This is a genomic window from Saccharopolyspora sp. NFXS83, assembly GCF_026241095.1.
Classification (GTDB): Bacteria; Actinomycetota; Actinomycetes; order Mycobacteriales; family Pseudonocardiaceae; genus Saccharopolyspora_C.
On record NZ_JAPFGB010000017.1, the window covers coordinates 1 to 57,671 of the forward strand.

Below are 57,671 nucleotides of genomic sequence, written 5' to 3' on the forward strand. Positions count from 1 at the left end.
TCCGCCACGAGGGAAAAAGCCGTCCTCGCGAGAGACCGGCTGAGAACCCGCGGGTGGTCGGCTTTTCGACGTGGGCTATGCGCTTCGCGCATCCAGGCACGGCTTCGCCGCAAGGCAGGCGTGGCTTCGCCGCCCACTGCACGGCTTCGCTGGGAGGACTCGGCTTCGTCGGTGGCGGCGGATTCATCGCTCGCCCGGGAGGACTCCTTGCACCAGGGGTTCCCCCGTTCGGATGAGAATCGGCAGAATGGTGGCCGTGGCCGAGACGGAAGAGCAATTGCGGCAGTGGTTGGTGAGCACCGCGGAGCGGCAAGGGGCCGCCGTGGTGCACGTGGCGGCGGACGACGCCGGCGCCGCCTACGCGTTCTCCGTCGGGGCGTGGAGACGCTTCGGCAAGCCCGAGGTCGTGGTGATCGGCCTGCCCCGCGACGTGGCGCAGGCCGTGGTGGACACCTACGTCGCCCGCGCGTCCGCGGGGGAGCGCTTCGCCCCGGGGCAGCTCTACGCCGGATTCCTGGAAGGCTGTCCGGTCACCTTCGAACGGGTGGCCACACGGCACTACCCGGAGTTCCTGGGCAGCGCGTTCGCCGTCTACCAGGGGGCGAACTTCCCGGCCCTGCAGCTGATCGTGTCCGCGCCGGACGGCACGTTCCCGTGGCAGCAGGACGCGCCCGGCGGCTTCGCCGAGTACCAGCCGGTGCTCACCGACAGCGGAGCTCCCGAGCGCTGGACGCCCGGCGTCGACGGCCCCTGAGCGCCCGGAGGGGGCGGTGCGGCGCGGACCGCGCGGACGGGTGATCATCGGGTGTGTCGTACGGGGGAGCGGCGTGGTCGGCGCGTAAGGTGTCGAACGGGTGTTCCCGCCTCGTCGAGGCGGGGGAGGCCCGCCGCGCGGACGACTCCGAACGCGGATGATCGATCCTGATGATCCCGAGCCCGATGATCGAAGTGCCGAGGAGGAAGTCGTGCGTGTGCTGGGAGTCGACCCGGGGCTGACCCGCTGCGGGATCGGCGTGGTCGACGGCGGGCGGAACCGGCACATCTCCTGCGTGGCGGTCGGTGTCGTGCGCACCCCGCCCGGCGACGAACTCCCGATGCGGCTCAAAGCCGTCGCCGACGCCGTCGAGCAGTGGATGGACGCCCACCAGCCCGAGGTGGTGGCCATCGAACGCGTCTTCAGCCAGCACAACGTGCGTTCCGTGATGGGAACCGCGCAGGCGTCAGGCGTGGTGGCGCTCGCCGCCGCCCGCCGCGGGCTGCCGGTCGCGTTCCACACGCCCAGCGAGGTCAAGGCCGCCATCAGCGGTTCGGGCCGGGCCGACAAGCGGCAGGTGACGCTCATGGTCACCAAGGTCCTCGGGCTCAGCGAGGCGCCGCGGCCGGCCGACGCCGCCGACGCGCTCGCGCTGGCCGTCTGCCACCTGTGGCGGGCGCCGATGACCTCCCGGCTGGCCGCGGCGGAGGCCAAGGCCGCCGAACTCGCCAAGGCGCACCGTCAACGGCTGCGGGACGCGCGGCGTTCCTCGGCAGGCAGAGGAGACCCCACACGATGATCGCTTCGGTACGCGGCCCGGTGCTCTCGATAGGGCTGGATCACGCCGTGGTCGACGTCGGAGGCCTCGGCTACGCCGTCCACGCCACCCCGGCCACGCTCGCCGGACTGCGTCGCGGCGAGGAAGCGCTGCTCGCGACGACGCTGATCGTCCGGGAGGACTCGCTCACCCTCTACGGCTTCGCCGACGCCGAGGCGCGCGACCTGTTCGTCCTGCTGCAGACCGCCTCCGGCGTCGGGCCCAGGCTGGCGCTGGCGACGCTGGCGGTGCTCTCGCCGGACCAGCTCTGCCACGCGCTCGCCGAGGGGAACCTGACGACGCTCACCCAGGTGCCGGGCATCGGGAAGAAGAGCGCGGAGCGGCTGATCCTGGAACTGCGCGACAAGGTCGGCACGCTCGCCGGGGCCGGCACCGGCGGCCAGGTCGGCGCGCCCGACCGCGGGCGGGTCCGCTCCGAGGTCGCCGAAGCGCTGGTGGGCCTCGGCTTCTCCGCGAAGCAGGCCGATCAGAGCGTGGAAACGGTGCTGGCCGCCGACGGCGCCCCCGCCGACACCTCGGCGGTGCTGCGCAAGGCGCTCGCCACGCTGGGGCCGCGATGAGCGACGCGCCCTTCGACGACGAACCCCTCCCCGGCGCCGTGCCGGGCGAGGGGCCGCTGGATCCGCAGCAGGAACCGGCCGAGCAGGACGTGGAGAGCACGCTGCGCCCGCGCAGGCTCGCCGAGTTCGTCGGCCAGCCCCGGGTGCGCGAGCAGCTGCAACTGGTGCTGCACGGCGCGCTCAACCGCCGGGAACAGCCCGACCACGTCCTGTTCTCCGGCCCGCCCGGCCTGGGCAAGACCAGCCTCGCGATGATCATGGCGGCGGAGCTCGGCGCGGCGATCCGGGTGACCTCGGGCCCGGCGCTGGAGCGGCCCGGCGACCTCGCGGCGATGCTGTCCAACCTCGCCGAGGGCGACGTGCTGTTCATCGACGAGATCCACCGCATCGCCCGGCCCGCCGAGGAGATGCTGTACCTGGCGATGGAGGACTACCGCGTCGACGTCGTCGTCGGCAAAGGTCCCGGCGCCACCAGCATCCCGCTGGAGATCGCCCCGTTCACGCTGGTCGGAGCCACCACCCGCTCTGGGACGCTCACCGGCCCGCTGCGGGACCGGTTCGGCTTCACCGCGCACATGGAGTTCTACACGCCGGACGAGCTGGAGCTGGTGGTGCGCCGTTCCGCCGGGATCCTCGGAGTGGACCTGCGCCCGGACGGCGCCACCGAGATCGCCCGCCGCTCGCGCGGCACCCCCCGGATCGTCAACCGCCTGCTGCGCCGAGTCCGCGACTACGCGGAGGTGCGCGCCGACGGAGCGGTGACCCTGGAGGTGGCGCGGGCCGCGCTGGAGGTCTACGACGTGGACGAGTTCGGCCTGGACCGGCTCGACCGCGCCGTGCTCTCCGCCCTGGTCCGGTCCTTCCACGGCGGTCCGGTGGGCGTCACCACCCTCGCCGTGGCCGTCGGGGAGGAATCGACCACGGTCGAGGAGGTCTGCGAGCCGTACCTGGTGCGCGCGGGAATGCTCGCCCGCACCTCCCGCGGACGCGTCGCGACCGTCGCCGCCTGGCACCACGTCGGCCTCACCCCGCCCCCGCACGCCCCCGGCGAATCCCAAGCGGCCTTGTTCGAGTAGTCCCGTCGGGGCTTGTGAGGCCGGGCACTCCGCTAGCGATAGGCTGCGCCGCGTTGACGGCCCCGGTGGCCTCGCCGGAGATCGGTTCGGCCCCTCGCGGTCGGCGGGCGGCGCAGGGCCCATCGACATGGCTGGCACACTGGAAGCGCTATATCCGAACAATTCGGGCGCCCCCGGCTGGTGGCCAGGGCCGTCCCCACGGCATCCGCCGAACGGAGCATTATGTCTTTGGAATCCTTGTTCCTGCCCCTGCTGATCGTGCTGCTCGCCGTGCCGATGTTCCTGCAGGCGCGCAAGCAGAAGCGGGCCATGCAGGAGCAGCAGAAGCTGCAGAACTCGCTCGAAGCGGGTGACCGGGTGATGACGACCTCCGGCCTGTTCGGCACCGTCGTGTCGAGCACGGACGACAGCATCGACCTGGAGATCGCACCGGGCGTCGTCACCACCTGGGTGCGCGCCGCGGTCCGCGAGAAGGTCGTCACCGACGCCGAGGACACCGCGATCGCCGAGGACGCCGAGACCGAGCAGGACGCGGCTCCGGCGGCAGCGGAGACCGAGGTCAAGGACGAGAAGGACACCACCGAGGTGCCCACCTCCCAGTCCACCGCCGAGGTCGCCGAGCCGATCGAGAAGCAGAAGACCAGCTGAACCGGAACGGCCGGTGATCGCACCGGCCGCCCGCCGCGCTCCCGGTGACCGACAGGTGCCGGGTACCGGCCGGAGCCGTCGAGTCGCCGCCGTGGTGGCGGCGACTCCGGCTCCCGCCTGTTCCGGCGCCGATTCGCCGAATTCACGCGGGCGATGTCGAGTCGCCGGAAAATCGAGATCCCATCGATGCGGACTTTCGGCGTCGCGCACGAATTCGCGCCGTCCCGCTCTTCGAGACGTGGCGGGTTTACGAACCCGACGCGCCCGGCCCGGCCCGCTCGCGTTCTTCGTCCGCTCTGCCCGTTGCGGGCGGTATTCGCAGATCGCAGCCTTGCGCGCCCGCCCCTCGCGACCCCGGCCAGGCCTCACCTGGCAGACTGGAAGCGGGCTTTCCTAGATCGTCCGGCGTGCTCGTGCTGTTCGGGCGCGTACTGTGATCAACGGTCGTTCCGGCCTTCCGGCGTGACCGATCATCCGGGGCATCAGATCGCGGGCGCTTCGCCCTGCGCGTCCGGTGTCCCGACCGATTCGTAGACCGTGGACAGGAGACCGACGCACCGTGGCACCTCCGGCCGGGCAGATCCGCCCAGGGCGTTACCTCGCGATCTTCGCGCTGGTCGTCGTGGCGCTGTATGGACTGGTGTTCCTCACCGGCGATCAGAAGCCCACTCCCAAGCTGGGCATCGACCTGCAGGGCGGCACCCGGGTGACGCTCACCGCGCGCACCCCGAACGGGGAGCCACCGCCGCAGGAATCGTTGAACCAGGCGCGGCAGATCATCGAGACCCGCGTCAACGGCATGGGCATCAGCGGTTCCGAGGTCAACCTCGACGGCTCCAACCTGGTGATCACCGTGCCCGGCGAGGGCGGCGACCAGGCCAAGCAGCTCGGTCAGACCGCGGAACTGGAGTTCCGCAAGGTCGTGCCGAACATGGTGGCGCCCGTGCAGGCGCCGCCTCCGCCGGGACAGCCGTCCGGGACGACGCCGCAGGGCGCTCACGCGCAGCAGCCGCCGTCGCAGGCGGACCCGGAGGCGCAGCGGGCGGCGATCGAAGAGGCGAAGAAGACCCGCCAGAGCACCGACCCGAACGTGCAGATCCAGGCCTTGCAGGCTTTGGACTGCAACGCGGAGGACCCGCTGCGCGGCAACGCCGACCCGAAGCTGCCGCTGGTCGCCTGTGACCAGGAGAAGACGCAGAAGTACGTGCTGGAGCCGGTGTTCATGCCTGGCACCGACATCGCCAACGCCGCGGCCATGCCGCCGAACGAGCAGAGCCCCGGCTGGACGGTGAACCTGGAGTTCACCGGTGAGGGCGGCAAGCGCTGGGCGGACTTCACCGCGGCGAACGTCGGACAGCAGGCTGCGTTCGTGCTTGACGGCGAGGTCGTGTCCGCGCCCAGGATCAACGAACCGCTCCTCGGCGGCAGCGCCAACATCAACGGCGATTTCAACCAGCAGTCCGCCACCGACTTGGCGGACGTGCTCAAGTACGGCTCGCTGCCGCTGGCGTTCGACCAGTCCGAGGCCGAGACGGTCTCCGCGACGGCGGGCGTCGCTTCGATGGAAGCGGGCCTCATCGCGGGCGGCATCGGCCTGATCCTGGTCGCGGTGTACTGCCTGGCCTACTACCGGCTGCTCGGCGTGCTCACCGTGCTCTCGCTGGTGCTCTCCGGCGGCGTGGTCTACGGCGTGCTGGTGCTGCTCGGCAGGTGGATCGGCTTCACCCTCGACCTCGCGGGCATCGCCGGTTTCATCGTCGCCATCGGCATCACCGCCGACTCGTTCATCGTGTTCTTCGAACGCCTCAAGGACGAGATACGGGAGGGCCGAACCTTCCGGTCCGCGGTGCCCAGGGCGTGGATCCGGGCGCGGCGCACCATCCTGTCCGCCGACGCGGTGAGCTTCCTGGCCGCCGCCGTGCTCTACGTGCTCGCGGTGGGCCAGGTGAAGGGCTTCGCGTTCACCCTCGGCATGTCCACGGTGCTCGACCTCGTCGTGGTGTTCCTGGTGACGCACCCGCTGGTGGCACTGGCATCGAAGAACAAGTTCTTGTCTAAGCCCTCGGTGTCCGGGCTCGGCTCGGTGCAGCGCCTCGCCGCTGATCAGCGGTCCGCGCGCCGCCGGGGTGCTTCCACGGCGAAGGAGGCCTGACGGTGGCCACGCAGAGCACCGCCGGTGACGGCGGCACCCGGCGCACGAGCGTCTTCGAACGCCTCTACATCGGCAACGGCGCGTTCGACATCGTCGGCAAGCGCCTCCGCTGGTACGTCTCGCTGGGCCTGCTGGTCCTGGTGTGCCTCGCCGCGATGGGCATCAAGGGCTTCAACCTGGGCATCGACTTCGAAGGCGGCACGAAGCTCCAGGTGCCCGCGGTCGGAGCGCAGGGGCCGATCAGCACGGATCAGGTCCAGGACGCGTTCCAGGACGCGCTCGGGCACCGCGCCGAGACGGCGCAGCTCGTGGGCACCGCGGGCAACCAGACCATCCAGATCCGGACCGAGTCGCTGACTCCGGCGCAGGTCTCCGAGGTCAAGGAGACCCTGTTCGACCAGCTCAAGCCGCTGGGCGCCGCCGGGCAGCCCAGCCCGGCCGCGGTCAGCGACAGCGCGGTCAGCGGTACCTGGGGCGGCGAGATCACCCAGCAGGCCCTGCTGGCGCTGGGCGTGTTCCTCGTGCTGGTGACGGTGTTCCTCGCCTTCTACTTCGAAAAGTGGATGGCGGTCGCCGCGCTCATCGCGCTCCTGCACGACGTGATCGTCACGGCCGGGCTGTACGCGCTGATCGGGTTCGAGGTCACGCCGAGCACGGTGATCGGCCTGCTCACGATCCTCGGGTTCTCGCTCTACGACACGGTCGTGGTGTTCGACAAGGTCAAGGAGAACACCCGCGGCCTGCTCGGCCTGACCAGGCGCAGCTATCCGGAGGCCGCGAACCTCGCGGTGAACCAGACGCTGATGCGCTCCATCAACACCTCGGTGATCGCGCTGCTGCCGGTGGTCGGTCTGCTCGTGGTGGGTGCGTGGCTGCTCGGCGTGGGCGTGCTGCGGGACCTCGCCCTGGTGCAGCTGATCGGCATGATCGCCGGTGTCGTGTCGTCGATCTTCCTGGCCACGCCGCTGCTGGTGGACTTCAAGATGCGCGACCGCAAGTACCAGCAGCAGGCGGCGAAGGTGCGCCAGCGCCGGGCGAAGGCCGCGGCGAAGGAGGCGGGCGAGCCCGTCCCCGACGAGCCGCAGCAGGACGCTCCGGAGCGGGAACTGGCCGGCGCGTCCTCGGTGACGAGCGTTCCGGTCGGCAAGAAGTCCGACGAGCCGGGGCCGCAATCCCGCCGCCGCCCTGCGGGCAAGTCGAGCCGTCCTACCGGGAAGAAGCGTCGCTGATGGCCGATTCCGACGTGGTGCGGGTGATTCATCCCACCTTGAGCAAGGCGGCGCGGTTGATCCGGGAGGTCCCGGACTTCCCGGAACCGGGCGTGCTGTTCCGCGACATCAGCCCGCTGCTGGCCGATGGCGAGGCGCTCTCGACGGTCGTCACCGCGCTCGGTGACGGCCACGAGTTCGACGTCGTCGCCGGGGTGGAAGCACGCGGTTTCCTCGTCGGCGCGGCCGTCGCGCAGGCCTACGGCACTGGTGTGGTGGGCCTGCGCAAACCGGGCAAACTGCCGGAGGTCGCCGACCGCATCGACTACGCGCTGGAGTACGGAACGGCGAGCCTCGAACTCGCTGCCGACACCATCAGTGCTGGTCAGCGCGTTCTGGTCGTCGACGACGTGTTGGCCACCGGCGGCACCCTCAACGCCGCGTGCGAACTGCTCGGGAGAGCGGGCGCGAAGGTCTCGGCCGCGGCGGTGGTGCTGGAGCTGACGGCGCTGGGCGGCCGGGATCGGGTGCTCGGTGCGGACGTGCACGCGCTGCTGGCGGTGTGACGATCTTCAGCGAAGCTGATCGGTCCCGGTGAAGTGTTGGCGTCGCCTCAAAGCTGAGAGTGACCGTTCAACGTTTCGGGGGACGGCCGGGGAGGGGCGGTAGCCCGAACGGCGTTATTCTCGATGCCCGGGTCGTGACCACCTCAGGACCCGGGTGCAACGTCCCCTCCAGGCCCGGGAGCGAGCGGTGAGCCAAGACGTCGAGTCTCCTGTCTCAGCAACCGAGCAGGTGCGTCCCGCCTCGGCTACCAGGCGGGTACGTGCCCGCTTGGCCAGACGGATCACGGCGCAGCGCGCCGCGGAGGTCAAGCAAGTGCTGGAGCCGCTGGCAGCGGTGCACCGCGAACTGCATCCGCACGCCGATCTGGCACTGCTGCAGCACGCCTACGACGTCGCCGAGGACAAGCACAGCCATCAGCGCCGCAAATCGGGTGACCCCTACATCACCCATCCGTTGGCGGTCGCCACCATCCTGGGTGAGCTGGGGATGGACACCACGACGCTGGTGGCGGCGCTGCTGCACGACACGGTCGAGGACACCGACTACTCGGTGGAGCGGCTCAGCGCGGACTTCGGCGACGAGATCTCGCACCTGGTCGACGGCGTCACCAAGCTCGACAAGGTGAAGCTGGGCGCGGCGGCCGAGGCCGAGACCATCCGCAAGATGATCATCGCGATGGCGCGCGACCCGCGCGTCCTGGTGATCAAGCTGGCCGACCGGCTGCACAACATGCGCACGATGCGCTTCCTGCCGCCGGAGAAGCAGGCCCGCAAGGCCCGCGAAACCCTCGAAGTGCTGGCCCCGCTGGCGCACCGGCTGGGCATGGCCACCATCAAGTGGGAGCTGGAGGACCTGGCGTTCGCCATCCTGCAGCCCAAGAAGTACGACGAGATCGTGCGCCTGGTCGCCAACCGAGCCCCTTCCAGGGACACCTACCTGCGCACCGTCACCGACGAGCTCGCCGCCCAGCTCGGCACCGCGCGGCTCGCCGCGAAGGTCGAAGGACGACCCAAGCACTACTACTCGATCCACCAGAAGATGATCGTCCGAGGCCGCGACTTCGACGACATCCACGACCTGGTGGGCGTGCGGATCCTCGTCGACGAGGTGCGCGACTGCTACGCCGCGATGGGCGTGGTGCACGCGCTGTGGCAGCCGATGCCGGGCCGGTTCAAGGACTACATCGCCCAGCCCCGCTTCGGCGTGTACCAGTCGCTGCACACCACGGTGATCGGCCCCGAGGGCAAGCCCCTGGAAGTGCAGATCCGCACCAGCGAGATGCACCGCACCGCCGAGTACGGCATCGCCGCGCACTGGCGCTACAAGGAGACCAAGGGCCGCAACGGCAGCGGCGGCCAATCGGCCGTCGAGGTCGACGACATGGCCTGGATGCGCCAGCTGCTGGACTGGCAGCGGGAAGCCGCCGACCCGGGCGAATTCCTGGAGTCGCTGCGCTACGACCTGGCCACCCGCGAGATCTTCGTGTTCACCCCTAAGGGCGACGTGATCACGCTGCCGTCCGGGTCGACGCCGGTGGACTTCGCCTACGCGGTGCACACCGAGGTCGGGCACCGCTGCATCGGCTCCCGCGTCAACGGCCGCCTGGTGGCCCTGGAGCGGAAGCTGGAGAACGGCGAGGTCGTCGAGATCTTCACCTCCAAGGCGGAGGGCTCCGGGCCGAGCCGGGACTGGCTGTCGTTCGTCGCCTCCCCGCGGGCCAAGGCGAAGATCAAGCAGTGGTTCGCGAAGGAACGCCGCGAAGAGGCCATCGACAGCGGCAAGGAAGCCATCACCAAGGAGATCCGCAGGCTCGGCCTCCCGGTGCAGCGCCTGGTCACCGCGGACTCCATCGCGGCCGTCGCCCGCGAACTGCACTACGTCGACGTCACCGCGCTGTACGCGGCGGTGGGGGAGCGGCAGGTCTCCGCGCACCACCTGGTGCAGCGGCTCGTCGCGCTCATCGGCGGCGTGGAGCAGGCCGAGGACGAGATCGCGGAGCGCTCCACCCCGTCCACCGTGCAGCAGCGGCGCCGCAGCACCGGTGACTCCGGCGTGGTCGTCAAGGACGCCGGCGACGTGTGGTCGAAGCTCGCCCGCTGCTGCACCCCGGTGCCGGGCGACGAGATCCTCGGGTTCGTCACCCGCGGCGGCGGCGTCAGCGTGCACCGCACCGACTGCACCAACGCCGACGACCTGCGCAAATCTCCGGAGCGGCTGGTCGAGGTGTACTGGGCGCCGTCGGCGTCCTCGGTGTTCCTGGTCGCCATCCAGGTGGAGGCGCTGGACCGGCACCGGCTGCTCTCGGACGTCACGAAGGTGCTCGCGGACGAGCGGGTGAACATCCTGTCGGCCTCGGTGACCACGTCGAAGGACCGGGTGGCGGTGAGCCGGTTCTCCTTCGAGATGGGCGATCCGAAGCACCTCGGCCACGTGCTCAAGGCGGTGCGCAACATCGAAGGCGTCTACGACGTGTACCGGGTGACTTCTGCTGCTTGAGCGGTCCCGGTCGTTTCGCTCTGGGGTCGGGTGGCGGAATCTCAGCGTTCCTCTCGCCGCGGGATCTTTCTCCCTCGTGGCTCCGCCACGGGAAAAAGCTGTCCGCGCGAGCGACCGGCTGGGAACCCGCGCGTGGTCGGGTTATCGACGTGGGCTGTGCGCTGACGCGCATCCAGGCACGGCTTCGCCGCGAGGCACGGCCTGCGGCCACGAGGATTCGGCTTCGCCCGCGTGGGGTCTGGGTGCGGAGCGGTCGGGCGGGCTGGAGCGCCGGGTGCTGCTCAGGCTGTGATGTCGATGCGGTCGTACCCGCGGATCGCGAAGGCCGGGCCGTGTGGGGGAGGCGTGGGCAGCGAGTGGTTCGGGAGCCGTGCGGCCAGCGCGGCGAGCACGATGCCGATCTCCAGCCGGGCCAGCGGGGCGCCGAGGCAGTAGTGCGCGCCGACGCCGAGCGCCAAGTGCGGATTGGGGGCGCGGGTCAGGTCGAGGTCGTCCGGCGAGGTGAACGCCGCCGGGTCGCGGTTGGCCGCGCCGAGCAGTACCACGACCTTCTCGCCTGCCTCGATGCGGTGCCCGCCCAGTTCCAGTCCCCGCACGGCAGTCCGCTCGAACAGCTGGTTCGGGGTGTCGTGGCGCAGCAGCTCGTCGACCGCGGTGAGCAGCGCCGGGTCGTCGTCGCGCAGCCGCCGCAGGTATCGCCACTGCTCGGGGTGCTCGTGCAGCGCCACCACGGCGTTGCCGATGCCGTTGACGCTCGCCTCGTGCCCGGCCATCAGCAGCAGCACGTAGTTCGCGATGAGCTCGTCCCCGCTCAGCTCCCGCGCACCGCCGGGATCGGCGGCCAGGGCGCTCAGCAGGTCGTCGCCGGGGCGGCGGCGCCGGTGGTCGGAGAGCTCGGCGACGTAGCCGCGGAACTCGCCCGCGGCCTGTTCGGCGTCCCTGCGGGCGGACTCGTCGAGCTCGGGTTCGTACATCCGCACGATCCGGTTCGACCAGGACCGCAGCAGCGGACCGTCCCGGAGCGGGAAGCCGAGCAGCGTCGCGATCACGTCCACCGGCAGCGGGCGGGCGAGCCCCGCCATCAGGTCGGCATCGCCGTGCGCCTCGATCCGGTCGCACAGCTCGGTGAGGCGGACGTCGACCAGGCGGGTGATCACTTCGCGCATCGACTCGACGTGCCTGCGGTGGAACAGCGGGGCCACTGCGGCGCGGAGCCGGTCGTGGTGCTGCTCGTTCTCCAGCATGCTCAGCCGGTGCAGCGCGTTGAACGACTCGAAGTCGGCGGCGGGCTCCCGGTCGGTCCACACCCGCCGCAGATCGCGGTGGCGCAGCGCGGCCGAGCACAGCTCGTGGGACAGGGCGACGTGCGCGCCCCAATCCGGGTTCCAGCGCAGGGCCGCGCGGGAGCGGAGCGCGTGGAAGACGGGGTACGGGTCGGCGACGAAGCCGGGATCGGCGGGGTCGAGACCGCCGGGCACCTCGGGGAGAACCACCCTGCGCACCTCCCGCGCTGGTCATGAGCGGTGCTGGTGCGCCCGCGCCGACCGGGCGCGGGCGCACCTCGCGGATCACGCGTCGGCGGTGACCTTCTCGAAGGTGACCTGCTTGTTCGGGTGACCGCCACCGGCCTGGCTGTCGAACGCGCCGTCGTGACCGGCGCGCGCGACGTCGTCGATGACCTTCAGCCCGTCCTCGGAGATCGTGCCGAACACGGTGTAGTCCGGCGAGAGCTGGGCGTCGCCGAAGACCATGAAGAACTGGCTGCCGTTGGTGTTCGGCCCCGAGTTCGCCATCGCCAGGTAGCCCCGGCCGTACTTGAGCTCCGGGAACGTCTCGTCGTCGAAGGCGTAGCCGGGACCGCCGCTGCCGGAGCCCGAGGGGTCGCCGCACTGCAGCATCTGCAGGCCCTCGGTGCTGATCCGGTGGCAGGAGGTGCCGTCGAAGTAGCCCTGCTCGATCAGGTTCGTGAAGCTGTTCACCGTGCACGGCGCCAGCGACCGGTCCAGCGTCAACGGAATGTCACCGACCGAGCTGGCGATCTTCGCCTGCACCGTCCCGGTCGACGGGACCTCGCCGTCGGCGGGCGGCTGCACCGGCTTGGCCGGCTGGCCGTCCGGCTTGTACGTGCAGGACACCGGGTCCGGCAGCGCGGCCGGGCGGGCCGGCGGCGGTGCGAGCTCGGTGGGGATGTCCACCTGCTGGGCGGGCGGCGGCTGTTCCTGCGGGGCGGCGGTCGACTCGTCGCCGCTGTTGGTGAAGTAGACGACGCCCGCGACGGCCAGGATGACCACGGCCACCGTGGCGCCGATGGTGATCATCCGGCGACGCTTGGCCTGCTCGGCTCGACGCTCCAACTGGCGTTCGAGCTTGCGTTTGGCGGCCTGGCGACGTTGTTCGTTGCTCGGCACCTGCTCCCTCCCCGGGGGCTCCGACACGATCAGGACGCTTCGAGTTTATGGGCCGCCCTGTGCACCGGATCGACCAGACCATGCGGGACGATGTTCTAGGCTGAACAGGCCAAGGCCCCTGCCTGCCCGCGTGCTCGGCGCGCGGGCGGCGGTGGAGATCGTGTTCGACGACGAAAGGCGCGTTGCGTGCTGGTGCTCGGGTTCCCGGCCGGACCTCTGCAGGCGAACTGCTATCTGCTCGCCGCGGGCGAGGGCGCGGACTGCGTGATCATCGACCCGGGCCAGGAGGCCGCGGCGGCGCTCGACGAGCAGGTGCGCGACAACGGCCTGAACCCGGTGGCGGTGCTGCTCACGCACGGGCACTTCGACCACGTCTTCTCCGCGGGAGACGTGTGCCGCGCCTACGACGTGCCCGCGTGGATCCACCCGGCCGACCGGTACATGCTCACCGACCCGGCCGCGTCGATGGGACCGCAGGGCGCGGAGCTGTTCGCGGCGCTGCCGCCGCTGACCGCACCCGCCGAGATCCGCGAAGTCGCCGACGGCGAAGCGCTGGAGCTCGCCGGGCTGAGCCTGAGCGTCACGCACAGCCCCGGCCATACCGGCGGGTCGGTGCTGTTCGGCGTCGGCACGGACGAGGGCGGCCGGCTGCTGCTGGCCGGGGACACCTTGTTCGCCGGAGCCATCGGACGCACCGACCTGCCCGGCGGCGACCACCCGACGATGCTGCGCACGCTGCGCACCCGGGTGCTGCCGTTGGAGGACGACACGGTCGTCCTGCCGGGCCACGGACCCACGACCACGATCGGCCGCGAGCGCGCGAGCAACCCGTTCCTGCAGGACCTGGTTCCCGCGAGCGACGAAGCCGGCCGGTGACACCCCCAGCTTGAGGACAGCGAAGCACCCCTGATGAGCACCTTCACCGCCCCCAAGGGCATTCCCGAGTACTACCCGCCGGAGTCCGCCGGGTTCCTTGCCGTGCGCGAGACGCTCGCGGACGCCGCGCGTCGCGCCGGTTACGGCTACATCGAACTGCCGCTGTTCGAGGACACCTCGCTGTTCGCGCGCGGCGTTGGCGAGTCCACCGACGTGGTCAGCAAGGAGATGTACACCTTCGCCGACCGCGGCGGCCGTTCCGTGACGCTGCGGCCCGAGGGCACCGCCGGTGTGATCCGGTCGGCCATCGAGCACGGCCTCGACCGCGGCCAGCTGCCGGTGAAGCTGCACTACAGCGGCGCGTTCTTCCGCTACGAGCGCCCGCAGGCCGGGCGCTACCGGCAGCTGCAGCAGGTCGGCGTGGAGGCGATCGGGGTGGACGACCCGGCGCTGGACGCCGAGGTCATCGCCATCGCCGACGAGGGCTACAAGCGGCTCGGCCTCACCGGATACCGCATCGAGCTGACCTCCCTGGGCGATGACACCTGCCGACCCGAGTACCGGGCGAAGCTGCAGGAGTTCCTCAACGGCCTGCCGCTGGACGAGGCGACCCGGCAGCGCGCCGAGCTCAACCCGCTGCGGGTGCTCGACGACAAGCGCCCCGAGGTGCGGGAACTGGTCGCCGAGGCGCCGCTGATGGTCGACCACCTCTCGGTCGCGGCCAAGGAGCACTACGAGCAGGTCAAGCAGCACCTGACCGACTTGGGCGTCGCGTTCGTCGAGAACCCGCGGCTGGTGCGCGGCCTCGACTACTACACGAAGACGACGTTCGAGTTCGTCCACGACGGGCTCGGCGCGCAGTCCGGCATCGGCGGCGGCGGTCGCTACGACGGGTTGATGGCGCAGCTCGGCGGCGCAGAGCTGTCCGGTGTCGGGTTCGGGCTGGGCGTGGACCGCACGCTGCTGGCCTGCCAGGCGGAGGGCATCGCGGTCGGCGACCAGGCGCGCTGCGACGTGTACTGCGTGCCGCTGGGCGAGTCGGCGAAGCGGCGACTGGTGGCGACGGCGGGCGGGCTGCGGGCCGCCGGGGTGCGCGCCGACGTGGCCTACGGCGGCAAGGGCCTCAAGGGCGCCATGAAGGCCGCGGACCGCTCCGGCGCCCGGTTCGCGCTGGTGCTGGGCGAGCGCGACGTCGAAGCGGGCAGCGCGCAGCTCAAGGACCTCGAAAGCGGGGAGCAGCGCTCGGTGCCGTTGGACGCGCTCGTCGACCAGGTGAGCGCGGCCGTCGCGGAGACCACCCGATGACCGAACCCGCGGGCAAGCCCGTCGAGACGGTCGACCTGGACCTGCTGGACCAGGCCACGGTGCGCAAGCGCGCCCGCAACGTGGTGATCGCCGCGCTGATCGTGGCCGCCGCGTTCGGCGGCATCGTCGGCCTCGTCGCGGGCCCGCTCGGGTTCGCGGTGGGCGCGGCGGCCGTGGGGATGCCGCTGCTGCTGCTGGCCTACGGCGAATCCCGCAAGACCTCGTGGCTGACCGGCAGCGAGGTCTCGGTGCGGGCGCTGGGCACCCGCATGGTCGACCTGCGCACCGCGGACCGGCTCGACGTGGTCATCACCGACGTGCGCGGGATGCGGACCGTGGGGCTGCTGGTCGCGGGCCCGCCGAAGGGCAAGGCGGTGACCATCTCGCTGGCGATGTACGCGGGCACCGGCGGTCGCGAGCTCGGCGTCCTCGCGCTGCGGCGCATCGCGGACGCGCTGGCCTCGGTCGGCAGCACGCACGCGCTGGTGCTCTCCGAGCTCGTGGTCGCCCAGCTGCGCGCCGAGGCGCGCGGTGACGGCGCCGCGGCCCGCCCGCTCTACCGGCTGGCGTCCGCGGCCCCGCAGGGGCGGATGGCGCAGAAGCTGCACCCGCAGGCGGTGGCGGGCTTCGTCACGACCCTCGAGTGAGGGAGCCTCGCGGAGTGCTCTTCGGGCTGCGCCTCGTCGGCCGCGCGGTCGCTGAGCAGTGATCACCTGAGCAGGATGACCACCGGCGGCTTCCTCGCCGCGGGTCCTGCCGCACGCTCATGCGCGGCGGAATCGCCGTCCTCGCGAGGAAGCCGCCGAGGTTCCGCGACAGGCCCGCTGCGCGAGCCGCCTCCCGCTCACGCCGTCGGCGGCCGGGGCGGTCGGGGGCGCCGGGCGGCGACGCGGGTCGTGGCGCTCTCGGCCGCCGCAGAGCCGACCCGCTCGGCGGCGGTGCTGCGGGCGGTGCCGCCGGTTTCGCGGGCCGCGACGAGCGCGGCGATCAGCGTGGTGATCGGCACCGCGGCCACCAGGCCGATGCTGCCGACCAAGGTGCGCACCACCTCCTGCGCGACCGCCTGGGTGCTGATGATCTCGCCGAAGCTGCGCCCGGACAGCGAGTAGGCCAGCAGCAGCGGCAGCGAAGCGCCCGCGTACGCGAGCACCAGCGTGTTCACCGCGGACGCCACGTGGTCCCGGCCGATCCGCAGCCCGGCGCTGTAGAGCTTGCGCCAGCCGAGCGTCGGGTTGGCCCGCCGCAACTCCCACACCGCGCTGGTCTGGGTGACGGTCACGTCGTCGAGCACGCCGAGCGCGCCGATCACGATCCCGGCCAGCAGCAGCCCGCGCGCGTCGATCGGGGTGCCCAGTGCGGCGATGAGGCTGGAGGTGTCGTCGTCGAGCCCGGTGAGCCGGGTCGTGGCGGAGAACAGCGCGCTGAGCCCGCCGATCAGCGCCAGGCTCAGCAACGTGCCGAGCACGGCCGTGGACGTGCGCGCCGAGAACCCGTGCGTCAGGTACAGCACCACGAACATGATCAGCCCGGAACCGACCACCGAGACGAGCAGCGGATTTTCCCCAGCGAGGATCGCGGGCAGCACGAAGCCGATCAGCACCACGAAGCTCAACACCAGCGCTCCCAGCGCGGCGAGCCCCTGCCACCGCCCGAGCAGCAGCACGGCGACGGCGAACACCAGGCCGAGCACGATCAGCGGGTTGCCCCGCTGGAAGTCCACGACCTGGTAGGAGGACTCCTCCTCCGGGTTGGCGCCCGCGTAGGAGAGCACCACCTGGTCGCCGACGGCGAAGCGAGGAGTTCCGGGTTCGGTCGGCATCACCTGGGCGATGGTGCGTCCGGGGTTCGGGCCGTCGGCCATCCGGACCTGCAGGGTGACGCAGCCACTGGAGTCGCCGCAGCCGCCCGCTTCGGCGGCGATGACCTCGCCGTTCACCGGGTACTGGCCGAGGCCGAGGTCCGCGCCGGTGCGCTGCTGGTGGCCGAAGGGGTAGAGCAGGGCGGTGCCGATGATCGCGGCCAGCGCGAACGGCACCAGGGCGATCGCCAGCAGGCGCTTGACGGTGCGGGAAGCAGGGGGACCGTCGTGTCCGTGTCCGTGTCCGTGTCCGTGTCCGTGCCCGATGGCCGTGGAGCCGGAGCCGGGCTTGGCGCTCGGTTCGGGAGCGGCGGCCTCCTCGTCGGCGGCCCGGTGCGCGGCCCCGCCGCGGCGCTCGCCGGCTTCGGGGGCGGCAGGGCGTCGTCGCGAGCGCGGCCCGTTCGCAGCGGGTCCGCCCGGCTGCGAGCCGGATTGAGGGCCGGACTGGGGCCCGGTGCGCGGACCGCCGCCCGGTCCGGACGCGGAACCCGCCGGGGGTCCGCCGGAGTCCGGTCCGGGCCGTCGTGGCGGTTGCGGTCGGCCAGGCCGGGGTCGGCGATGCTCTCCGCCGCCGGGAGGCCCTGCTGGAGGCACGTCGGTCACCGGCCAATCGTATGGGGTGCTCGCGTTCGCGCACCGCCGCTCCGTCACCGCGCGATCACCGCAGCGCACCGCACCGGCACGGCGCCCCCATCGGGCGAGGTGAACACCCTGGACAGTTCATCGAAAATGTGTTCGACTCGAAGTATGCGATGGGAGAGCCAGCGGGTTTCGGACGAGCGGGAGCAGCCGCTTCCACTGGTGGTCGACACCGGCGCGTCCGCGCGCGGCACCGGCAGGGCGGGGCTGGCCGAGCCGGGTCCGGGGCCGGTGGCGGCGGGCACCGAGGACGCGCTGGCCATCGAGGTTCGGGCCAGATCGATCATCAACCGGGTGCCCGGCGGCTCCGGCGTGCCGTTCCGGTGGACGATCAACCCCTACCGCGGCTGCTCCCACGCGTGCCGGTACTGCTTCGCGCGCAGCACGCACACGTATCTGGACTTCGACTCCGGGCACGACTTCGACAGCAAGATCGTGGTCAAGGTGAACGCCGGAGCGCTGGTCCGGCGGGAACTGGCGCATCCGCGCTGGACGGGCGAGGCGGTCGCCATGGGTACCAACACCGACCCGTACCAGCGCGCGGAGGGCAAGTACCGGCTGATGAGGGAGATCATCGCCGCGCTGCGGGACCGGGCGAACCCCTTCTCGGTGCTGACCAAGGGCACGTTGATCCTGCGCGACCTGGACCTGCTGCGGCAGGCGGCCGAGGTCGCCCCGGTGTCCGTGGCGGTGTCCCTCGGTTCGCTGCAGGAGCAGGTGTGGCGGGCGGTGGAGCCGGGTGCGCCGTCGCCGCTGCGGAGGCTGGACGTGGTGCGCCGGCTGGCGGACGCGGGCGTGGGGTGCTCGGTGATGATGGCGCCGATCCTGCCGGGGCTCAGCGACACGCCGGAGCAGTTGGACGAGACCGTCGCGGCGCTGGTGGGCGCGGGTGCCACGAGCATCACTCCGCTGGTGCTGCACCTGCGACCGGGTGCGCGGGAGTGGTATCACGCCTGGCTGAGCCGGGAGCGGCCGGAGCTGCTGCCGTTGTACGAGCGGCTCTACCGCAACGGCGCCTACGCGCCGAAGTCGTACCAGGACGGTGTGGTGGAGCGGGTGCGCGCCGCGCAACGACGGCACGGGATGTGCGCGCGGCGGGGGGAGGCGAGCTTCCGGATCGCTGGGGGCGAGCGGGCGCCGGACGGCTCCGGTCAGCTCACGCTGCTGTGACGGCGGGAGGTCCAGTCCAGCGGGTGGCGGAATCGGCAGGGCGAGCGATTCGAGCTCGGCCGGGACTCGCGGAATCCGGAGTGGTGAAGGCGTTTTCGAACGCGCGGAATCAGTATTGAAAACCGTTGTCGAAATACCGACCAAAGTAGTATTGGGTCGCTGATTTCTTTCGCGTGAACTATTCGTGTCGGCGATCGAATCCGCAGGTCGCGAGGTTCGTTCCCGGGCGGTGACGGCTACTCTGAGTGTTGGATCGACTTCCTCTAATGGAGCAGTGGCGCGGGTCGAGGCGTCAGGCGACCGGGGCGGCGACGCGCGCCGCCCGTCCTCGGTCGATCAGTGCCCGTCGAGCAGCGCGCGGCGCGACGGCTGCCAGCGGACGCCGAACACGCCCATGCCGAAGTCGAGCGTGACCGCGTGCGTGCGCGCGTGCCGGTCCAGCGACAACGGCTTCGGCTGCGCGGTCTCGTTCGCCGCCGAATCGCCGACGAAGCTCTCCACGTGCTCCGGCGGGCAGGACGGGTCGAACTCGAGCTCCACCACGTACTGGCGCACCGGTAGCCGGAACAGTCGGCAGAAGGTGTGCTCCGGCTCGTTCGCGCCGGTGGGCATGTCGGAGATCTCGTACTCCAGCAGCATCGTCTCGCCGCGCTCCAGCGGGCGGTCGAACAGCAGCTCCGCGACGATCACGTCCCGCGCGTGGTCGGTGAGGACCTGGCCGATCCGGCACGACCGCAGCGGCCGGATCGTCGGCGACACCGGGCTGGTCGAGGCGCCGTCGAACATCACGACCCAGCGGTCGGCTCCGTTGGCCTCCGCGCGCACCAGCTTGCTCGCGCGCACCATCCGCTGATCGCCGTAGGCGTCGATGTGCACCACGTCGTGCTGCGAGAGCCGGGTCAGCTTGCTGTCGTGGCTGGTGTCGATCCGGGTGAGCAGTTCCACCGCCGACTCGTTCTCCGACCACAGCTCGCTCAGCGGCGGCGCGTCGTGCGCGGCCTGCCTGGTCCGGCCGCGCGGACGTGGCGGTCCGAGCAGCGCCGACAGTGCGCAGTCGGGCACGCCGAGCACGTTCTCCAGCTGCTGCAGGGCCAGCAGCGAGTCGGGGCGTTCCGGGCGCCGGCGGCCGGACTGCCAGTAGCTCAGCGCCGTGATGCTCACCGGTGTTCCGCGGGATTGCAGGCGGTGCTGGATCCGTTCCAGGCTCAACCGGCTGGAGCGGATCGCCGCCCGCAGCGCCACCTCGAACGGTCCGGTTCGCAGAAGTTCGGCGAGCTCGGGTGAGACCTGCGGCGCCGGGTCGCTTCGGACGGCAGTGCGCGACATGGAACGGATGTCGGTCTTCGGACCGGTCATGGTTACTCCTCGTGTCCGCCGAACTCGGGGCCTTACGCTAATGAGTGAGACTCGGTGGCGCAACGATCAAGTTTCGGTTCCCGCCACCTACTAAAGTGTGAGGCGAATTCGCGGACTTTCTGCAGGAGGCCGTTATTTGCTCCAGCGGCCCTCTTGACATCACGAAGCGGGCCACTGCGAAACGACCGCGTCCAGTGCGCTCTCCAACGGTCCCGAGGGGCACCGGACTCGGGCGGTGAATCGGCGGGCCGCCGAACCCCGACCGCCGTCACCGCGAACAACACGCCGCGCGGAAACCTGCTGGACGGCCTCCCCGCCCCGTTGGATAACCTTGACCTCCCATTGCGTCCGCGCAGGACGGGCACCTCTAGTCGTGTGCACCCTGGCGGACGCCTCGCTCAGTCGTCGCCAGCCGACTCGAACTCGAAGAGGAGCTCAGTACCCGTGATGCGCACGCACGAGGCCGGATCGCTTCGCGCCGGTCATGCCGGGCAGTCCGTCACCTTGGCAGGCTGGGTGGCGCGCCGTCGCGATCACGGTGGAGTGATCTTCATTGATCTCCGTGACGCTTCCGGTGTCGCCCAGGTGGTCTTCCGCGAAGGCGAGATGGCCGAGCGCGCCCACCGGCTGCGGGCGGAGTTCTGCGTCCGCATCACCGGTGACGTCGTGCGCCGCCCCGAGGGCAACGAGAACGCCGAGATCGGGACCGGCGAGATCGAGGTCTACGCCACCGAGCTCGAAGTCCTCTCCGAGGCCGCGCCGCTGCCGTTCCCGCTGGACGAGCACCTCGAGGTCGGCGAGGAGATCCGGCTCAAGCACCGCTACCTGGACCTGCGCCGCGCCGGACCGGCCAAGATCATGCGGCTGCGCAGCGACGTCAACCGGGTCGCCCGCGAGGTGCTGCACGAGCGGGACTTCGTCGAGATCGAGACGCCGACGATGACCCGCTCCACTCCGGAAGGCGCCCGCGACTTCCTGGTCCCGGCGCGGTTGCAGCCGGGCAGCTGGTACGCGCTGCCGCAGTCGCCGCAGCTGTTCAAGCAGCTGCTCATGGTCGGCGGCATGGAGCGCTACTTCCAGATCGCGCGCTGCTACCGGGACGAGGACTTCCGGGCCGACCGGCAGCCGGAGTTCACCCAGCTCGACGTCGAGATGAGCTTCGTCGAGCAGGACGACGTGATCGAGCTCGGCGAGCAGATCATCGCCGGGCTGTGGAAGCTGATCGGGCACGAGATCACCACCCCGATCCCGCGGATCACCTACGCCGACGCGATGGCCCGCTACGGCAGCGACAAGCCCGACCTGCGCTTCGGGCTGGAGCTCACCGAGCTCACCGAGTACTTCGCCGACACCCCGTTCCGGGTGTTCCGCGCGCCCTACGTCGGCGCGGTCGTCATGCCCGGCGGCGCGAGCCAGCCGCGGCGCCAGCTCGACGCCTGGCAGGACTGGGCGAAGCAGCGCGGCGCCAAGGGCTTGGCCTACGTGCTGGTGGGCGAGGACGGCACGCTGTCCGGCCCGGTGGCGAAGAACCTCTCCGAGCCCGAGCGCGAAGGCCTCGCCAAGGCCGTCGGCGCGGCACCGGGCGACTGCGTGTTCTTCGCCGCGGGCGAGCGCGCCCCCTCGCGAGCGCTGCTGGGTGCGGCCCGGCTGGAGATCGGCGAGCGCTGCGGCCTCATCGACCACGACGCCTGGTCGTTCGTGTGGGTGGTGGACGCGCCGATGTTCGAGTCCATCGCCGACACCGACGACGTCGCCGTCGGCACCGGTCGCTGGACCGCGGTGCACCACCCGTTCACCGCGCCTAACGCGGACTGGGCCGAGGACTTCGACCAGGACCCGGAGAACGCGCTGGCCTGGGCCTACGACATCGTCTGCAACGGCAACGAGATCGGCGGCGGCTCCATCCGCGTGCACCGCGGCGACGTGCAGGAGCGGGTGTTCTCGGTGCTGGGCATCTCCGAGGAGCAGGCGCGGGAGAAGTTCGGCTTCCTGCTCGACGCGTTCAAATTCGGCGCGCCCCCGCACGGCGGCATCGCCTTCGGCTGGGACCGGATCTGCATGCTGCTGGCCGGGGCGGACTCGCTGCGCGAGGTCATCGCCTTCCCGAAGAGCGGCGGCGGTTTCGACCCGCTGACCAGTGCGCCCGCGCCGATCACGGACGCGCAGCGCAAGGAAGCCGGCGTGGACGCGAAGCCCGAGGTGAAGCCGAAGGACTCGGTGCCCACCGAGAAGCTGACCGAAGAGCAGAGCTGAGAAGTCCGTTCAGAATGGTCTGCGTCGTGGGTCGCTCAGCCGGACCGCAGCGGGTCCGCCGCTGACGGGACGGCGAACGAGGACCAGTCCGGAAGGACTTCCGAGGCCGAGGCGGGGTTCGTCGTGCTGCACCTGCGGATAGTCAGCCCACCGGAGCGGACCGAGCAGGTGCTGGCGGTGCTGCGCGAGCAGCGCGGCACCGCCCACCTGTGCCTGCTCCCGCAGGCGGCGCTCGACCCTCCCGGCGACGTCATCGAAGCCGACGTGGCCCGGGAGGCCGCCGACGACGTCCTCGACGCCATCGCCGCCGACGAGCTCGCCCAGGTGGGCGCGGTGCAGCTCACCGACGGCGGGACGGTGCTGTCCGAGCGTGCGGAGCAGGCGGAGCGGGCGGCGCCCGGCGACCCGTCGGACGCCGTGGTCTGGGACGACCTCATCGCCCGAACAGGTGAAGAGGCCCGGCTCAGCGGCACGTTCGTGGCGTTCCTGGCGCTGGCCTGCCTGCTGGCCGCGGTCGGGGTCATCACCGACTCCGAAGTCACCGTGGTGGGCGCGATGGTGGTCGGTCCCGAGTTCGGCCCGCTGGCCGCGGTCGTGGTCGGCATCGCCCGGCGCCGCTGGGAACTCGTTCGGCAAGCGCTGCTGGCGCTGGGCGTCGGGTTCCCGGTAGCGATGGTGATCACCGTGGGCGCGACCTTGGTGGGTGAGGCGCTGGGGTTGATCAGCCCCGGTTCGCTCGCGGACAACGACCAGGTGGCGTTCGTCTACCAGGTCGGCTGGGCCTCGCTCGTCGTGTCGTTGCTGGCCGGGGCGGCGGGAATGCTGTCGCTGACCTCCGCGAAGTCGGCGGTGCTGGTCGGCGTGTTCATCTCGGTGACCACGGTGCCCGCCGCCGGGTACGCCGCGGTGGCCGCGACGCTGGGCGCCTGGGACCGGTTCCTGGCGTCGACGGCGCAGCTCGCGGTGAACCTCACCGGGATCGTGGTCGCGGCGTCGCTGGTGCTGCTGGTGCGCTCGTCGCGCAGGCGCGCCGGGGATTCGGCGGTGCCGATCGCTTGAGCGCCGGGCCGTTCGCCCGCGGCCGTTCGAGCTTTCTTCTCACGGATGCAACGCGAGCGTCCCCCGGCTCCGTCAGGGTCAACGTGGGAGAGCCGGGCCGGTGCGCGGCGACGTCGGGTGGGCGTCCTCGCGCACTCGTCGGGGTGGCTGTGATTCAGCCGGATGAGCGCGAACGGTGCGCGCGCTACTACGAACGGTGGCGCACTTGACCGGTCTTGCCCATTCGGGTTCAGGTTGTGGGGGTAGTGTCTGGAGACGATGAGCGTGGAGATCACTTCCGGCCCTCCGGAGGTCCGAGTGCCCGGCAGCACCACGGTGACCGACACCGTCGGCACCGCAGAAGCCGTGCTCAGCAAGCGCATGGGAGCTCCGGTCCGCCTAGCCGATGCCGAGGACCTGGGCGGCAGCGAGCGCTCGGTGGTGCTGCGCGTGCGGGTCGCCGAGACGCCGTACGAACTGCCGCGCACCCTGGTGCTCAAGCACTACGGCGACTGCCCGGAAGAGGCTCGCTCGGATCCGTTCGCGCACGAGGCGGCGAGCTGCCAGCTGGCGACGGCGCTGCCCCCGGAGATCCGCGTCGGCCCCGAACTCATCGCGCACGACGCCGACCGGCGGCTGCTGGTGCTGGAGGACCTGGGCCGCGGCTCGACGCTCGCGGACGTGCTGTTCGGCGAGGACCCGCGGGCCGCTGAGCGCGCCCTGCTGGCCTGGGCTCGGGCGCTGGGCAGGCTGCACACGACGCTGGCAGGCCGCGAAGCCGACTTCGACGCGCTGATGCGCCGGGTGGGCGCGCGGTCCTGGACGGACCCGGTGGCCGACGACATCGTGCGGTCGCTGACCGATCTGCCCGGACTCATCGAGCAGTCGCTGGGCGTGAGCACGCCGCCGGAGGTGGTGTCGCGGCTGCAGACGGCCGCCGAGCTGCTGAGCCAGGGCCGCTACCGCTCCTTCAGCCCGTCGGACATCTGCCCGGACAACAGCCTCGTGACCGGGACCGGGGTGCGGTTCCTGGACTTCGAGTGGGGTTGCGTGCGCGACGTCGCGCTGGACGCTGCCTACCTGCAGTACCCGTTCCCGTCGTCGTGGTGCTCGTACTCGCTGCCGGAGAACCTCGCGGACGGGATGCTGGCGACCTGGCGCTCCGAGATCGCCGAGGTGTGGCCGGAGCTCGACGACGACGCGGTGCTGATGCCGCGGCTGTTCAACGCCCAGGTGCTGTGGGTGTGGGTGTCGACGTGGTGGTTCCTGCCCCGCACGGGGGAGTCGGACCGGCCGATCGACTTGCACATGCCGTCGCCGCGCCGCAGCACGGCGCTGGTGGACCGCTGGCGCAAGCTGCGCGACGACGCGGTGGACTGCGGTGAGCCGCAGCTGGCCGGATACGCCTCGGCGATGGTCGACGCGCTGGTGGAGCGGTTCGGCGCGGGCGCGCTGCAGCTGCTGCGCTACCCGGCGTTCCGCGACGAGGAGAAGTGAGCGGTTCGACCTCGTGCTCGCCGGCGATCGGCGCGGTCGATCGGATCTTCGAGGTCGAGCGGGCCGCTGCTGACACGTGGCCCGCGACGACGGTGCTGGAGTCGGAGGGCTGGCTGCTGCGGCACTGCGACCGGCTGCGCCGCGGCCGTTCCAACTCGGCGTTGCCCCCGCGCCACGTCCGCGACCTCGAATCCTCGGTCGACGAGCTGGTGCGGTTCTACGTCGAACGTGAAGCGCCGCCGTTGGTGCAGGTCGGCCCGATGCCGTGGCACGCGGAGCTGGACGAGCACCTGGCCGCGCGCGGGTTCCGCCGGGACGGGCCGGTGCGGGTGCTGACCTCCGAGGGGGTGCTCGACACCGCGGCTCCGGACGTGCGGGTGCGCCTGGACGCGGAGCCGACGCCCGGCTGGCTGGCCGCCTCGGTGGCGGCGGGCGGACGCGCGGAGCCCGCGCTGGCCGCCATCGGCGGCCCCGTCCGCTTCGCGACCGCCGAGGTCGACGGCGTGCCCGCGGGGGTCGGCCTGTTCGCGGTGCGGGGTTCGTGGTGCGCGGTGTACTGCATGGCCACGGTCGCGGGATTCCGCAGGCGCGGGATCGCCCGTTCCGTGCTGCGCGCGGGTGCGCGGTGGGCGCGGGAGTCGGGCGCGGCGGAGCTGTTCCTCCAGGTGGCGGCGGACAACGAGCCCGCGGTGCGGCTGTACGCGAGATGCGGTTTCGAGTTGTCGCACGAGTACCACTACCGTGTTGCGGATACGCGGATTTAGTTCAGCGCTCACCTTTTCGCAACTTGGGCCTGTTCGGGGCCACTCGTTCGGGCGCGAAGTACCCGAGCAGGTGGAGAACATGTAGCGAAACGCGCATGTCCAGGCGGTGAACGGGTGTCCCGCTTGCGGCTAGGTGAGTGAAGCGGTTTTAGTGCATTAATCTTTCTTCATGTTTGGGGTGATGATCACCCTTGCATTTACACTGGGGGCATCGGATAGGTTGTGTCGAGCAACCGGTAGCCCGTTCCCTCAAAAGCGAGGGCGGTGCGCCGGCTGCAGGCGCCGGAGTGAGTGGTCCCGCGCTGCGGCGGGACGAAACCGCCGGCATTCGGGACACCTCGGCTGGGCATCGTCGCCCCCGTTCTCCGTCGGCCGCGGGTTCGAACAGGTTTCTCCAGGAGGCATGATGCGCACCAGGATCGTGAGGGCGGGGTTGTTCCTGCTGTTCACGGTTCTGCTCGCGGTCGTGGTGCCGTTCCAGTCGACGCTGTGCGCGGAGCTGGCGGTGCGCAACACCTCGGAGATCAAGACCAACGAGATCAAGGAGCACAGCGAGAAGCTCCGCCAGCGCCCGATGTCCGCCTCCCCGTCCCGGCGGGAGGACCGGAAGCCGGAGCCGTTCGGGCCGCTGCCCAAGGTCTTCCAGCAGGACTTGGCCGCGCGGCACGCCCCTTGCGCCTCCAGCGAGGCGGTGCACCCGATCTCCCAGCCGGGTGCGAACTGCGTCCGGGAAAGACATGCGCCCGCCGTGCTCCAGGTCTATCGGCACTGAGCACGTATCCGCGATGCGGATACGTCCGAACGTCCATGACCTTTCTTACGTCCAGTGAGGCGGCGCCATGAATTTCGAACACCTGGTGGACCATGCCCGGCGGCACCCCCGCATGGTCTCCGAAGCACATCGCAGGGAACTCGCCACGGGTCAACAGCCGGTGGCGTTGTTCATCACCTGTTCAGATTCGCGGGTGATGCCCTCCAAGATCACCGGAGCGGAACCCGGAAAACTATTCGAATTGCGCACCGCGGGGAATGTGGTGCCGCACTACGTGCCGGATTCGGCGTCCAGCGAAATGGCGACCATCGAATACGCCGTGCTGCAGCTGAAGGTGCCGGAAATCGTGGTCTGCGGGCACTCGCACTGCGGTGCGGTGACGGCCAAGTGCGCGGCAGGTCACGGCCTCGAGCAGCTTCCGGCGATGCGGACCTGGCTGGGCACCGGCGAACCGCCGACCACCGCGCTGAACTCCCCGGAACCGGGAGTGCGCTCGGAGAGCAAAGCGCACGTCCGCGAACAGCTGGACACCTTGTTCGAGTACCCGTTCATCCGCGACCGGGTTTCGAACGGGGACCTGCGCGTGCACGGCTGGTTCTACGAGATCGACACCGGTCTCGTCTTCCGCTCCCCGGATCGGACTCCGGACCAGACCGGAAATGTGGACTTCCTCCCGCTGTGACCGGTCCGGCGCGGATCGTGACCGATCGCGCGCTATTCGAACGCCGTACGGCGTAGTTCGCTGAACCGAATACCTCAAGGCGGATCCGACCGGGTGCGCGCTCGTCGAACGAGCGCGCACCGGCGAATCGCCGTCGATGCCTCGTGTTCGCGGGGCGTCGATTCACCGAGCGGGACGGCACGAGCCGATCGCCGGCCGCGGACCCCGCGGTGGCGCGCTCGTGCTCGGGCGTTGATCCGCCCTCCCGCCTGCCGCCGCCTCCCGCAGGTGCCGCGGCGACCTGATCAACCAAGACATTGATGGAGAGTGCACAGTGACCGCTCAACTCGACGCGTCCTCGAAGAAGGGACGCGGTGCCGGAGTTCCGCAGTGGCCGAAGGGGACCTTCGGGGCCGATTTCGCCGCTTCGCTGGTGGTGTTCCTGGTGGCCCTGCCGCTGTGCGTCGGCGTCGCCGTCGCCTCCGGCGTGCCCGCCGAGCTCGGCATCATCACCGGTGTCATCGGCGGCATCGTGGTGGGGCTGCTCCCCGGCAGCACCATGCAGGTCAGCGGCCCCGCCGCCGGTCTGACCGTGCTGGTGGCCTCGGCGGTGTCCGACCACGGCCTCGGCACGCTGGGCGTGATCGTCCTCGGCGCCGGTGTGCTGCAGATCGTGATGGGCATCGGCCGCATCGGCACCTGGTTCCGGGCGATCTCGCCCTCGGTCGTGACGGGCATGCTCGCCGGCATCGGCCTCGTGATCATGCTCGGGCAGCTCTACCCGGTAGGCGGGTTGGAGCAGCCCGCGCACACCGCGGAGAAGTTCACCGGGCTGCCCGGCCTGGTCGCGGCGATGTTCACCACGCCGCAGGGGCAGGCGGGGCTCGGCGTCGCGGTGGTGACGCTGGTGATCCTGTTCGGCTGGCAGAAGATGCCGGAGAAGGTCCGCGGGATTCCCGCGCCGCTGGTCGCGGTCGTGCTGGTCAGCGCCGCCGCGTGGGCGCTCTCGCTGCCGTTGAAGATGACCGAGGTCGGTTCGCTGCTGGACGCGATCAACATCCCGACCGGCGATGCGTGGGCTTCGGCCGTCACGCCCGCCGTGATCGGTTCGATGGTGACCTTCGCGCTGATCGCTTCGGCGGAGAGCCTGTTCAGCGCCGCCGCCGTGGACCGGATGCACGACGGTGCGAAGACGCAGTACAACAAGGAGCTCCTCGCTCAGGGTGCGGGCAACGCGGCCTGCGGTCTGCTGGGCGCGCTGCCGATGACCGCGGTGATCGTCCGCTCCGGCGCCAACGTGCGCGCCGGCGCGAAGACGAAGATGTCCCGCGTCCTGCACGGCGTCTGGCTGCTGCTGTTCGTGATGGCGCTTCCGGGGCTGCTCGGGTACATCCCGACCGCGGTGCTGGCCGCCCTGCTGATCCAGGCGGGCTGGAAGCTGCTGGAGCTCAACAAGGTCGTCGAGATGATCCGGACGAACCGGCCCGAGGCGCTCATCCTCGTGCTGACCGCCGTGATGATCGTGTCGACCGACCTGCTCATCGGCACCCTGATCGGCCTCGGCGCCGCCGTGATCAAGACCGCGTTCGACGTCTCGCGCCTGTCGGTGAAGGAGGAGGAGCACGACGACGGCCACCTGCGCCTGGAGTTCGGCGGCAACGCCACCTTCCTCCGGTTGCCGCGGTTGCTGGAGCGGCTGGAGAACGTTCCGGCGGACAAGAGCGTGCACCTCGACCTGAGCACCGTCCGGCACCTGGACCAGGCGTGCCACCAGGCGGTCGAGAACTGGGTCGCGCAACGCGAGCGGGACAACGCCCGCACCGAGGTGGCGATGCCCGCGGGCGTCAGCTGACCTCGATGAACCGCACGCCGCGCCGGAGGTGCTCCACGGGAGGACCTCTGGCGCGGTCGTGTCGGGGGCGGCGGGTAGCGTCGGCGACGTGAGTGACGGCCTGTTCGACGAGGGGTTGTTCGGCGCCGAGACCGAAGATCGCGCCGGGGAGCGGCTGGCCGAGAACGCGCCGTTGGCGGTTCGGATGCGCCCGCGTTCGCTGGACGAGGTGCTCGGCCAGGACCACCTGCTGGGCGCCGGTGCGCCGCTGCGCAGGTTGGTGGAGGGCGCGGCCCCGGCGTCGATCCTGCTCTACGGCCCGCCCGGCACCGGCAAGACGACGCTGGCGAACCTGGTGTCCCGCGCGACGGGACGGCGGTTCGTGGCGCTGTCCGCGCTGTCGTCCGGGGTCAAGGAGGTTCGCGCCGTCATCGAGGAGGCCCGCCGCCGCCTCGGCCGCTCCGGTGAGGCGACGGTGCTGTTCATCGACGAGGTGCACCGGTTCTCCAAGACCCAGCAGGACGCGCTGCTCGGCGCCGTCGAGGACCGCACGGTGCTGCTGGTGGCCGCGACGACCGAGAACCCGTACTTCTCCGTGGTGGCTCCGCTGCTGTCGCGGTCGCTGGTGCTGCAGCTGCGCAGCCTGGAGGAGGACGACGTCCGGGAACTCGTGCGGCGCGCGGTCGCCGAGGAACGCGGCTTGGCCGGGGCGCTCGAACTCGACGAGGACGCGCTGGAGCACCTGGTGGCGCTGGCGGGTGGCGACGCGCGCCGGGCGCTGACCGCGTTGGAGGCCGCCGCCGAGTCCGCGGGCTCCACCGGTTCCGGCCGGATCGACCTGGGCACCGTGGAGGCGACGGTGAACCGGGCCGCCGTGCTCTACGACAGAGGCGGCGACCAGCACTACGACGTGGTCAGCGCGTTCATCAAATCGATCCGCGGCTCCGACGTGGACGCCGCGCTGCACTACCTGGCCCGCATGGTGGAGGCGGGGGAGGACCCGCGGTTCATCGCGCGCCGCCTGGTGGTGCACGCCAGCGAGGACGTCGGCATGGCCGACCCGACCGCGTTGCAGGCCGCCGTCGCCGCCTCGCAGGCCGTGCAGTTCATCGGCATGCCGGAGGGGCGCCTCGCGCTCGCGCAGGCCACGATCCACCTGGCCACGGCGCCCAAGTCGAACGCGGTGATCATGGCGATCGACGCGGCGATGGGCGACGTGCGGGCGGGCAAGTCCGGCACGGTGCCCCCGCACCTGCGCGACGGGCACTACGCCGGGGCGAAGAAGCTCGGCAACGCGAAGGGCTACCAGTACCCGCACGACCGCTCGGAGGGCGTGCTGGAACAGCAGTACCCGCCGGACGAGCTGGTCGGCACCGACTACTACGAGCCGACCGGGCGCGGCGCGGAACGAGTGCTGGGCGAGCGCGTGCCCAAGCTGCGCGGCATCGTCCGCGGCGGGTGAGCCCGTCGCGAGAGCAACCCGAAGCAGTCAACCGAGGAGTCGCCGTGCGCATCGTGGTCACCCGCAACGTTCCCGAGGCAGCTCAGGAGTTGCTTCGCGGCGCCGGTCAGGTGCACGTGTGCGAGCGGGACCAGGCGTTGGAGCCGGGGGAGCTGCGCGAGGTCGTGGCTGGCGCCGACGGGCTCGTGACGATGCTCGGCGACCGCGTGGACGGCGCCGTAGCCGACGCGGCGGGCCCGCAGCTGAAGGTCGTCGCGAACGTGGCCGTGGGCTACGACAACCTCGACGTGCCCGCGCTGGCCGCGCGAGGCGTCACCGTGACGAACACGCCCGGCGTGCTCACCGACGCCACCGCCGACCTCGCGTTCGGGCTGCTGCTGATGGCGACCCGCAGGCTCGGCGAGGGCGAGCGGTTGATCCGCTCCGGGCAGCCGTGGTTCTTCCACCTCGGATTCATGCTGGGCACCGGCCTGCAGGGCAAGACGCTCGGCATCATCGGCCTCGGTGAGATCGGGCAGGCCGTGGCGCGCCGGGCCCGCGCGTTCGGCATGCGGATCGCCTACGCGGGACGCCGCCGGGCGGCGGCCGACGTCGAGGCCGAACTCGACGCCCGGTACCTGACCCGGGAGGAGCTGCTGCGCGAAGCGGACGTGCTGTCGCTGCACTGCCCGCTCACCGAGCAGACCCGGCACCTGATCGACGCGGCGGCGCTGGCGACCATGAAACCGTCCGCGGTGCTCGTCAACACCAGCCGCGGCCCGGTCGTGGACGAGGCGGCGCTGGCCGAGGCGCTGCGCGAAGGCCGGATCGCCGCGGCCGGACTGGACGTGTTCGAGCAAGAGCCGGCGGTGCACCCCGGACTGCTGGAGTCGGAGAACGCGGTGCTCATCCCCCACCTGGGGTCCGCGACAGTGGAGACGCGCACGGCGATGGCGGAACTCGCGGCACGCAACGTGGTCGGCGTCCTCACGGGGAACGGCCCGGTCACCCCGGTGGAGGCTTGACCGCCGGACGCGCCGACGCACCGGAAGCGCCCGCCGCGGGGTGGCACGGTAACCTGGCGCGCGATCAAGACACCGGTGAATCCTTGCCGGTGGCAGGAAAACCACGTGGAAACCGGGAGGGCACGTGACGCCCACGCAGATCGCCGCGCTGATCGTCGCGGGCGCGTTCGTGCTGCTGGTCGTGCTGCTGGCGATCCCGCTGGTCAAGCTCGGCCGAACGCTGGACGAGGCGACCGTCGCGATCCGCAAGGCGCACGAGAACACCGACCCGATCTTCACCGGGGCCAACTCGACGCTGACGCACGTCAACACCCAGCTGGAACGGGTGGACGGCATCACCGCCAACGCCAAGACGGTCAGCGGCAACGTCTCGGCGTTGTCGTCGCTGTTCACGGCTACACTGGGTGGCCCACTGGTGAAGACCGCGGCCTTCTCGTACGGGGTGAGCAAGGCTCTGCGAGCTCGCCGCAAGCGCAAGGAAGAGCCGTGGGGCAAGCACTCCCGCCGCAAGGGAGGACGCAAGTGAGGCGGATGTTCTGGTTCGGGGCCGGTATCGCGGCCGGTATCGCGTTGACCCGCAAGGTCAACGAGACCGCCCGCAAGGCGACCCCGAGCGGCGCTGCCGAGCAGCTCGGCGGCGCGATGCGCGAGCTCGCGGGTGCCGTGGGCTCGTTCGGCGCGGACGTGCGCGCCGGGATGAGCGAACGTGAGCAGGAGTTGCAGGACGTCGTCGACGGCACCGCGATGCCGCGGCGGCGGTTCGACACCGACGCGATCGACGCTCGCCCGGCGGAAGGCCGGGGGCGCCCGGCCGGTGATGGTGTGCGCGCACCGGCTCGGCGAGCTCGCCGGGCGGAACGCTGAACGGCGGGCGTTCCGGGGAACCGGTCCGGTCCGCACCGGCCCGCCGGTGGCGAACTCCTCCGGTTCCCCGAACGCCCCGCCTGCCACGTCCCGCCGCAGCCCCGCCCCCGACTCCGCAGCACCCTTCGAAGGAACCACCGTGCAGACCCACGAGATCCACAGCCGCTTCCTGGAGCACTTCCGCAGCACCGGCCACACCGTGGTGCCCAGTGCCTCGCTGATCCTCGACGACCCCACCCTGCTGTTCGTGAACGCGGGGATGGTCCAGTTCAAGCCGTACTTCCTCGGTGACGCCCCGGCGCCGTACCCGCGCGCGACGAGCATCCAGAAATGTGTGCGCACCGGCGACATCGACGAGGTCGGCAAGACGACCCGGCACAACACGTTCTTCCAGATGGCGGGCAACTTCTCCTTCGGCGATTACTTCAAAGAAGGCGCCATGGAGCACGCGTGGAAGCTGCTGACCTCCTCGGTCGCCGACGGCGGCTACGGCATCGACCCCGAGCGCCTGTGGGTCACCGTCTACGAGCACGACACCGAGTCGGCCGCGTTGTGGCGCAACACCACCGGCATCGACCCGGCCCGCATCCAGGTGCGCGGCGCGGAGGACAACTACTGGGACATGGGCGTGCCCGGTCCCGGCGGTCCCTGCTCGGAGATCTACTACGACCGCGGCCCGGCCTACGGCGTCGAGGGCGGTCCGAACGTCGACGAGGACCGCTACATCGAGATCTGGAACCTGGTGTTCATGCAGGACATCCGGGGGGAGGAGAGCCCCAAGAAGGGCGCTCCGCTGCTCGGTGAACTGCCCACCAAGAACATCGACACCGGCATGGGCGTCGAGCGGGTGGCGTGCCTGCTGCAGGGCGTGGAGAACGTCTACGAGACCGACCTGGTGCGCCCGGTGATCGCGAAGGCCGAGGAGCTCTCCGGGCGCAGCTACGGCGCGAACCACGAGGACGACGTGCGGTTCCGCGTGATCGCCGACCACGCCCGCTCCGGCGTGATGCTCGTCGGCGACGGCGTCACCCCCGGCAACGAGGCGCGCGGCTACGTGCTGCGCCGCCTGCTGCGCCGCATCGTGCGCTCCACCCGGCTGCTCGGCGTGCAGGAACCGGTGCTGGGCGAGTTCACCCAGGTCGTGCGGGACGCGATGTCCCCGGCCTACCCGGAGCTGCGCACTGATTTCGAGCGCATCGACTCGGTGATCCGCAACGAGGAAGAAGCGTTCCTGACTACGCTCACCGCCGGTTCGAAGATCTTCGACGTGGCCGTCGCCGACACCAAGAAGTCCGGCGCGTCCCAGCTGCCGGGCGCGAAGGCGTTCCAGCTGCACGACACCTACGGCTTCCCCATCGACCTCACCTTGGAGATGGCCTCCGAGCAGGGCCTGTCGGTCGACGAGCACGGCTTCCGCGAGCTGATGGGCGAGCAGCGCCGCCGCGCCAAGGAGGACGCGAAGGCGCGCAAGACCGGCCACGGGGACCTCTCGACGTACCGGACGCTGCTCGACCAGCACGGCACCACCGAGTTCATCGGCTACACCGACCTGGAGTCGCAGAGCCGGGTGCTGGGCCTGCTCGTCGACGGCGCTCCGGCGAAGTCGGCCGCCGCGGGCACCGAGGTGGAGCTGGTGCTCGACCGCACCCCGTTCTACGCGGAGGGCGGTGGCCAGATCGCCGACACCGGCACCCTGGTCGGCCCCGGCGTCGAGGTGCGCGTCTCGGACGTGCAGCGGTCGGTGCCCGGCCTGTTCGTGCACCGCGCGAAGGTCGTCTCCGGTGAGCTGGGCGTGGACACCATGCTGGAGGCCGGTGTGGACCGCGATCGCCGCCGCGCCATCGAGCGCTCCCACTCCGCGACGCACCTGGTGCACGCCGCGGTGCGCGGTGCCTACGGCAAGCGCGCGGCGCAGGCGGGTTCGCTGAACTCGCCGGGCCGGATGCGGTTCGACTTCACCGCGCCCAGCTCGGTGTCGGCCTCGGTGCTGGGCGGCGTGGAGGAAGAGGTCAACGCCTACCTGCAGAACGACGTCGAGGTCTCGTCGTACACCACGACGATGGACAAGGCGATGGAGCTCGGCGCGATGGCGCTGTTCGGCGAGAAGTACGGCGACCAGGTCCGGGTGGTCGACATGGGCGACTACTCGCGGGAGTTGTGCGGTGGCACGCACGTGAACCGCATCGGCCAGCTCGGCGTGGTCAAGCTCGTCGCGGACTCCTCGGTGGGTTCCGGCGTGCACCGGGTCGAGGCGCTGGTCGGCATGGACGCGATGCGCCACATCAGCATGGAGCACCTGCTGGTCACCCAGCTCGCCGAGCAGTTCAAGGTCCCGGCCGAGGAACTGCCGGAACGCATCGCCGGTGTGGTCAGCAGGCTGCGCGGCGCGGAGAAGGAACTCCAGCAGCTGCGCGTGCAGCAGGTGCTGTCCTCGGCTGGCGAGCTCGCCGGCCGCGCGAGCGACGTGCACGGCGTCAGCCTGGTCGCCGAGCAGGTCCCGGACGGCGTGGACGGCGGCGGGCTGCGCGCCCTGGTGGGAGAGATCCGCGGCAGGCTCACCGGCCGCCCGGCGGTCGTGGCGCTGTTCGCCGCGGAGCCCTCGGAAGGCAAGGTCTCCTTCGTCGTCGGCCTCAACGACGCCGCGCGGGACCTCGGCCTGGCCGCGGGCAAGCTGGTGCCCTCGTTCGCCGCGGAAGTCGACGGGCGTGGCGGCGGCAAGCCCGACATGGCCCAGGGCGGCGGCTCCAACCCGGCAGGCGTGACGGCCGCGATCGGCGCGCTGCGCCGCGAACTCGACAAGGCGGTTCAGGGGTGACGTCAGGAAATCGGGGCGTCGGCCCGGCCGCCGACGCCCCGGACCCCGGGGCGGGACGCCGGATCGGTGTGGACGTCGGCGCGGTGCGCGTCGGCATCGCGCTGACCGATCCGGCGCCGATGCTGGCCACTCCGCTGGTGACGCTCCAGCGCGATGAGGAAGCGGGCAGCGATCTGGCGGAGTTGGCCCGCTTGATCGCGGAGCACGAGGTGGTCGAGGTCGTGATCGGCCTGCCGAAGACGCTCGCGGGGCGGCACGGCAGCGCCGCCGATTCGGCGCATTCCTACGCCGAAGCCCTGGCCACCAGGATCGCCCCGATCCCGGTGCGCTTTCACGACGAACGGTTGACCACGGTCACCGCGAGCCGCATGCTCTCCCAACGGGGGGTTCGCGGCAAGCGACAGCGCGCCGTGGTCGACCAGGCCGCCGCAGTGGAGATCTTGCAGGCATGGCTTGACGCCCGGTCGCAGACCACCTGAGAGGACCTTTCGTGAGCGACGATCTCGGCCTGTTCGCGGACGACGCGGGCGAGCCGCCCCGGCGCAGCCGCAGGGAGGCCCGCGAGCAGCGGGCTCAACTGCGCCGCCGGAAACGACGCGGTTCGGTGACCGCCCTGGCCGGACTGCTGGTCCTGCTGCTGGTGGGCGGAGGCGTGGTGTACGGCGCCATGCAGATACTGCAAATCGGGTCCTACGAGGACTACGAGGGCGCGGGGACCGGCGAAGTGGTCGTGGAGATCTCCTCCGGTGACACCGTCAGCCACATCGCGCAGACCCTGTCCAAGGCCGATGTGGTGGCGTCTTCGACGGCGTTCACCAAGGCGGCCGAGGAGAACAAGCAGATCAACAGCATCCAGCCGGGCTTCTACCTGATGAAGGCGAAGATGTCCGGTTCCGCCGCGGTCGGGCACATCCTGTCCGCGGAGGCGAAGACCGGCCGCATCGAGGTGCGCGGCGGGCAGCGGCTGGAGGACCAGCTCAGCCCCGACGGCGGCAAGACGCCGGGCATCCTCACCAAGCTGGCCGAGGCGACCTGCACCGGTGATGAGAGCCAGTGCACGACCTCGGAGCAGATGCACGCCGCGGCGGGTTCCGCGGACCTGGCCTCGCTGGGCGTGCCGGAGTGGGCCATCGAGGGCGCATCGAAGGCGGAGCCGGAGCGGCGGCTCGAAGGCCTGATCATGCCGGGCATCTACGACGTGAAGCCGGGCGAACCGCCGGAAGAGGTGCTGCGCCAGGTGGTGACGAAGTCCGCGGCGCTGCTGGAGTCGGCGGGGCTGCCGCAGGCCGCCGACGGCACCGGTCGCACTCCGTACGAGCTGCTGACCATCGCGTCGCTGGTGCAGAGCGAAGGCATCGAGCGGGACTTCGACAAGGTCTCGCGGGTGATCTACAACCGCACCACCGATCCGCAGATGCGGTTGCAGTTCGACTCGACGATCAACTACCCGCTGGACAAGCCGACGCTGCTGACCAAGTCGGAGGACCGCCAGCGGCCGGGGCCGTACAACAGCTACCAGAACTACGGCCTGCCGCCGACGCCGATCTCGACGGTGAGCAAGGCCGCGGTGACGGCGGCGGAGAAACCGGCCGACGGCACCTGGGTGTACTTCGTGAAGTGCTATCCGGACGGCACGTCCTGCTTCGCCACGACGATGGCCGAGCACGGCCGCTACATCACCGAGGCGCAGCAACGTGGCGCGTTCTGATTCAGCGGACCGCAAGGCGGCGGTGGTCGGTTCCCCGATCGGCCACTCGCTGTCCCCGGTGCTGCACGGCGCGGCGTACCGCGAACTCGGGCTGACCGGGTGGACCTACGAGCGGTTCGACCGGGACGCCGACGGGCTCGCCGAGCTGATCGGCGAACTCGGCCCGGAGTGGGCGGGCTTGTCGGTGACGATGCCCGGCAAGCGCGCCGCGCTGGGGCTGGCGGAGGACGTCACCGAGCGGGCCGCCGCGGTGGGCGTGGCGAACACGTTGACCCGGTCGGTGTCGGGGGAGTGGTCGGCCGACTGCACCGATGTCGACGGGGTGACGGGCGCGTTGCGCGCCGCGGGCGGGTTCACCGGTGGTAGCCGGGCGTTGCTGCTCGGCGCGGGCGGTACGGCCGCGGCGGCGGTGGCGGCGTTCGCGGAGCTCGGGCTCACCGACGTGACGCTGGCCGTCCGCGAGCCGGCGCGGGCCAGGGACGTGGTGCTGACCGCGGAGCAGGTGGGCCTGCGCGTGTCGGTGCAGCGCTTGGACTCCCTCGATCTGGACACCGCGGTGTCCGAAGTGGACGTGCTGGTGTCGACGCTGCCCGCGGGCGCGGCCGATCCGCACGCGTCGGCGTTGGCGCGGGCGGCGTGCGTGCTGGACGTGATCTACCACCCGTGGCCGACGCCGCTGGCGACGGCGGTCTCCGCCGCGGGCGGCCGGCTGGCGACCGGGCTGGACATGCTGCTGCACCAGGCGTTCGGCCAGGTCGAGCTGTTCACCGGCCGCCCCGCGCCACGGGTCGCGATGCGGGACGCGTTGGCCGCCGCGACCGGCGGTGAACTGGACCTGCCGCTCTGACCCTCTCAACGGGTCCGTCGAGCACGGCCTGCGCGGCGGGACCTCGGCGGCTTCACCGCCATCGCGGATCGTTCCGCGGCGACCGTAAGTAGTACTCCTCGCTGGCTCATCGGCTGATCCGCCGGGCCGCGCTGATCCCTAGCGTCGTGTTCGCAAGGAGATCAGCGCGAAGCGAGGAGCACTGCATGACCGAACAACGGATCAGCCGTCGAGTCCTCAAGGGACGGTCGGCGGCGGTCGGGGCGCTGGGAGCGTTGGCGCTCGCGGCGGCGCTGGCACCGACGGCGGTGGCGGCGGAGGCCGGCCCGATGGTGGTCGGCGGCCACGACGCCACGGAGGAGTACCCGTTCATGGTGTCCCTGCAGCAGCAGGGCGAGCACTTCTGCGGCGGATCGCTGATCCGGCCGGACTGGGTGGTCACCGCGGCGCACTGCGCCGCCGCCGTGACCCCCGAGGACGTGACCACCCGCATCGGCAGTGGGGACCGCACGACAGGTGGGGCGGAGACGGGTGTCGCCGAGCTCGTCGTGCACCCCGGCTACGACCCGGCCACCCCTGGTGACGACGTGGCGCTGGTGCGGCTGGACCGGCCCGTCGAGCAGCAGCCGATCTCGCTGGCGGCGGACTCCGGCGCCCCCGGTGATCCGACCAGGATCATCGGGTGGGGCGTCACGTGCGACGACCGGGAGCAGTGCCCGGAGCTGCCGACGCGGCTGCAGGAGCTGGACACCGAGCTCGTCGCCGACGACCGGTGCGCCGACTTCGACGGGGCCACCGAGCTGTGCACGGACAGCCCCACCGAGAACGCGCAGGGCTGCAACGGCGACTCCGGTGGCCCGCAGCTCAAGGGCGAACCGGGACGTTGGGAACTGATCGGCGCGACCAGCCGCGACGGCGACGAGAGCCCGCTCTGCGGCACCGGTCCCGGAGTCTGGACCGACCTCACGGCCTACGCGGACTGGATCGACCGCACGACGGCCTGAGCGACGTGCGGTGCGGGACCTGCCTGGTCCCGCACCGCACGCTCCGGGTGGCTCGTCAGCCGTCCAGGTCCGATCCGACGAGTTCCGCGAGCTGGTCCAGCGCCGCGTCCGCGCCATCGCCCTCGGCGGCGAGCACGACCTCGTCGCCGTGACCGGCGCCCAGCGTCATCAGGCCGAGGATGCTGCCTGCCTGCACCGGTTCGGTGTCGGACTTGCGGATGGTGATCTGCACTGACTGCGCGGCGGCTGCTTTGGCGACCAGCGCCGCGGGGCGCGCGTGCAGGCCGACCTTGCTGGCCACGGTGACCCGTCGCTCGGGCATGGGACTCCCTTTCCTCAAGGAACTGCGGTGGTGTGGGTTCGGACGTCAGGCCTTGCCCGAGTCCTTGCCGTCGTCGTCTCCTCCGCCGGTTTCGGGCGGAGCGTCCTGGGGCATCGTCGCCTTGGTGGCACTGGACGATTCCCCTGTTCCGCCGCTGCTCTGACCTTCGTCGAGCAGGGCGGAACCTTCTCCGGCCTCTTCGCGGCCCGGCGTGCGCAGGTTCCACTTGGTGATCACGAAGCGGAACACGAAGTAGTAGATGACCGCGTAGACCAGCCCGATCGGGATGAGCCACAGCGACTTCTGCGAGATGCCGAAGTTGAGCACGTAGTCGATGGCACCGGCGGAGAACCCGAACCCGGAGTGGATGTCCAGGAAGTTCACCAGCGCGTGCGAGGTGCCGGTGAGCACCGCGTGGATCAGCAGCAGCGGCCACGCGACGAAGATGAACGAGAACTCCAGCGGCTCGGTGATGCCGGTGAGGAACGAGGTGAGACCGACCGAGAGCATCACGCCGCCGACGACGGTGCGCTGCGCGGGTGGCGCGCTGCGCCAGATCGCCAGGGCGGCGGCGGGCAGCGCGAACATGAAGATCGGGAAGAAGCCGGTCTGGAAGGTGCCCGCGGTCGGGTCACCGGCGAAGAAGCGGGCGATGTCGCCCTTCTCGCCGTTGTAGTCGCCGAACAGGAACCACACGACGTTGTTCGGAATGTGGTGCAGGCCGAACGGCAGCAGCAGCCGGTTGATCAGGCCGTAGAGGCCGCCGCCGAGGACGGCGTTGGCGGTGACCAGGTCGCTGAAGCCGGTCAGCGCCGCGTCGAACAGCGGGAACAGCAGCCCGAGCACGACGCCGATCACCAGCATCGCCACGGCGGTGACGATCGGCACGAAGCGGCGCCCGCCGAAGAACCCGAGGTAGTCGGGGAGCTTGATCCGGTGGTAGCGCTGCCACAGCCAGGCGGCGACGAGACCGGCGATGATGCCGCCGAGCACCCCGTACGGGCCTTTGTTGAAGGTGGTCCCGTCCTCCTGCCCGGTGATCTGCCACATCACCCCGGACAGCACCAGGTAGCCGACCGCGCCCGCGAGCGCGGTGGTGCCGTCGGCCTTGCGCGCGAAACCGATCGCGACACCGATGGCGAACAGCAGCGGCAGGTTGTCGAACAGGGCACCGCCGGCGGCGCCGATCACGCCGGCGATGGTCTGCAGACCCCCGACGCTGCCCAGCAGGTCATCCTGGCCGAGCCGCTGCAGCAGCGCGGCGGCCGGGAGCACCGCGATGGGCAGCATGAGGCTCCGGCCGAGCCGTTGCAGCAGCGCGAAGCCCTTGCTCGCGCCGCCGCTCGCTGAGCCGACGGTCATGGGGCTACCTCCTCGGATGGGCGGCCGGACTCTCCGGCCTCGGTTCGCAGTGGCATCGTCACTTGGTACGCGTCGCCCCGATACCAGGACCGCATGTCCTCGACGGGGACGTCGCGAGCGGTGGAGATCCGGCGGAACACCAGCAACGGGCTTCCCGGATCGACTTCTAGCAGGCGCGCGGTCTCCGCGTCCGCGCTTTCGGCGAGCACGGTCTGCGTGGCGTGCTCCAGCCGGACGCCGTAGTGGCGGTGCAGCAGCGAGTACAGCGATTCGGTGAGGTCGTGGCCGAGCAGTCCGGGCGCCGCGGCCGGGTGGAACCAGCCGCGCTCCACCGCGAGCGGCGCCCCGTCGGCCTTGCGCAGCCGGGTCAGCCAGTACGCGGGGTCGCCGGGCGCGAGCCGCAGCGCCTCGGCGGTGTCCGGCGGCGGGGGCAGTTCGGCGTGGCCGAGCACCGTCGTCTCCGGGTGCAGGCCGCGCTGGCGCATGTCCTCGGTGAAGGAGGCCAGGTGCAGCCGGACGTCGACGCGGGGGCGGCCGGTGAAGGTGCCCTTGCCGCGGACCCGCACGAGCAGTCCTTCGGCGACGAGCTGCCCGATGGCTTCGCGCACGGTCAGCCGGGAGACGCCGTAGCGCAGCGTGAGGTCTCGCTCGGAGGGCATCGCGGAGCCGGGCGGCAGTTCCCTGGTGGCGATCTCGCGGAGGATCTCCCGCAACTGGGCGTGCTTCGGCGTGGGGCCGTCGAGCAGCGTGTCCGCTGTGCTGCGCTTGGCCACGACGCTCTCCCTGATCAGGGCCGGTTCCGGCCGTCCGTGCGGTGTCGGCCGGGATGGTTCCGCTCGTGCGGTCGGATGCGTTCCACCGTGATGCGGATCATTGGTACTGTCCGGTCTATACCAGTTGATGCGGAACAATGCTTCCTCACACGGATGGGTGTCAAGGCAGCGATGGTTTTGTTGCCGCTTCGACACTCGGTGACGCAAGATCGACCAACTGCGGGACCCTTCCGGCACCGCTAACGATCACCGACGGGCGAAGACCGCCGGAGTACGAAGGGAGCACGGGTGGCTCAGAACAAGGCCGCCGCGATCCTGGCCGCGCTGGGCGGCGGGGACAACGTGGTGGAGATCGAACCGTGCATCACGCGCCTGCGCTGCGAGGTCCACGACGACTCGCGCGTGGACGAGGCCGGGCTGAAGGCGGCGGGCGCGCACGGGGTGCTGAGGCAGGGCTCGGTCGTGCAGGTCGTCGTCGGCCCGGAGGCCGACACGCTGGCGGGCGACATCGAGGACCTGTTGTGAGCGTCGAGGTCCGCAGCCCCGTGACCGGTCTGGCCGCGTCGCTGACCGACGTGCCCGACCCGGTGTTCTCGCAGTCCATGGTGGGTCCCGGCGTGGCGGTGACACCGGCGGCCGGGCCCGCCGACGCGGTCGCGCCGATCGCCGGGACGGTCGCCACGCTGCACCCGCACGCGTTCGTCGTCGCCTCCGCGGGCGGCACCGCGGTCCTGGTGCACTTGGGCATCGACACGGTGCAGCTCAAGGGCGAGGGGTTCACCTTGCACGTCGCCAAGGGCGACACCGTCGAGGCGGGCCAGCCGATCGTGTCCTGGGACCCGTCGGCGGTGGAGGGCCACGGCTACTCCTCGATCTGCCCGGTGGTCGCGCTGGACCTGACCCCCGAGTCCCTGGGCGACCTGCGCGAGGACGGCCAGGTCGCGGCGGGAGATCCGTTGTTCACCGTCGAGGGCGGCTGAACCGGAAGTCGATCGGAAGGCGGTCCACCGGGCTTCGGTGGGCCGCTCTTTCGTGTCCGCCGCCGCGGCGGTCAGACACGCCGACGCATGTCGGCACCTCGCTTTCCGTGCTCGTCCGTGACGCTGGGCGCATGGATGAGTTGAGCGTGTTCGCGATGTTCTCCGCCGGTGCCCTGGGAGCGGTGGCAGGCCGAGCAGGCCGGTCGCTGCTGGCGTCCCGGCTGGTCGGAGTGCGGTCTCCCCGGTGGTGCTGCGAAGCCGGGGTCGGGGCGCTGTGGGCGCTGGTCGCCGCCAGGACGGCGACCGGGGCCTTACCGGTGTGGTGGGCGCCGGTGCCGCTGCTGCTGGGCTTGGCCGGGGTGCTGCTCGCGGTCTGCGACTTGATCGCCGCCCGATTGCCGGACGTGCTGACGCTGCCCGCCTACCCGGTCGTCCTCGCGGCCATCGGAGGCGCGGCCGTGGCCGTCGGCGAGCCCGCGCCGCTGGTCGCGGCGTTGCTGGGCGCGCTGCTGTTCGCGAGCTGCTACGCGCTGGTGCGCATGCTCTCCCCGCCCGCGCTGGGGCCGGGCGATCTGAAGCTGTCGGGGTCGCTCGGCGCGGCCGTGGGCGCCGTTTCGGTGCCCGCGGTGCCGGGGTGCGTGCTCACGAGCGCGGTGCTCACCGTGCTGCACGCCTGCTGCGCGCGGAAGCGGGCCGTGGCGCACGGTCCGGCGATGCTGCTGCCCGCCTGGCTGGTCACGGCGTTCGGCCCGATTCCGGGAGGTGGTTGACCGATCCGCACCCGGATCGGCCGTGCACAGGTGCTGCGTGGCAGGATTTCCGATGTGTTGCGTTGGATGACAGCCGGAGAATCGCACGGTCCCGCCCTGGTGGCGGTGCTGGAAGGCATGGTCGCCGGAGTGGAGGTGACCACCGCTGACATCGCGACCCAGCTGGAGCGCCGCAAGCTCGGCTTCGGCCGCAGCCCGCGGATGAACTTCGAATCCGACGAGTTGGAGATCATCGGCGGGGTGCGCCACGGCCGCACCCAAGGTGGCCCGATCGCCGTCCGCATCGGCAACACCGAATGGCCCAAGTGGGAACAGGTCATGTCCGCCGACCCGGTGGACGAGGACGTGCTGGCCGGCCTGGCCCGCAACGAGCCGCTGACCCGGCCGCGGCCCGGCCACGCCGACCTGCCCGGCATGCAGAAGTACGGCTTCGAGGAATCCCGCCCGGTGCTGGAACGCGCCAGCGCCCGCGAGACCGCCGCCCGCGTGGCGGCGGGCACCGTCGCGCGCCGCTTCCTGCACCAGCTGCTGGGCGTCGAGATCGTCAGCCACGTGGTGAGCCTCGGCTCCGTCAGCGTGGCCGGCGAGGCGCTGCCCGGACCGGACGACCTCGCGGCGATCGACGAGAACCCCGTGCGGGCCTTCGGCGGCGACGCGACCGAGCGGATGATGGCGGAGGTCGACGCGGCCAAGGCCGACGGCGACACGCTCGGCGGCGTCGTCGAGGTCATCGCCTACGGCCTGCCCGCGGGCATCGGCTCGCACGTGCACTGGGACCGCAAGCTCGACGCCCGGCTCGCCGGTGCGCTGATGAGCATCCAGGCGGTCAAGGGCGTGGAGATCGGCGAGGCGTTCGCGAACGCCGCCCGGCGGGGCAGCGCCGCGCACGACGAGATCTACCCGGCCGAGGGCGCCAAGTGGGTCAGCCGCGGCAGCAACCGCGCGGGCGGGCTCGAAGGCGGCATCACCAACGGCGAGCCGCTGATCCTGCGCGCCGCGAAGAAGCCGATCTCCAGCCTGCCGCGCGCGCTCGCGACCGTGGACACCGTGACCGGTGAGCCGGCGCAGGCGATGCACCAGCGCTCCGACATCACCGCCGTGCCCAGGGCCGCCGTCGTCGCCGAGACCATGGTCGCGCTGGTGCTGGCCGAGGCCGTGCTGGAGAAGTTCGGCGGCGACTCGCTGCCGGAAACCCGCCGCAACGTCGAGGGCTACCTCGCGGCGCTGGCCGAGCGCGCCGAGAAGCGGCAGGTGCGCTGATGTCACCGCGCGCCGTGGTGATCGGCCCGCCGGGCTCCGGGAAGACGACGGTGGGCCGGCTGCTCGCCGAGCACCTGGGGGTGGAGTTCCGCGACACCGACGACGACGTGGTGCGGCTGGCCGGCAAGCCGATCCCGGAGATCTTCACCGTCGACGGCGAACCCGCGTTCCGGGAGCTGGAGGAGCAGGCGGTGGCCACCGCCCTCGCCGAGCACTCCGGCGTGCTGTCGCTCGGCGGCGGCGCGGTGATCTCCGAGAGCACCCGCACGCTGCTCGCCGACCATCCGGTGGTGTTCCTGATGGTCGGTCTCGCCGAAGGCGCCCGGCGCACCGGGTTGGCGCAGACCGCCCGCCCGCTGCTGGCCGGGGTGAATCCCCGCGCGACGTTCAAGGCGTTGCTGGACGCGCGCCTCCCGCTGTACCGGGAGGCTGCTGACGTGGAACAACCCACCGACGGCCTGGAGCCGTGGCGCCTGGTGGAGCTGGTGGCGGGCAAACTCGACGAGATTCGTCCGGGCGGCGCCGCCCGCGACGGCGAAGTGTGAATAATCGCGAGTGAACGTCGCGGGACCTCGTCGTCCCGGTGGCGGTTGCCGAGTCGCGACTGGAATGAGTGGAGAACGATGCCCGAACCGGTGCGGATCAGGGTCGAGTCCGAGCAGCCCTACGACGTGGTGGTGGGCCGCGGACTGCTCGGCGATCTCGTCGAGTTGCTGACCGGAACCTCGGTGGTGGCACTGCTGCACCAGCCGAGCATCACCGCGACCGTGGAGACGGTGCGCGAGGAACTGGCCGCCGCGGGCGTGGACGCGCACCGCGTCGAGATCCCCGACGCGGAAGAGGGCAAGAGCCTCGCCGTGGCCGGGTTCTGCTGGGAGGTCCTCGGCAAGATCGGCATGGATCGCGCCGGTGTCGTGGTCTCCTTCGGTGGCGGTGCGGTGACCGATGTGGCCGGGTTCATCGCCGCGACGTGGATGCGCGGCGTCCGGGTGGTGCACGTGCCGACCACGCTGCTGGGCATGGTGGACGCCGCCGTCGGCGGCAAGACCGGCATCAACACCGAGGCGGGCAAGAACCTCGTCGGGATGTTCCACGAGCCGACCGCGGTCATGGTGGACCTGGCGACGCTGGACAGCCTGCCGCGCAACGAACTCGTCGCGGGCAGCGCGGAGATCGTCAAGACCGGTTTCATCGCCGACCCGCGCATCCTCGAACTGATCGAGCAGGACCCGCAGGCGGCGCTCGACCCGGCGGGCGAGGTGCTCGAAGAGCTGGTGCGGCGCTCCATCCAGGTGAAGGCCGAAGTGGTCGCCTCGGACCTGCGCGAATCCGATCGGCGGGAAATCCTCAACTACGGCCACACCTTGGCGCACGCCATCGAGCGCCGGGAGCGCTACCGGTGGCGCCACGGCGCCGCGGTCAGCGTGGGGCTCGTGTTCGCCGCCGAGCTGGCCCGGCTGGCGGGCCGCCTCGACGACGAGACCGCGGACCGGCACAAGCGGGTGCTGGACCTGCTGGGCCTGCCGACCTCCTACGACCCGGACGCGCTCGGGCAGCTGCTGGAGTCGATGAAGCTGGACAAGAAGTCCCGCTCGGGCCTGCTGCGGTTCGTCGTGCTCGACGGCATCGCGAAGCCCGGCAGGCTGGAAGGCCCGGATCCGTCGCTGGTGGCGGCGGCCTATTCGGCCCTGACCGGCGGTGAGAGCAAGCAGAGCGGCACGGAGGTCTTCCTGTGAGGACTCTGGTGCTCAACGGCCCCAACCTGGGCAGGCTGGGTTCGCGGGAGCCGTCGATCTACGGCGCCACGGCGTACCCGGACCTGGTCGCGCTGTGCGAGCGCACCGGCGAGCAGCTGGGCCTGGACGTGGAGGTCCGACAGACCGACCACGAGGGCGAGATGCTGGGCTGGCTGCACGAGGCGGCCGACGCGGGTGTTCCGGTGGTGCTCAACGCGGCGGCGTGGACGCACTACTCCATCGCGGTCCGCGACGCCTGCGCGCAGCTGACGGGTCCGCTGCTGGAGGTGCACATCTCCAACGTGCACAAGCGGGAGGACTTCCGCTCGCACAGCTACCTCTCGGAGATCGCCACCGGCGTGATCGTCGGGCTCGGCGTCCGCGGCTACACCTTGGCGCTGCGCTGGATCGCCGAGGAGCGCTCCGCGGAGGCGTGACGATCGGGTGTCCGGGTGGCGGAGGTTCGGCGGCCTGGCTCGTCGAGGCATCGGCCTCCGCCATGCGACCTCGCCCGCACGCCAAGACCAGTGCGGACTTCGCCGGGCGGGCCCGTTGCCGAGATCACTGCTCATCGGCTTCGCACCGGCGGAAAAAGGCCCCGAGCGTGCCGCGATGACCGCCTAGACTGAGGTCCGCCCGGCGGTGGCCGGGTTTCCCGCGGGTGGCGGGTGATCGCACGGGGGAAGGCTCTTTCCGCACATGGTCGAACGGTCCCGCCCGTCCTGCTGGGTGCGCAGGGCGGTGCCGCTCGGCGTGGTGTTCGTGCTGAGCGCGGCCTGCGCGCCGGGAGCCCCGCCGCTGCGGCTGGAGCGGCCCGTGGAGCGCAGCCTGACCACCACGACCCTGAGCACCGCGAACGAGCGGTCGAGCGAGTCGGTGGTGGCCTCCGGTGGGAACCCGGCCCCGTACAACTACGGGCCGACGGTGCTGGCCGAGCCGGACGGCGAGGGCATGCGGTACCGGGCGTGGTGGTGCAGCCAGCTTCCCGCGGTCGGCCCGCCCGGCGACGACGTCCTGCTCGCCGAATCCGGGGATCCGCAAGGCGATTTCGGCTTCTCCGGTGCTCCGGCCGTGCCGGTGTTCACGGGTGAGCCCGGCGCGTTCGACGGCAAGCACACCTGCGATCCGTCGGTGCTGCGAACCGGCGGCCGGTTCCACCTGTACTACACGGGGGCGGCCGGGGAGCACGCGCACGGCAACGCGATCGGCGTCGCGACCAGCGGTGACGGCCGGTCCTGGCGGCGGGAGGCGGCCGGTGGGCCGATCGTGCGCCCGTCCGGCGAGGTGCGCCGGGACAACGACTACGGCGCGGGCCAGCCGTCCGCGCTGTTCCTCGACGGCTGGTTCTACCTGATGTTCACCGACACCACCGCCTCCGGTGCGGGCTGGAACGGGGCCGGTCAGTTCGTGCTGCGGGCCAGGGACGCGGAGTTCTCCGATCGGGTGCAGGCATTGGCGGAGTCGGGTTTCGAGCCCGCGGGCACCACGACGGTGCCGCGGCGCCGATCGGTGGTGGACGCGTTCAGCGCGGACTGGATGTGGAGCGACGCGCTGGGGGCGTTCGCGATCGCGCACCAGACGGAGCGGGGAACGACGATCACCTTCTGGGACCGCGATTTCACCGGCCACCCGTACGAACCGCTGCTGCTGCCGGGCCCGTGGCGGGAGGGGCCCGGTCTGGTCCGGGCCGACGACGGCCATGCCCCGACGTCCACTGCGGACCCGTGCGGCACGGTGCCGGTGGACCTGCTGCGAGCGACCGAGCCGGATCCGGCGCCCACCGCGCTGCGGTCGTTCGGCCTGGACGTGGCGGGAGTGGACGGGTGCGCGGATCCGGGGCGGGCGCGCGCGGTGCTGGAGGCGTTCGGCGTCCCCTCGCCGCAGCGGACGGTGGACGTGGTGCGCGGCGGCCGGAAGGTGCGCGTGGAGCGGCGTTCGGTGGCCGAGACGATGGTCCGCCGGGTCCTCGACGAGCGGGTCCCGGCCCTGGAGGACGTGCCGACCGACGGCACCATCCGCGCCGGCGCACCGGTCCTGCGCTCCCCGGCGGGCGAACTGGCCGTCGTCGACGACCACGGCCGGACGTGGACGATTGGCCCGGACACGGTCGAAGCCAACAATTCACCGGTCTCCGACACCGATCAGCGAACGTGGGACACCACCCCGAGGGGCGGCGACCTCCGCTGACCACCCCGGGACAGCGGTCGAAGAAGTCACACTCACCTCACGGCCGAGCCCCGTGCTTCACGTCGAAGCCGAAGGGCGAGCGAAGCCACACCTGCCTCACGGCCGAAGGCCGTGCCTTTGCGGCGAAGCCGTGCTTTGGGCGAGCGAAGCGATGCTTGCTTTGCGGCCGAAGGCCGTGCCTTTGCGGCGAAGCCGTGCTTTGGGCGAGCGAAGCGATGCCTGCCTTGCGGCCGAAGGCCGTGCCTTGCGGCGAAGCCGTGCTTTGGGCAAGCGAAGCGATGCTTGCTTTGCTGCCGAAGGCCGTGCCTGTATGCGCGTCAGCGCATAGCCCACGTCGAGAAGCCGCTCACCGGCGGGTTCTCAGCGTCCTTCTCGCGAGGACGGCTTTTTCCCTCGTGGCGGAGCCACTTGGGAAAAAGATCCCGCAGCGAGAAGGACGCTGAGGTTCCGCTGAATGACCACCCAAGCAGAACGAGCCCTGGCGCCTTCCCGCTACGAAAGCAACAGCGCGATCCTCGTCGTTAGGCTGGTGCGCATGCCCGAGACCCACTCCCGCCGCCGCCATGCCCTGCGCGAACTGCTCCGCGAAGCGGACCTCGACGCCATCTTGGTGACCGATCTGCTCAACATCCGCTACCTCACCGGGTTCACCGGTTCGCAGGCTGCGGTGGTGGTGCACGCCGCCGACGAGCCGGGAGCCGAACGGGCCACCGCGTTCAGCACCGACGGGCGCTACCTGACCCAGGCGGCCGAGCAGGTCCCGGACCTGGAGCGGATCATCGAGCGGCCCAGCGAGGTCGTGCTGGCCGAACACGTCGCCAAAGCGCCTGATCGGTACCGGCGAACGGGTTTCGAGAGCCAGCACGTCACGGTCGACGGCCGCGACGCGCTGGCCGAGGCCGCGCCGGGCATCGAGCTCGTCCGCGCCCCCGGCCTGGTCGAACGCCTCCGGCTGGTCAAGGACGCCGCCGAGGTGGACGCGATCCGGATGGCCTGCGCCGCCGCCGACCGGGCGCTGGCCGACCTCATCGAGCACGGTGGCCTGCGTCCCGGCCGCACCGAGCTGGAGGTGGCCCGCGAGCTGGAGGCGCGGATGCTGGAGCACGGTGCCGCCGGCCCCGCGTTCGACACGATCGTCGCCGCGGGCGCGCATTCCGCGATCCCGCACCACCGGCCGACGACGGCGGCCTTGGCCGCGGGGGACTTCGTGAAGATGGACTTCGGCGCCCTCGTCGACGGCTACCACTCGGACATGACCCGCACCGTGGTGCTGGGTGCCCCGGCCGAGTGGCAGCGCGAGATCTACGAGCTGGTGCACGCCGCGCAGGCAGCCGGGCGAGGGGCGGTCCGGGTGGGCACCGACGTGCGCGATGTGGACGGCGCGGCCCGCGAGGTGATCGACGACGCGGGGTACGGCGAGCGGTACCCGCACAGCGTCGGACACGGCGTGGGGCTCGAGATCCATGAGGCACCGGCGTTGTCGCAGCGGGGGGACGGTAGGATCGAAGAGGGGATGGTGGTCACCGTCGAACCCGGCGTGTACTTGCCGGAGCGTGGCGGGGTCCGCATCGAGGACACCCTGGCCGTGCGCGAGAGCACGCCGGAACTCCTCACCTTGACGACCAAGGAGCTCGTCGCCGTCTGAGCGCGGTGCGCGTGCGGCCGACATGCAGCGGCGGCGCCGCATTCGCCTCAGCGAGTCAACCGCAGCCCGCATCACATGGAGAGACCGGACACGTGGCATCCACGAACGACCTCAAGAACGGACTCGTGCTCAAGATCGACGGCCAGCTCTGGTCCGTCGTGAACTTCCAGCACGTCAAGCCGGGCAAGGGCGGCGCCTTCGTGCGCACCACGCTGAAGAACGTGCTCTCCGGCAAGACCGTGGACAAGACCTTCAACGCCGGTGTGAAGGTCGAGACCGCGAACGTGGACCGCCGCGAGATGACGTACCTCTACGACGACGGCACCGACTTCGTGTTCATGGACCAGGACACCTACGACCAGCTCAACGTCTCGCGCGGCGTGGTCGGGGACGCGGCGGACTACATGCTGGAGAACAGCAACGTGGTCATCGCCCGCCACGACGACGAGCCGCTGTACGTGGAGCTGCCCGCCTCGGTGGAGCTCCTCGTCGCGCACACCGACCCCGGTGTGCAGGGCGACCGCTCGACCGGCGGCACCAAGCCGGCGAGCTTGGAGACCGGCGCGGAGATCCAGGTGCCGCTGTTCCTGAACACCGGCGACAAGGTCAAGGTCGACCCGCGCGACGGTCGTTACCTGGGTCGCGTCAACACCAAGTGATTCGTTCCCGCCGCACCCGCGGCCCCGCCGGTTCCTCCGGCAGGGCCGCGGTTCGTGCCGGGCGGGGGGACAGCGGAAAGAGAGATGTGAGTTGGGCTCACGGAGCAAGGCCCGCAAGCGGGCGGTGGACGTGCTGTACGAGGCCGACCTGCGCGGTCTCGACGCGGTGACGTTGCTGTCCGAGCGGCTCGCCGCGCCCGAGGCCGCGCCGGTCGGGGACTACACGGTCACCCTCGTCGAGGGCGTCGCCGGCAACCGGCAGCGCATCGACGACGTGCTCGTCGAGCACGCCGAGGGCTGGACGCTGGCCCGGATGCCCGCGGTGGACCGGGCCGTGCTGCGGCTGGGGCTCTACGAGCTGCTGTGGAGCGAGGACGTGCCGCCCGCGGTCGCCATCGACGAGGCCGTGGAGCTGGTGAAGGCGCTGTCCACGGACGACTCGCCGCGGTTCGTCAACGGGGTGCTCGGCCGCATCGCGGGCATCAGCGAACGGCTGCGCACGTCGATCCGCAACCTGGAGGCCGCCGAGGCGGCGGCGAAGGAACGCGCGGACTCCGAAGCCCAGAGCTGACCCGCGTCCCATCGCGGGGTTCGCCCCCCGGCGTCCCCGCGATACCGCGCGGCCTGCCAGGTAATCGGTTTCTCGCAGCGCCGATCCCGCCACCAGGCTTTCGAATCTCGTCTCCCCAGCGGCGAAAGCCGCAAGGGGCGGGCGAAGCCACGCTTGCCTGGCGGCCGAAGGCCGTGCCCGTATGCGCGAAGCGCACAGCCCACGTCGAGAAGCCGCTCACCCACGGGTTCTCAGCGGCTTCCTCGCGAGGAAGCCGCTGAGGTTCCGCTACCCGGACACCCGAGCGAAAAGACCCGTGAAACCCCGAGAAACGACGGCTGCGGCCCCGGCCCCGGGGTAGGGCGGGGCCGCAGCAGCCGTTGTTCCGCGGTTCACTCCTCCCGAGCGGGTCGTGCCTCGGGCGGCAGGACGCCCCAGTCGATGAGCTGTTCGGTCAGCTCGCCGGGGGTCATGTCGTAGATGATGGCGAGGGATCGCAGGTCCTCGGTCCGGATGGACAGCACCTTGCCGTTGTAGTCACCGCGCTGGCTCTGGATGGTCGCCGCGTACCGGGCGAGAGGCCCGACCTTCTCGGCAGGTAGCTGCTGCAACCGTTCCAGGTTGATCACGACCTTGGTGGCCGGTTCGGCGCCGGAGGGCACCCGTCCCTCCGGGAGTAGCTCCGCGACCGGAACACCGTAGAAGTCGGCCAGTTCGGCGAGTTTCTGGACGGTGACCGCTCGGTCGCCACGTTCATAGGACCCGACGACCACGGCCTTCCACCGCCCGCCTGACTTCTGCTCGACGCCGTGCAGCGAGAGACCCTGCTGCTGGCGGATAGCGCGGAGCTTGCCGCCCAGCGCCTTGGCGTAGTCGCCCATGTGGCGTTTCTCCGTTTCATTCGCCCCGTCAGCCTAAATCGGATGCCGGGGAGGAAAGCTCAGATTGATACGGAGAGTAATGTTCGCTCGCAAGTGTCACTAGGTCAAGTTGGTCTTCGTGTGGCGGCAGGGCGAGTACTCCCACACCACCCGGACGATTGACCTCGGGACGCTGATAGCGTACAAGCCGAAGTCGGTGGTCGCCTGGTGGCCTGCCGATGTTCGCACCGGAGGGCGGGTGCAGGCGCATCCGGTCCACTGGGGAATCAACCATCCTTTAAGGACCCGTCCAGTGAGGCGGGGAAGGAGGCTCACCCGTGGCGTCACGCCGGCAGGCGGGCGCGACGGACCCGGCCGGGCAGCGGGAGCTGCTTTCGGCCGGTGACGTTGCGCGCACGATCGCCCGCATCGCTCATCAGATCATCGAGAAGACGGCACTGGACACGGCGTCGCACGACGCGGCGGGCGGCCCACGAGTGGTGCTGCTGGGTGTTCCGACCCGGGGTGTGCCGCTGGCGCGGCGGCTGGCGGACCGGATCGCCGAGTTCAGCGGTGTGGAGGTGCCCACGGGCACCCTGGACATCACGCTGTATCGCGATGACCTGCGAAAACGACCCAATCGGCCGTTGGAGCCGAGTAGTCTTCCGCCGTCCGGGATCGACGACGCGCTGGTCGTCCTCGTGGACGACGTGCTGTTCTCCGGCCGCACGGTGCGCGCCGCTCTGGACTCCTTGCGGGACCAGGGCAGGCCCAGTGCGGTGCAGCTCGCGGTCCTGGTGGACCGGGGCCACCGGGAGCTGCCGATCCGCGCGGACTACGTCGGCAAGAACGTGCCGACGTCCCGCAGCGAGGACGTCGCGGTTCGGCTGGCCGAGGTCGACGACACCGACTCGGTGATCATCCGACGCGGCGAGGAGGTGCGGTGATGCGGCATCTGCTCTCCACCGAAGGTTTGGACGCGGCGACCGCGACGGCGGTGCTCGACACCGCGGACACCCTCAAGCAGACCTTGCTGGGCCGCGAGGTGCGCAAGCTGCCGACGTTGCGCGGGCGCACCGTGATGACGATGTTCTACGAGAACTCCACCCGGACCAGGGTGTCGTTCGAGGTCGCCGGCAAGTGGATGAGCGCCGACGTGATCAACGTGTCGGCCTCGGCGTCCTCGGTAGGCAAGGGCGAGTCGCTGCGCGACACCGCGCTGACCCTGTCGGCCGCGGGCGCGGACTGCGTGATCGTGCGGCACCCGGCTTCGGGTGCGGCGCACCGGCTGGCGGGCTGGCTGGACGAGGCCGGGACGCAGGTCGTGAACGCGGGCGACGGGATGCACGAGCACCCGACGCAGGCGCTGCTGGACGCGGCGACGCTGCGGGAACGCCTCGGCGAGCTCGCGGGCCGCCGGGTCGCGATCGTCGGCGACCTGCTGCACAGCCGGGTCGCCCGCTCCAACGTGCACCTGCTGCGCACCCTCGGCGTCGACGTGGTGCTGGTGGCGCCGCCGACGCTGGTCCCGCAGGGCATCGAGCACTGGGGTGCCGAGGTCGTGCACGAGCTGGACCCGGTGCTGCCGGGCCTGGACGCGGTGATGCTGCTGCGGGTGCAGGCGGAGCGGATGCACGGCGGGTTCTTCCCGTCGGCCCGCGAGTACTCCATCGCCTACGGCCTCAACGAGAAGCGGCTGGCGCTGCTGCCGGAGCACGCCGTGGTGCTGCACCCCGGTCCGATGCTGCGCGGCATGGAGATCGCTCCCGCGGTGGCGGATTCGCCGCGCGCCGCCATCACCGAACAGGTCCGCAACGGGGTCCACGTGCGCATGGCGGTGCTCTACCACCTGCTCGCCGGAGAGGAGATCGCGGCATGAGCCGGGTGCTGATCAAGGAAGTCCGTCCCTACGGCGACGGCGAAGCGGTGGACGTGCTGGTCGACGGCGAGCTGATCGCCGAGATCGGCGCGGACCTGGACGTCGAGGCCGACGAGGTCGTGCACGGCGGGGGCGGTGTGCTGCTGCCCGGTTTCGTGGACCTGCACACGCACCTGCGCGAGCCCGGCCGCGAGGACACCGAGACGGTGGAGACCGGTTCGGTGGCGGCGGCGCTCGGCGGCTACACGGCCGTGTTCGCGATGGCCAACACCGATCCGGTCGCGGACAACGCGGTGATCGTGGAGCACGTGTGGCGCCGCGGCCTGGAGATCGGCCTGGTCGACGTGCACCCGGTGGGTGCGGTCACGGTCGGGCTGGCCGGCGAGCAGCTCGCGGAGCTGGGCACGATGGCGCGTTCGGCGGCCGGGGTGCGGGTGTTCTCCGACGACGGCAAGTGCGTGCACGACCCGCTGGTGATGCGCCGGGCGCTGGAGTACGCGAAGGCGCTGGGCGTCGTCGTGGCCCAGCACGCGGAGGAGCCGCGGCTCACGGTCGGCGCGCAGGCCCACGAGGGAGCGAACGCCGCCCGGCTGGGCTTGGCGGGGTGGCCCGCTCCGGCGGAGGAGTCGATCGTGGCGCGGGACTGCCTGCTGGCGGGTCACACCGGCGGCACGCTGCACGTCTGCCACGTTTCGACGGCGGGCACCGCGGAGATCCTGCGCTGGTGGAAGTCGCGCGGCGGGTCGGCGGGCACGGTCTCCGCGGAGGTCACGCCGCACCACCTGCTGCTGACCGACGAGCTGCTGTCGACCTACGACCCGGTGAACAAGGTCAACCCGCCGCTGCGCACCGATGCGGACGTGCGGGCGCTGCGGGAGGCGCTGGCCGACGGCACGGTCGACTGCGTGGCCACCGACCACGCGCCGCACGCTTCGCAGGACAAGGACTGCGAGTGGTCGGCGGCGAAGCCGGGCATGCTCGGCCTGCAGACGGCGCTGGGCGTGGTCACGCGCACGATGGTTGAGCCGGGCCTGCTGGACTGGCGCGGCGTGGCGCGGGTGCTCAGCGAGCGGCCCGCCGAGATCGCCGGGCTGGCCGATCAGGGCCGCCCGATCGCGGTGGGCGAACCCGCGAACCTGGCCGTGGTGGACCCCGATGTCCGCTGGACGGTGCGCGGTGCTGAGCTGGCGAGCATCTCGGCGAACACGCCGTTCGAGGGCATGGAGCTGCCGGGCCGGGTGCTGGCGACGGTGTTGCGCGGCCGGATCACCGCGCACGAGGGCGAGGTGCGGCGCTGATGGAACGGATGTTGTGGGTGCTGGCGCTGCTGGTGCTGCTGGCGCTGGTGTACGTCGGGATGCGCCGCGGCTGGCTCAACCGCAAGCGGCGGCAGACGGCGGAGCTCGCGGAGTTCCCGGTGGCGCCCGACGGCGTGGCCGAGCAGCCCGCGCTGCTGGCCGACGCGAGCGGGTTCTACGTGGGCAGCACGCGGGCCGGCGATTGGCAGGACCGCATCGCGGTCGGCGACATCGGGCACCGCGCGAACGCGGTGGCGCGGTTGCGCGGTTCGGGCCTGCTGCTGGAGCGGACGGGCGCGAGCGCGATGTGGATTCCCGCGGAGTCCGTGGTGGACGCCCGGGTGGATCACAAGCTGGCGAACAAGGTCGTTCCCGGTGCGGGGATGCTGGTGGTGACCTGGCGCTTGGGGGACCAGGACATCGACACCGGCTTCCGCGCGGATGACAAGTCCGCTCAGGACGAGTGGACGGGTGCGGTGCGGGCATTGGCGCCTGCCGCAGGACGTGACGACATGGAGGGACAGGCATGACCGCGCACACCCCGGCGGCATTGGTGCTCGAAGACGGCCGGATCTTCCGCGGCGTCGCCTACGGCCAGGAGGGCCGCGCGCTCGGCGAGGCGGTGTTCTCCACCGGCATGACCGGCTACCAGGAGACGCTGACCGACCCGTCGTACCACCGCCAGATCGTGGTGCAGACCGCGCCGCAGATCGGCAACACCGGCTGGAACGACGAGGACGACGAGTCCCAGCGCATCTGGGTCGCGGGCTACGCGGTGCGCGACCCCGCGCGCGTTCCGTCGAACTGGCGCTCCCGCCGGTCGCTGGACGAGGAGCTCAAGCGCCAGGAGATCGTGAGCATCGCGGGCCTCGACACCCGCACCGTGACCCGGCACCTGCGGGAGCGCGGCGCGATGCGCGCCGGGATCTTCTCGGGTTCCGCGGTGGGTTCGGACGACGAGCTGGTGGCGCAGGTGGCGGCCTCCGATTCGATGTCGGGCGCGGACCTGGCCGGTGACGTGACCACGGACAAGCCCTACGTCGTCGAGGCGCAGGGCGAGAAGAAGTTCACGGTGGCGGCCCTGGACCTGGGCATCAAGTCGAACACCCCGCGGATGATGGCCCAGCGCGGCATCGAGGTGCACGTGCTGCCGCTGTCTTCCACCGCGGACGACCTGCTGGCGGTGCGGCCGGACGGGGTGTTCCTGTCCAACGGCCCCGGCGACCCGGCGACCGCCGACCACGCCGTGGCGCTCACCCGCGAGATCTTGAGCCGCAAGCTCCCGCTGTTCGGGATCTGCTTCGGCAACCAGCTGCTGGGACGCGCGCTCGGCCGCGGGACCTACAAGATGCGCTACGGCCACCGGGGCATCAACATCCCGGTGATCGATGTGGACACCGGCAAGGTCGCGATCACCGCGCAGAACCACGGTTTCGCCGTGGAGGGCGAGGCGGGGGAGCGGTTCGACACCGACTTCGGCGCCGCGAAGATCAGCCACTACTGCCCGAACGACGGCACCGTCGAAGGCCTGCGCCTGCTCGACGGCCCCGCGTTCAGCGTCCAGTACCACCCGGAGGCCGCGGCCGGTCCGCACGACGCCGCGCCCCTGTTCGACGAGTTCACCAGCATGATGAGCGAGGCCCGCTGATGTCCAAGCGCACTGATATCAAGCACGTCATGGTGATCGGTTCCGGGCCGATCGTCATCGGACAGGCCTGCGAGTTCGACTACTCCGGTACGCAGGCGTGCCGGGTGCTGCGGGAGGAAGGGCTGCGGGTCAGCCTGGTCAATTCCAACCCGGCGACGATCATGACGGACCCGGAGTTCGCCGACGCCACCTACGTCGAGCCGATCACCCCGGAGTTCGTGGAGAAGGTCATCGAGGCCGAGCGCCCCGACGCCCTGCTGGCGACCCTCGGCGGGCAGACGGCGCTGAACACGGCGATGGCGCTCGACGAGCGCGGCGTGCTCAAGAAGTACGGCGTTGAGCTCATCGGCGCCGACATCGAGGCCATCGAGCGCGGTGAGGACCGGCAGCGGTTCAAGGACATCGTGCGCTCCATCGGCGGCGACGCCCCGGAGAGCGCCGTGTGCAAGTCGATGGACGAGGTCCGCGACTTCGTCGCCGAGCGCGGCCTGCCGGTCGTCATCCGCCCCAGCTTCACCATGGGCGGCCTGGGTTCCGGCATGGCGCACACCACCGAGGACCTGGAGCGGATGGCCACGCTGGGCCTCACCGAGTCCCCGGTGCACGAGGTGCTCATCGAGGAGAGCGTGCTCGGCTGGAAGGAGTACGAGCTCGAGCTGATGCGCGACCACGCGGACAACGTGGTCGTGATCTGCTCCATCGAGAACATCGACCCGATGGGCGTGCACACCGGTGACTCGGTCACGGTGGCCCCGGCGATGACGCTGACCGACCGCGAGTACCAGCACATGCGCAACGTCGGCATCGACGTGCTGCGCGAGGTGGGCGTGGAGACCGGCGGCTGCAACATCCAGTTCGCGATCCACCCGGAGACGGGGCGCATGGTCGTGATCGAGATGAACCCGCGGGTGTCGCGCTCCTCGGCGCTGGCCTCGAAGGCGACGGGCTTCCCGATCGCCAAGATCGCCGCGAAGCTGGCCATCGGCTACACGCTCGACGAGATCAGCAACGACATCACCGGCGAGACCCCGGCGAGCTTCGAGCCGACGCTGGACTACGTGGTGGTGAAGGTGCCGCGGTTCGCCTTCGAGAAGTTCCCCGGTGCGGACCCCGCGTTGACGACGACGATGAAGAGCGTCGGCGAGGCGATGTCGCTGGGCCGGAGCTTCCAGGAGGCGCTGGGCAAGGCGCTGCGCTCGATGGAGACCTCGCGGATCGGCTTCTGGACGAAGGACGACCCGGAGGGCGCGACGCTGGAGTCCACTCTGGACGAGCTGCGCACCGCGCACGACGGCAGGCTCTACGGCGTGGAGCGCGCGCTGCGGCTGGGCG

General features: G+C 71.2%; 53 protein-coding genes and 1 pseudogene (1 of these 54 running past the window's edge). 46 read left to right on the forward strand and 8 right to left on the reverse strand.

Annotation, left to right across the window (positions count from 1 at the left end):
- Positions 1-247: 247 nt before the first annotated feature.
- The 9 genes from OOZ19_RS18950 (at position 248) to OOZ19_RS18990 (ending at position 10,299) form a co-directional block, all read left to right on the forward strand.
- Complete coding sequence (locus tag OOZ19_RS18950; RefSeq protein WP_266091462.1) at positions 248-754, forward strand: DUF4262 domain-containing protein; 507 nt, start codon at positions 248-250, stop codon at positions 752-754.
- Between the two features lie 211 nt (positions 755-965).
- Complete coding sequence (gene ruvC / locus OOZ19_RS18955; protein WP_184478105.1) at positions 966-1,553, forward strand: crossover junction endodeoxyribonuclease RuvC; 588 nt, start codon at positions 966-968, stop codon at positions 1,551-1,553.
- Positions 1,550-2,152, forward strand: coding sequence for a Holliday junction branch migration protein RuvA (gene ruvA / locus OOZ19_RS18960; protein ID WP_266091463.1), 603 nt, complete (start codon positions 1,550-1,552; stop codon positions 2,150-2,152). The genes ruvC and ruvA overlap by 4 nt, the downstream gene beginning before the upstream one ends.
- The gene (ruvB, locus tag OOZ19_RS18965) at positions 2,149-3,228 is read left to right on the forward strand and encodes a Holliday junction branch migration DNA helicase RuvB (protein WP_266091464.1); all 1,080 of its coding nucleotides are present in this window, start codon (positions 2,149-2,151) and stop codon (positions 3,226-3,228) included. The genes ruvA and ruvB overlap by 4 nt, the downstream gene beginning before the upstream one ends.
- 222 nt (positions 3,229-3,450) lie before the next feature.
- Positions 3,451-3,876 carry a preprotein translocase subunit YajC gene (yajC, locus tag OOZ19_RS18970; RefSeq protein WP_266091465.1) on the forward strand — a complete coding sequence of 142 codons (426 nt, stop codon included), beginning with the start codon at positions 3,451-3,453 and terminating at the stop codon, positions 3,874-3,876.
- Positions 3,877-4,435: 559 nt separating this feature from the next.
- A complete protein-coding gene (secD, locus tag OOZ19_RS18975) occupies positions 4,436-6,028 on the forward strand; it encodes a protein translocase subunit SecD (protein WP_266091466.1) in 1,593 nt (530 codons plus the stop codon).
- A gap of 2 nt (positions 6,029-6,030) precedes the next feature.
- Entirely contained in the window at positions 6,031-7,257 is a 1,227-nt protein-coding gene (gene secF / locus OOZ19_RS18980; RefSeq protein WP_266091467.1) for a protein translocase subunit SecF, read from the forward strand.
- Entirely contained in the window at positions 7,257-7,802 is a 546-nt protein-coding gene (locus tag OOZ19_RS18985; protein ID WP_266091468.1) for an adenine phosphoribosyltransferase, read from the forward strand. The genes secF and OOZ19_RS18985 overlap by 1 nt, the downstream gene beginning before the upstream one ends.
- Before the next feature lie 187 nt (positions 7,803-7,989).
- Positions 7,990-10,299 (forward strand): RelA/SpoT family protein, encoded by a 2,310-nt coding sequence (locus tag OOZ19_RS18990; RefSeq protein WP_266091469.1) that lies wholly within the window; start codon positions 7,990-7,992, stop codon positions 10,297-10,299.
- A gap of 281 nt (positions 10,300-10,580) precedes the next feature.
- Here the strand turns inward: OOZ19_RS18990 and OOZ19_RS18995 are convergent, their stop codons facing one another.
- The gene (locus tag OOZ19_RS18995) at positions 10,581-11,792 is read right to left on the reverse strand and encodes a cytochrome P450 (protein WP_266091470.1); all 1,212 of its coding nucleotides are present in this window, start codon (positions 11,790-11,792) and stop codon (positions 10,581-10,583) included.
- Positions 11,793-11,867: 75 nt separating this feature from the next.
- On the reverse strand, positions 11,868-12,707 hold the full coding sequence (locus OOZ19_RS19000; RefSeq protein WP_266091471.1) for a peptidylprolyl isomerase: 840 nt from the start codon (positions 12,705-12,707) through the stop codon (positions 11,868-11,870).
- 186 nt (positions 12,708-12,893) lie between these two features.
- Here OOZ19_RS19000 and OOZ19_RS19005 point away from each other — a divergent pair, with 186 nt between their 5' ends.
- From OOZ19_RS19005 to OOZ19_RS19015, 3 genes are read left to right on the forward strand one after another with little or no spacing between them, the layout of a single operon-like run.
- Complete coding sequence (locus OOZ19_RS19005; protein WP_266091472.1) at positions 12,894-13,583, forward strand: MBL fold metallo-hydrolase; 690 nt, start codon at positions 12,894-12,896, stop codon at positions 13,581-13,583.
- 33 nt (positions 13,584-13,616) lie between these two features.
- Positions 13,617-14,888 carry a histidine--tRNA ligase gene (gene hisS / locus OOZ19_RS19010; RefSeq protein ID WP_266091473.1) on the forward strand — a complete coding sequence of 424 codons (1,272 nt, stop codon included), beginning with the start codon at positions 13,617-13,619 and terminating at the stop codon, positions 14,886-14,888.
- Entirely contained in the window at positions 14,885-15,535 is a 651-nt protein-coding gene (locus OOZ19_RS19015) for a hypothetical protein (RefSeq protein ID WP_266091474.1), read from the forward strand. Before hisS ends, OOZ19_RS19015 begins: the two co-directional genes overlap by 4 nt.
- Before the next feature lie 197 nt (positions 15,536-15,732).
- On the opposite strand, the gene OOZ19_RS19020 is transcribed toward OOZ19_RS19015, so the two are convergent.
- On the reverse strand, positions 15,733-16,923 hold the full coding sequence (locus tag OOZ19_RS19020) for a YibE/F family protein (RefSeq protein ID WP_416309462.1): 1,191 nt from the start codon (positions 16,921-16,923) through the stop codon (positions 15,733-15,735).
- Between the two features lie 570 nt (positions 16,924-17,493).
- Between OOZ19_RS19020 and OOZ19_RS19025 the strand changes: the two genes are divergently transcribed.
- Complete coding sequence (locus tag OOZ19_RS19025; protein ID WP_266091475.1) at positions 17,494-18,555, forward strand: Rv2578c family radical SAM protein; 1,062 nt, start codon at positions 17,494-17,496, stop codon at positions 18,553-18,555.
- Positions 18,556-18,891: 336 nt separating this feature from the next.
- On the opposite strand, the gene OOZ19_RS19030 is transcribed toward OOZ19_RS19025, so the two are convergent.
- Positions 18,892-19,911 (reverse strand): hypothetical protein, encoded by a 1,020-nt coding sequence (locus tag OOZ19_RS19030; RefSeq protein ID WP_266091476.1) that lies wholly within the window; start codon positions 19,909-19,911, stop codon positions 18,892-18,894.
- Between the two features lie 444 nt (positions 19,912-20,355).
- On the opposite strand from OOZ19_RS19030, the gene aspS reads away from it, so the two are divergent.
- From aspS to OOZ19_RS19110, 16 genes are all read left to right on the forward strand, one after another.
- Positions 20,356-22,164, forward strand: coding sequence for an aspartate--tRNA ligase (aspS, locus tag OOZ19_RS19035; protein ID WP_266091477.1), 1,809 nt, complete (start codon positions 20,356-20,358; stop codon positions 22,162-22,164).
- Between the two features lie 123 nt (positions 22,165-22,287).
- Positions 22,288-23,223: a DUF389 domain-containing protein gene (locus OOZ19_RS19040; RefSeq protein WP_266091478.1), complete on the forward strand. Its 936-nt coding sequence runs from the start codon at positions 22,288-22,290 to the stop codon at positions 23,221-23,223.
- Between the two features lie 258 nt (positions 23,224-23,481).
- Complete coding sequence (locus OOZ19_RS19045) at positions 23,482-24,699, forward strand: phosphotransferase (protein WP_266091479.1); 1,218 nt, start codon at positions 23,482-23,484, stop codon at positions 24,697-24,699.
- Positions 24,696-25,463, forward strand: coding sequence for a GNAT family N-acetyltransferase (locus tag OOZ19_RS19050; protein ID WP_266091480.1), 768 nt, complete (start codon positions 24,696-24,698; stop codon positions 25,461-25,463). Before OOZ19_RS19045 ends, OOZ19_RS19050 begins: the two co-directional genes overlap by 4 nt.
- Before the next feature lie 403 nt (positions 25,464-25,866).
- Complete coding sequence (locus tag OOZ19_RS19055) at positions 25,867-26,235, forward strand: hypothetical protein (protein ID WP_266091481.1); 369 nt, start codon at positions 25,867-25,869, stop codon at positions 26,233-26,235.
- 67 nt (positions 26,236-26,302) lie between these two features.
- Positions 26,303-26,917 (forward strand): carbonic anhydrase, encoded by a 615-nt coding sequence (locus tag OOZ19_RS19060; RefSeq protein ID WP_266091482.1) that lies wholly within the window; start codon positions 26,303-26,305, stop codon positions 26,915-26,917.
- 313 nt (positions 26,918-27,230) lie between these two features.
- Positions 27,231-28,748, forward strand: coding sequence for a SulP family inorganic anion transporter (locus tag OOZ19_RS19065; protein WP_266091483.1), 1,518 nt, complete (start codon positions 27,231-27,233; stop codon positions 28,746-28,748).
- Positions 28,749-28,836: 88 nt separating this feature from the next.
- On the forward strand, positions 28,837-30,189 hold the full coding sequence (locus tag OOZ19_RS19070) for a replication-associated recombination protein A (RefSeq protein ID WP_266091484.1): 1,353 nt from the start codon (positions 28,837-28,839) through the stop codon (positions 30,187-30,189).
- Between the two features lie 44 nt (positions 30,190-30,233).
- Entirely contained in the window at positions 30,234-31,193 is a 960-nt protein-coding gene (locus OOZ19_RS19075; protein ID WP_416309463.1) for a 2-hydroxyacid dehydrogenase, read from the forward strand.
- 124 nt (positions 31,194-31,317) lie between these two features.
- Complete coding sequence (locus OOZ19_RS19080; RefSeq protein ID WP_184478127.1) at positions 31,318-31,719, forward strand: DUF948 domain-containing protein; 402 nt, start codon at positions 31,318-31,320, stop codon at positions 31,717-31,719.
- A complete protein-coding gene (locus OOZ19_RS19085; RefSeq protein WP_266091485.1) occupies positions 31,716-32,057 on the forward strand; it encodes a hypothetical protein in 342 nt (113 codons plus the stop codon). Before OOZ19_RS19080 ends, OOZ19_RS19085 begins: the two co-directional genes overlap by 4 nt.
- A 139-nt stretch (positions 32,058-32,196) precedes the next feature.
- Positions 32,197-34,872, forward strand: a complete 2,676-nt coding sequence (gene alaS / locus OOZ19_RS19090) for an alanine--tRNA ligase (protein WP_266091486.1) — start codon at positions 32,197-32,199, stop codon at positions 34,870-34,872.
- Positions 34,869-35,351, forward strand: a complete 483-nt coding sequence (ruvX, locus tag OOZ19_RS19095) for a Holliday junction resolvase RuvX (protein WP_266091487.1) — start codon at positions 34,869-34,871, stop codon at positions 35,349-35,351. The genes alaS and ruvX overlap by 4 nt, the downstream gene beginning before the upstream one ends.
- A gap of 11 nt (positions 35,352-35,362) precedes the next feature.
- A complete protein-coding gene (mltG, locus tag OOZ19_RS19100; protein ID WP_266091488.1) occupies positions 35,363-36,580 on the forward strand; it encodes an endolytic transglycosylase MltG in 1,218 nt (405 codons plus the stop codon).
- A complete protein-coding gene (locus OOZ19_RS19105) occupies positions 36,567-37,427 on the forward strand; it encodes a shikimate dehydrogenase (RefSeq protein WP_266091489.1) in 861 nt (286 codons plus the stop codon). Before mltG ends, OOZ19_RS19105 begins: the two co-directional genes overlap by 14 nt.
- A gap of 185 nt (positions 37,428-37,612) precedes the next feature.
- On the forward strand, positions 37,613-38,410 hold the full coding sequence (locus OOZ19_RS19110) for a S1 family peptidase (protein WP_266091490.1): 798 nt from the start codon (positions 37,613-37,615) through the stop codon (positions 38,408-38,410).
- A gap of 55 nt (positions 38,411-38,465) precedes the next feature.
- On the opposite strand, the gene OOZ19_RS19115 is transcribed toward OOZ19_RS19110, so the two are convergent.
- From OOZ19_RS19115 to OOZ19_RS19125, 3 genes are read right to left on the reverse strand one after another with little or no spacing between them, the layout of a single operon-like run.
- On the reverse strand, positions 38,466-38,732 hold the full coding sequence (locus OOZ19_RS19115) for an HPr family phosphocarrier protein (RefSeq protein WP_266091491.1): 267 nt from the start codon (positions 38,730-38,732) through the stop codon (positions 38,466-38,468).
- Between the two features lie 45 nt (positions 38,733-38,777).
- Positions 38,778-40,094 carry a PTS transporter subunit EIIC gene (locus tag OOZ19_RS19120; RefSeq protein ID WP_266091492.1) on the reverse strand — a complete coding sequence of 439 codons (1,317 nt, stop codon included), beginning with the start codon at positions 40,092-40,094 and terminating at the stop codon, positions 38,778-38,780.
- Entirely contained in the window at positions 40,091-40,867 is a 777-nt protein-coding gene (locus tag OOZ19_RS19125) for a GntR family transcriptional regulator (protein WP_323055154.1), read from the reverse strand. Before OOZ19_RS19125 ends, OOZ19_RS19120 begins: the two co-directional genes overlap by 4 nt.
- A 282-nt stretch (positions 40,868-41,149) precedes the next feature.
- Between OOZ19_RS19125 and OOZ19_RS19130 the strand changes: the two are divergent.
- The 11 genes and pseudogenes from OOZ19_RS19130 to nusB all read left to right on the forward strand — a co-directional run.
- Positions 41,150-41,392 (forward strand): annotated as a pseudogene (locus OOZ19_RS19130) (PTS sugar transporter subunit IIB); the annotation flags it as partial.
- Entirely contained in the window at positions 41,389-41,847 is a 459-nt protein-coding gene (locus OOZ19_RS19135) for a PTS sugar transporter subunit IIA (protein WP_266091493.1), read from the forward strand. The pseudogene OOZ19_RS19130 and the gene OOZ19_RS19135, both read left to right, overlap by 4 nt.
- A 131-nt stretch (positions 41,848-41,978) precedes the next feature.
- Positions 41,979-42,617 carry a prepilin peptidase gene (locus OOZ19_RS19140; RefSeq protein ID WP_266091494.1) on the forward strand — a complete coding sequence of 213 codons (639 nt, stop codon included), beginning with the start codon at positions 41,979-41,981 and terminating at the stop codon, positions 42,615-42,617.
- Between the two features lie 54 nt (positions 42,618-42,671).
- Positions 42,672-43,877, forward strand: a complete 1,206-nt coding sequence (gene aroC / locus OOZ19_RS19145) for a chorismate synthase (RefSeq protein ID WP_266091495.1) — start codon at positions 42,672-42,674, stop codon at positions 43,875-43,877.
- Positions 43,877-44,422, forward strand: a complete 546-nt coding sequence (locus tag OOZ19_RS19150; protein WP_266091496.1) for a shikimate kinase — start codon at positions 43,877-43,879, stop codon at positions 44,420-44,422. Before aroC ends, OOZ19_RS19150 begins: the two co-directional genes overlap by 1 nt.
- 78 nt (positions 44,423-44,500) lie before the next feature.
- Complete coding sequence (gene aroB / locus OOZ19_RS19155) at positions 44,501-45,613, forward strand: 3-dehydroquinate synthase (protein ID WP_266091497.1); 1,113 nt, start codon at positions 44,501-44,503, stop codon at positions 45,611-45,613.
- Positions 45,610-46,050 carry a type II 3-dehydroquinate dehydratase gene (gene aroQ / locus OOZ19_RS19160; protein WP_266091498.1) on the forward strand — a complete coding sequence of 147 codons (441 nt, stop codon included), beginning with the start codon at positions 45,610-45,612 and terminating at the stop codon, positions 46,048-46,050. The genes aroB and aroQ overlap by 4 nt, the downstream gene beginning before the upstream one ends.
- Before the next feature lie 262 nt (positions 46,051-46,312).
- Positions 46,313-47,800: a glycoside hydrolase family protein gene (locus OOZ19_RS19165; protein WP_266091499.1), complete on the forward strand. Its 1,488-nt coding sequence runs from the start codon at positions 46,313-46,315 to the stop codon at positions 47,798-47,800.
- A gap of 535 nt (positions 47,801-48,335) precedes the next feature.
- Positions 48,336-49,445, forward strand: coding sequence for a M24 family metallopeptidase (locus OOZ19_RS19170; RefSeq protein ID WP_266091500.1), 1,110 nt, complete (start codon positions 48,336-48,338; stop codon positions 49,443-49,445).
- 92 nt (positions 49,446-49,537) lie between these two features.
- The gene (gene efp, locus OOZ19_RS19175; protein WP_266091501.1) at positions 49,538-50,104 is read left to right on the forward strand and encodes an elongation factor P; all 567 of its coding nucleotides are present in this window, start codon (positions 49,538-49,540) and stop codon (positions 50,102-50,104) included.
- A gap of 91 nt (positions 50,105-50,195) precedes the next feature.
- Positions 50,196-50,675, forward strand: coding sequence for a transcription antitermination factor NusB (gene nusB, locus OOZ19_RS19180; RefSeq protein WP_266091502.1), 480 nt, complete (start codon positions 50,196-50,198; stop codon positions 50,673-50,675).
- 371 nt (positions 50,676-51,046) lie between these two features.
- Here nusB and bldD read toward each other — a convergent pair whose 3' ends face one another.
- Entirely contained in the window at positions 51,047-51,535 is a 489-nt protein-coding gene (gene bldD / locus OOZ19_RS19185; protein ID WP_009943043.1) for a transcriptional regulator BldD, read from the reverse strand.
- Positions 51,536-51,852: 317 nt separating this feature from the next.
- Between bldD and pyrR the strand changes: the two genes are divergently transcribed.
- The 6 genes in view from pyrR to carB are tightly spaced (each overlapping or abutting the next) and all read left to right on the forward strand, a layout consistent with a single transcriptional unit that may run on beyond the window.
- Positions 51,853-52,461 (forward strand): bifunctional pyr operon transcriptional regulator/uracil phosphoribosyltransferase PyrR, encoded by a 609-nt coding sequence (gene pyrR / locus OOZ19_RS19190; protein WP_266091503.1) that lies wholly within the window; start codon positions 51,853-51,855, stop codon positions 52,459-52,461.
- The gene (locus tag OOZ19_RS19195; protein WP_266091504.1) at positions 52,461-53,393 is read left to right on the forward strand and encodes an aspartate carbamoyltransferase catalytic subunit; all 933 of its coding nucleotides are present in this window, start codon (positions 52,461-52,463) and stop codon (positions 53,391-53,393) included. The genes pyrR and OOZ19_RS19195 overlap by 1 nt, the downstream gene beginning before the upstream one ends.
- Positions 53,390-54,691 (forward strand): dihydroorotase, encoded by a 1,302-nt coding sequence (locus OOZ19_RS19200; protein ID WP_266091505.1) that lies wholly within the window; start codon positions 53,390-53,392, stop codon positions 54,689-54,691. Before OOZ19_RS19195 ends, OOZ19_RS19200 begins: the two co-directional genes overlap by 4 nt.
- Entirely contained in the window at positions 54,691-55,221 is a 531-nt protein-coding gene (locus OOZ19_RS19205; protein WP_266091506.1) for a PH-like domain-containing protein, read from the forward strand. Before OOZ19_RS19200 ends, OOZ19_RS19205 begins: the two co-directional genes overlap by 1 nt.
- Positions 55,218-56,339 (forward strand): glutamine-hydrolyzing carbamoyl-phosphate synthase small subunit, encoded by a 1,122-nt coding sequence (carA, locus tag OOZ19_RS19210; protein WP_266091507.1) that lies wholly within the window; start codon positions 55,218-55,220, stop codon positions 56,337-56,339. The genes OOZ19_RS19205 and carA overlap by 4 nt, the downstream gene beginning before the upstream one ends.
- A protein-coding gene (carB, locus tag OOZ19_RS19215; protein ID WP_266091508.1) for a carbamoyl-phosphate synthase large subunit crosses the window boundary here: on the forward strand, positions 56,339-57,671 show its start. The gene runs 1,985 nt beyond the window's last position; the window shows 1,333 of its 3,318 coding nt (coding positions 1-1,333); it begins with the start codon at positions 56,339-56,341; its stop codon lies off the right edge, out of view. The genes carA and carB overlap by 1 nt, the downstream gene beginning before the upstream one ends.

Bases quoted from the DNA above. Each gene is read 5' to 3' on its own strand.
- OOZ19_RS18950 (WP_266091462.1), top strand. From the start codon at position 248: ATGGTGGCCGTGGCCGAGACGGAAGAGCAATTGCGGCAGTGGTTGGTG.
- ruvA (WP_266091463.1), top strand. From the start codon at position 1,550: ATGATCGCTTCGGTACGCGGCCCGGTGCTCTCGATAGGGCTGGATCAC.
- ruvB (WP_266091464.1), top strand. From the start codon at position 2,149: ATGAGCGACGCGCCCTTCGACGACGAACCCCTCCCCGGCGCCGTGCCG.
- yajC (WP_266091465.1), top strand. From the start codon at position 3,451: ATGTCTTTGGAATCCTTGTTCCTGCCCCTGCTGATCGTGCTGCTCGCC.
- OOZ19_RS18985 (WP_266091468.1), top strand. From the start codon at position 7,257: ATGGCCGATTCCGACGTGGTGCGGGTGATTCATCCCACCTTGAGCAAG.
- hisS (WP_266091473.1), top strand. From the start codon at position 13,617: ATGAGCACCTTCACCGCCCCCAAGGGCATTCCCGAGTACTACCCGCCG.
- OOZ19_RS19015 (WP_266091474.1), top strand. From the start codon at position 14,885: ATGACCGAACCCGCGGGCAAGCCCGTCGAGACGGTCGACCTGGACCTG.
- OOZ19_RS19025 (WP_266091475.1), top strand. From the start codon at position 17,494: ATGCGATGGGAGAGCCAGCGGGTTTCGGACGAGCGGGAGCAGCCGCTT.
- OOZ19_RS19030 (WP_266091476.1), bottom strand. From the start codon at position 19,911: ATGACCGGTCCGAAGACCGACATCCGTTCCATGTCGCGCACTGCCGTC.
- OOZ19_RS19045 (WP_266091479.1), top strand. From the start codon at position 23,482: ATGAGCGTGGAGATCACTTCCGGCCCTCCGGAGGTCCGAGTGCCCGGC.
- OOZ19_RS19055 (WP_266091481.1), top strand. From the start codon at position 25,867: ATGATGCGCACCAGGATCGTGAGGGCGGGGTTGTTCCTGCTGTTCACG.
- OOZ19_RS19060 (WP_266091482.1), top strand. From the start codon at position 26,303: ATGAATTTCGAACACCTGGTGGACCATGCCCGGCGGCACCCCCGCATG.
- OOZ19_RS19110 (WP_266091490.1), top strand. From the start codon at position 37,613: ATGACCGAACAACGGATCAGCCGTCGAGTCCTCAAGGGACGGTCGGCG.
- OOZ19_RS19115 (WP_266091491.1), bottom strand. From the start codon at position 38,732: ATGCCCGAGCGACGGGTCACCGTGGCCAGCAAGGTCGGCCTGCACGCG.
- OOZ19_RS19120 (WP_266091492.1), bottom strand. From the start codon at position 40,094: ATGACCGTCGGCTCAGCGAGCGGCGGCGCGAGCAAGGGCTTCGCGCTG.
- OOZ19_RS19140 (WP_266091494.1), top strand. From the start codon at position 41,979: ATGGATGAGTTGAGCGTGTTCGCGATGTTCTCCGCCGGTGCCCTGGGA.
- OOZ19_RS19150 (WP_266091496.1), top strand. From the start codon at position 43,877: ATGTCACCGCGCGCCGTGGTGATCGGCCCGCCGGGCTCCGGGAAGACG.
- aroB (WP_266091497.1), top strand. From the start codon at position 44,501: ATGCCCGAACCGGTGCGGATCAGGGTCGAGTCCGAGCAGCCCTACGAC.
- OOZ19_RS19165 (WP_266091499.1), top strand. From the start codon at position 46,313: ATGGTCGAACGGTCCCGCCCGTCCTGCTGGGTGCGCAGGGCGGTGCCG.
- OOZ19_RS19170 (WP_266091500.1), top strand. From the start codon at position 48,336: ATGCCCGAGACCCACTCCCGCCGCCGCCATGCCCTGCGCGAACTGCTC.
- bldD (WP_009943043.1), bottom strand. From the start codon at position 51,535: ATGGGCGACTACGCCAAGGCGCTGGGCGGCAAGCTCCGCGCTATCCGC.
- OOZ19_RS19195 (WP_266091504.1), top strand. From the start codon at position 52,461: ATGCGGCATCTGCTCTCCACCGAAGGTTTGGACGCGGCGACCGCGACG.
- OOZ19_RS19200 (WP_266091505.1), top strand. From the start codon at position 53,390: ATGAGCCGGGTGCTGATCAAGGAAGTCCGTCCCTACGGCGACGGCGAA.
- OOZ19_RS19205 (WP_266091506.1), top strand. From the start codon at position 54,691: ATGGAACGGATGTTGTGGGTGCTGGCGCTGCTGGTGCTGCTGGCGCTG.
- carA (WP_266091507.1), top strand. From the start codon at position 55,218: ATGACCGCGCACACCCCGGCGGCATTGGTGCTCGAAGACGGCCGGATC.